The sequence below is a fragment of the Actinopolymorpha pittospori genome (genome assembly GCF_014873875.1).
Lineage (GTDB): Bacteria > Actinomycetota > Actinomycetes > Propionibacteriales > Actinopolymorphaceae > Actinopolymorpha > Actinopolymorpha pittospori.
Genome location: NZ_JADBEM010000001.1, coordinates 2,060,842 through 2,115,853 on the forward strand (window position 1 = coordinate 2,060,842; position 55,012 = coordinate 2,115,853).

The 55,012-nt window shown below is 70.0% G+C and carries 60 protein-coding genes (1 of these 60 cut by a window edge); 36 read left to right on the forward strand and 24 right to left on the reverse strand.

Annotated elements, in window-relative coordinates; translation table 11 throughout:
• Positions 1–143 precede the first annotated feature (143 nt).
• Together paaN and HEB94_RS09690 are read left to right on the forward strand one after the other, a co-directional pair.
• On the forward strand, positions 144–1,814 hold the full coding sequence (paaN, locus tag HEB94_RS09685; protein WP_192749582.1) for a phenylacetic acid degradation protein PaaN: 1,671 nt from the start codon (positions 144–146) through the stop codon (positions 1,812–1,814).
• 163 nt (positions 1,815–1,977) lie between these two features.
• On the forward strand, positions 1,978–2,847 hold the full coding sequence (locus tag HEB94_RS09690; protein ID WP_192749583.1) for an aldo/keto reductase: 870 nt from the start codon (positions 1,978–1,980) through the stop codon (positions 2,845–2,847).
• Positions 2,848–2,973: 126 nt separating this feature from the next.
• Here the strand turns inward: HEB94_RS09690 and HEB94_RS09695 are convergent, their stop codons facing one another.
• The 6 genes from HEB94_RS09695 to HEB94_RS09720 form a co-directional block, all read right to left on the reverse strand.
• On the reverse strand, positions 2,974–3,609 hold the full coding sequence (locus HEB94_RS09695; RefSeq protein ID WP_192749584.1) for an ABC transporter permease subunit: 636 nt from the start codon (positions 3,607–3,609) through the stop codon (positions 2,974–2,976).
• Entirely contained in the window at positions 3,606–4,508 is a 903-nt protein-coding gene (locus HEB94_RS09700; protein WP_192749585.1) for an ATP-binding cassette domain-containing protein, read from the reverse strand. The genes HEB94_RS09695 and HEB94_RS09700 overlap by 4 nt, the downstream gene beginning before the upstream one ends.
• Positions 4,505–4,918, reverse strand: a complete 414-nt coding sequence (locus HEB94_RS09705; RefSeq protein WP_192749586.1) for a GntR family transcriptional regulator — start codon at positions 4,916–4,918, stop codon at positions 4,505–4,507. The genes HEB94_RS09700 and HEB94_RS09705 overlap by 4 nt, the downstream gene beginning before the upstream one ends.
• 175 nt (positions 4,919–5,093) lie before the next feature.
• A complete protein-coding gene (locus tag HEB94_RS09710) occupies positions 5,094–5,798 on the reverse strand; it encodes a hypothetical protein (RefSeq protein WP_192749587.1) in 705 nt (234 codons plus the stop codon).
• Between the two features lie 171 nt (positions 5,799–5,969).
• Positions 5,970–7,139 (reverse strand): RtcB family protein, encoded by a 1,170-nt coding sequence (locus HEB94_RS09715; protein WP_192749588.1) that lies wholly within the window; start codon positions 7,137–7,139, stop codon positions 5,970–5,972.
• 177 nt (positions 7,140–7,316) lie between these two features.
• Positions 7,317–8,462, reverse strand: coding sequence for a low temperature requirement protein A (locus HEB94_RS09720; RefSeq protein ID WP_192749589.1), 1,146 nt, complete (start codon positions 8,460–8,462; stop codon positions 7,317–7,319).
• Between the two features lie 160 nt (positions 8,463–8,622).
• On the opposite strand from HEB94_RS09720, the gene HEB94_RS09725 reads away from it, so the two are divergent.
• The 4 genes from HEB94_RS09725 to HEB94_RS09740 all read left to right on the forward strand — a co-directional run bounded on the left by HEB94_RS09725 (position 8,623) and on the right by HEB94_RS09740 (position 13,489).
• Positions 8,623–10,419, forward strand: coding sequence for an NHL domain-containing thioredoxin family protein (locus HEB94_RS09725; RefSeq protein ID WP_192749590.1), 1,797 nt, complete (start codon positions 8,623–8,625; stop codon positions 10,417–10,419).
• 66 nt (positions 10,420–10,485) lie between these two features.
• A complete protein-coding gene (locus HEB94_RS09730) occupies positions 10,486–11,169 on the forward strand; it encodes a TetR/AcrR family transcriptional regulator (RefSeq protein WP_192749591.1) in 684 nt (227 codons plus the stop codon).
• Between the two features lie 170 nt (positions 11,170–11,339).
• Complete coding sequence (gene ccmA / locus HEB94_RS09735) at positions 11,340–11,978, forward strand: heme ABC exporter ATP-binding protein CcmA (RefSeq protein WP_192749592.1); 639 nt, start codon at positions 11,340–11,342, stop codon at positions 11,976–11,978.
• Positions 11,975–13,489: a DUF6297 family protein gene (locus tag HEB94_RS09740; RefSeq protein WP_192749593.1), complete on the forward strand. Its 1,515-nt coding sequence runs from the start codon at positions 11,975–11,977 to the stop codon at positions 13,487–13,489. The genes ccmA and HEB94_RS09740 overlap by 4 nt, the downstream gene beginning before the upstream one ends.
• A gap of 106 nt (positions 13,490–13,595) precedes the next feature.
• Here HEB94_RS09740 and HEB94_RS09745 read toward each other — a convergent pair whose 3' ends face one another.
• Positions 13,596–14,972: an NADP-dependent succinic semialdehyde dehydrogenase gene (locus tag HEB94_RS09745; RefSeq protein WP_192749594.1), complete on the reverse strand. Its 1,377-nt coding sequence runs from the start codon at positions 14,970–14,972 to the stop codon at positions 13,596–13,598.
• Positions 14,973–15,424: 452 nt separating this feature from the next.
• Here HEB94_RS09745 and HEB94_RS09750 point away from each other — a divergent pair, with 452 nt between their 5' ends.
• Complete coding sequence (locus HEB94_RS09750) at positions 15,425–17,788, forward strand: glycoside hydrolase family 43 protein (protein ID WP_192749595.1); 2,364 nt, start codon at positions 15,425–15,427, stop codon at positions 17,786–17,788.
• A 155-nt stretch (positions 17,789–17,943) separates the two neighbouring features.
• A complete protein-coding gene (locus tag HEB94_RS09755; RefSeq protein WP_192749596.1) occupies positions 17,944–18,900 on the forward strand; it encodes a TIGR03560 family F420-dependent LLM class oxidoreductase in 957 nt (318 codons plus the stop codon).
• A 94-nt stretch (positions 18,901–18,994) separates the two neighbouring features.
• Here the strand turns inward: HEB94_RS09755 and HEB94_RS09760 are convergent, their stop codons facing one another.
• Positions 18,995–20,398 (reverse strand): acyl-CoA dehydrogenase family protein, encoded by a 1,404-nt coding sequence (locus HEB94_RS09760; RefSeq protein WP_425550410.1) that lies wholly within the window; start codon positions 20,396–20,398, stop codon positions 18,995–18,997.
• A 92-nt stretch (positions 20,399–20,490) separates the two neighbouring features.
• On the opposite strand from HEB94_RS09760, the gene HEB94_RS55085 reads away from it, so the two are divergent.
• Complete coding sequence (locus tag HEB94_RS55085; RefSeq protein WP_475554209.1) at positions 20,491–20,934, forward strand: hypothetical protein; 444 nt, start codon at positions 20,491–20,493, stop codon at positions 20,932–20,934.
• A gap of 81 nt (positions 20,935–21,015) precedes the next feature.
• On the opposite strand, the gene HEB94_RS09765 is transcribed toward HEB94_RS55085, so the two are convergent.
• Positions 21,016–21,630, reverse strand: a complete 615-nt coding sequence (locus tag HEB94_RS09765) for a TetR family transcriptional regulator (protein WP_192749597.1) — start codon at positions 21,628–21,630, stop codon at positions 21,016–21,018.
• Between the two features lie 105 nt (positions 21,631–21,735).
• Here HEB94_RS09765 and HEB94_RS09770 point away from each other — a divergent pair, with 105 nt between their 5' ends.
• The gene (locus HEB94_RS09770) at positions 21,736–22,749 is read left to right on the forward strand and encodes an ABC transporter permease (protein WP_192749598.1); all 1,014 of its coding nucleotides are present in this window, start codon (positions 21,736–21,738) and stop codon (positions 22,747–22,749) included.
• Positions 22,750–22,767: 18 nt separating this feature from the next.
• Here HEB94_RS09770 and HEB94_RS09775 read toward each other — a convergent pair whose 3' ends face one another.
• Complete coding sequence (locus HEB94_RS09775; protein WP_192749599.1) at positions 22,768–23,178, reverse strand: RidA family protein; 411 nt, start codon at positions 23,176–23,178, stop codon at positions 22,768–22,770.
• Positions 23,179–23,300: 122 nt separating this feature from the next.
• Between HEB94_RS09775 and HEB94_RS09780 the strand changes: the two genes are divergently transcribed.
• The 3 genes from HEB94_RS09780 to HEB94_RS09790 are packed head-to-tail and all read left to right on the forward strand — an operon-like array spanning position 23,301 to position 25,490.
• Complete coding sequence (locus HEB94_RS09780) at positions 23,301–23,813, forward strand: pyridoxamine 5'-phosphate oxidase family protein (protein ID WP_192749600.1); 513 nt, start codon at positions 23,301–23,303, stop codon at positions 23,811–23,813.
• A 45-nt stretch (positions 23,814–23,858) separates the two neighbouring features.
• Positions 23,859–24,815: a ribose-phosphate diphosphokinase gene (locus tag HEB94_RS09785; RefSeq protein ID WP_192749601.1), complete on the forward strand. Its 957-nt coding sequence runs from the start codon at positions 23,859–23,861 to the stop codon at positions 24,813–24,815.
• The gene (locus HEB94_RS09790) at positions 24,816–25,490 is read left to right on the forward strand and encodes a Type 1 glutamine amidotransferase-like domain-containing protein (protein ID WP_192749602.1); all 675 of its coding nucleotides are present in this window, start codon (positions 24,816–24,818) and stop codon (positions 25,488–25,490) included. It begins immediately after the preceding gene.
• 37 nt (positions 25,491–25,527) lie between these two features.
• Here the strand turns inward: HEB94_RS09790 and HEB94_RS09795 are convergent, their stop codons facing one another.
• The 3 genes from HEB94_RS09795 to HEB94_RS09805 all read right to left on the reverse strand — a co-directional run bounded on the left by HEB94_RS09795 (position 25,528) and on the right by HEB94_RS09805 (position 28,137).
• The gene (locus tag HEB94_RS09795; protein WP_192749603.1) at positions 25,528–26,469 is read right to left on the reverse strand and encodes a methyltransferase domain-containing protein; all 942 of its coding nucleotides are present in this window, start codon (positions 26,467–26,469) and stop codon (positions 25,528–25,530) included.
• A 108-nt stretch (positions 26,470–26,577) separates the two neighbouring features.
• Positions 26,578–27,381, reverse strand: coding sequence for an aminoglycoside phosphotransferase family protein (locus HEB94_RS09800; protein WP_337917567.1), 804 nt, complete (start codon positions 27,379–27,381; stop codon positions 26,578–26,580).
• Between the two features lie 30 nt (positions 27,382–27,411).
• The gene (locus HEB94_RS09805) at positions 27,412–28,137 is read right to left on the reverse strand and encodes a phytanoyl-CoA dioxygenase family protein (RefSeq protein WP_192749604.1); all 726 of its coding nucleotides are present in this window, start codon (positions 28,135–28,137) and stop codon (positions 27,412–27,414) included.
• A 113-nt stretch (positions 28,138–28,250) separates the two neighbouring features.
• Here HEB94_RS09805 and HEB94_RS09810 point away from each other — a divergent pair, with 113 nt between their 5' ends.
• From HEB94_RS09810 to HEB94_RS09835, 6 genes are all read left to right on the forward strand, one after another.
• The gene (locus HEB94_RS09810) at positions 28,251–28,952 is read left to right on the forward strand and encodes an MBL fold metallo-hydrolase (RefSeq protein ID WP_192749605.1); all 702 of its coding nucleotides are present in this window, start codon (positions 28,251–28,253) and stop codon (positions 28,950–28,952) included.
• 288 nt (positions 28,953–29,240) lie between these two features.
• On the forward strand, positions 29,241–30,131 hold the full coding sequence (locus HEB94_RS09815) for a UTP--glucose-1-phosphate uridylyltransferase (protein ID WP_238361479.1): 891 nt from the start codon (positions 29,241–29,243) through the stop codon (positions 30,129–30,131).
• A 111-nt stretch (positions 30,132–30,242) separates the two neighbouring features.
• Positions 30,243–31,211 (forward strand): glycosyltransferase family 2 protein, encoded by a 969-nt coding sequence (locus tag HEB94_RS09820; RefSeq protein WP_337917568.1) that lies wholly within the window; start codon positions 30,243–30,245, stop codon positions 31,209–31,211.
• 102 nt (positions 31,212–31,313) lie between these two features.
• Positions 31,314–31,814 (forward strand): SigE family RNA polymerase sigma factor, encoded by a 501-nt coding sequence (locus tag HEB94_RS09825; RefSeq protein WP_192749606.1) that lies wholly within the window; start codon positions 31,314–31,316, stop codon positions 31,812–31,814.
• Positions 31,815–31,844: 30 nt separating this feature from the next.
• Entirely contained in the window at positions 31,845–32,990 is a 1,146-nt protein-coding gene (locus HEB94_RS09830; RefSeq protein ID WP_192749607.1) for a hypothetical protein, read from the forward strand.
• Positions 32,991–33,272: 282 nt separating this feature from the next.
• A complete protein-coding gene (locus tag HEB94_RS09835; RefSeq protein ID WP_192749608.1) occupies positions 33,273–34,079 on the forward strand; it encodes a class I SAM-dependent methyltransferase in 807 nt (268 codons plus the stop codon).
• Positions 34,080–34,299: 220 nt separating this feature from the next.
• Here the strand turns inward: HEB94_RS09835 and HEB94_RS09840 are convergent, their stop codons facing one another.
• A complete protein-coding gene (locus HEB94_RS09840; RefSeq protein WP_192749609.1) occupies positions 34,300–34,455 on the reverse strand; it encodes a DUF6131 family protein in 156 nt (51 codons plus the stop codon).
• A gap of 286 nt (positions 34,456–34,741) precedes the next feature.
• On the opposite strand from HEB94_RS09840, the gene HEB94_RS09845 reads away from it, so the two are divergent.
• Both HEB94_RS09845 and HEB94_RS09850 read left to right on the forward strand, forming a co-directional pair.
• Positions 34,742–35,911 (forward strand): Gfo/Idh/MocA family protein, encoded by a 1,170-nt coding sequence (locus HEB94_RS09845; RefSeq protein WP_192749610.1) that lies wholly within the window; start codon positions 34,742–34,744, stop codon positions 35,909–35,911.
• Between the two features lie 59 nt (positions 35,912–35,970).
• Positions 35,971–36,648 (forward strand): class I SAM-dependent methyltransferase, encoded by a 678-nt coding sequence (locus HEB94_RS09850; RefSeq protein ID WP_192749611.1) that lies wholly within the window; start codon positions 35,971–35,973, stop codon positions 36,646–36,648.
• 41 nt (positions 36,649–36,689) lie between these two features.
• Here the strand turns inward: HEB94_RS09850 and HEB94_RS09855 are convergent, their stop codons facing one another.
• Positions 36,690–37,166, reverse strand: a complete 477-nt coding sequence (locus HEB94_RS09855; RefSeq protein ID WP_192749612.1) for a P-loop nucleotide/nucleoside kinase family protein — start codon at positions 37,164–37,166, stop codon at positions 36,690–36,692.
• 226 nt (positions 37,167–37,392) lie between these two features.
• On the opposite strand from HEB94_RS09855, the gene HEB94_RS50430 reads away from it, so the two are divergent.
• The 10 genes from HEB94_RS50430 to fmdA all read left to right on the forward strand — a co-directional run bounded on the left by HEB94_RS50430 (position 37,393) and on the right by fmdA (position 45,090).
• Positions 37,393–37,875 carry a DUF5994 family protein gene (locus HEB94_RS50430; protein ID WP_238362100.1) on the forward strand — a complete coding sequence of 161 codons (483 nt, stop codon included), beginning with the start codon at positions 37,393–37,395 and terminating at the stop codon, positions 37,873–37,875.
• Between the two features lie 265 nt (positions 37,876–38,140).
• Positions 38,141–38,797, forward strand: a complete 657-nt coding sequence (locus tag HEB94_RS09865) for a TetR/AcrR family transcriptional regulator (RefSeq protein WP_192749614.1) — start codon at positions 38,141–38,143, stop codon at positions 38,795–38,797.
• A 117-nt stretch (positions 38,798–38,914) separates the two neighbouring features.
• Positions 38,915–39,199, forward strand: coding sequence for a DUF3159 domain-containing protein (locus HEB94_RS09870; RefSeq protein WP_192749615.1), 285 nt, complete (start codon positions 38,915–38,917; stop codon positions 39,197–39,199).
• On the forward strand, positions 39,166–39,501 hold the full coding sequence (locus HEB94_RS09875) for a VC0807 family protein (RefSeq protein ID WP_192749616.1): 336 nt from the start codon (positions 39,166–39,168) through the stop codon (positions 39,499–39,501). The genes HEB94_RS09870 and HEB94_RS09875 overlap by 34 nt, the downstream gene beginning before the upstream one ends.
• Before the next feature lie 2 nt (positions 39,502–39,503).
• Entirely contained in the window at positions 39,504–40,787 is a 1,284-nt protein-coding gene (locus HEB94_RS09880; protein ID WP_192749617.1) for a macrolide family glycosyltransferase, read from the forward strand.
• 150 nt (positions 40,788–40,937) lie between these two features.
• Positions 40,938–41,297 carry an MmcQ/YjbR family DNA-binding protein gene (locus HEB94_RS09885; RefSeq protein WP_192749618.1) on the forward strand — a complete coding sequence of 120 codons (360 nt, stop codon included), beginning with the start codon at positions 40,938–40,940 and terminating at the stop codon, positions 41,295–41,297.
• A 127-nt stretch (positions 41,298–41,424) separates the two neighbouring features.
• Entirely contained in the window at positions 41,425–42,237 is an 813-nt protein-coding gene (locus HEB94_RS09890; RefSeq protein WP_192749619.1) for an ArsR/SmtB family transcription factor, read from the forward strand.
• 93 nt (positions 42,238–42,330) lie between these two features.
• Complete coding sequence (locus tag HEB94_RS09895) at positions 42,331–43,251, forward strand: LLM class flavin-dependent oxidoreductase (RefSeq protein ID WP_192749620.1); 921 nt, start codon at positions 42,331–42,333, stop codon at positions 43,249–43,251.
• Between the two features lie 264 nt (positions 43,252–43,515).
• Positions 43,516–43,794 (forward strand): zinc ribbon domain-containing protein, encoded by a 279-nt coding sequence (locus tag HEB94_RS09900; RefSeq protein WP_192749621.1) that lies wholly within the window; start codon positions 43,516–43,518, stop codon positions 43,792–43,794.
• 48 nt (positions 43,795–43,842) lie between these two features.
• Positions 43,843–45,090 carry a formamidase gene (gene fmdA / locus HEB94_RS09905; protein WP_192749622.1) on the forward strand — a complete coding sequence of 416 codons (1,248 nt, stop codon included), beginning with the start codon at positions 43,843–43,845 and terminating at the stop codon, positions 45,088–45,090.
• Positions 45,091–45,093: 3 nt separating this feature from the next.
• Here fmdA and HEB94_RS09910 read toward each other — a convergent pair whose 3' ends face one another.
• A complete protein-coding gene (locus HEB94_RS09910) occupies positions 45,094–45,489 on the reverse strand; it encodes a hypothetical protein (RefSeq protein ID WP_192749623.1) in 396 nt (131 codons plus the stop codon).
• Positions 45,490–45,533: 44 nt separating this feature from the next.
• Here HEB94_RS09910 and HEB94_RS09915 point away from each other — a divergent pair, with 44 nt between their 5' ends.
• Positions 45,534–46,136 carry a nucleotidyltransferase domain-containing protein gene (locus HEB94_RS09915; RefSeq protein ID WP_192749624.1) on the forward strand — a complete coding sequence of 201 codons (603 nt, stop codon included), beginning with the start codon at positions 45,534–45,536 and terminating at the stop codon, positions 46,134–46,136.
• 14 nt (positions 46,137–46,150) lie between these two features.
• Here HEB94_RS09915 and HEB94_RS09920 read toward each other — a convergent pair whose 3' ends face one another.
• The 5 genes from HEB94_RS09920 to cseB form a co-directional block, all read right to left on the reverse strand.
• Positions 46,151–47,065 (reverse strand): endonuclease/exonuclease/phosphatase family protein, encoded by a 915-nt coding sequence (locus HEB94_RS09920; protein WP_192756357.1) that lies wholly within the window; start codon positions 47,063–47,065, stop codon positions 46,151–46,153.
• A gap of 89 nt (positions 47,066–47,154) precedes the next feature.
• Positions 47,155–47,898 carry a D-alanyl-D-alanine carboxypeptidase family protein gene (locus tag HEB94_RS09925; RefSeq protein WP_192749625.1) on the reverse strand — a complete coding sequence of 248 codons (744 nt, stop codon included), beginning with the start codon at positions 47,896–47,898 and terminating at the stop codon, positions 47,155–47,157.
• Between the two features lie 14 nt (positions 47,899–47,912).
• Positions 47,913–48,260, reverse strand: a complete 348-nt coding sequence (locus HEB94_RS09930; RefSeq protein WP_192749626.1) for a hypothetical protein — start codon at positions 48,258–48,260, stop codon at positions 47,913–47,915.
• Entirely contained in the window at positions 48,208–49,791 is a 1,584-nt protein-coding gene (locus tag HEB94_RS09935; protein WP_192749627.1) for a sensor histidine kinase, read from the reverse strand. Before HEB94_RS09935 ends, HEB94_RS09930 begins: the two co-directional genes overlap by 53 nt.
• On the reverse strand, positions 49,707–50,543 hold the full coding sequence (gene cseB, locus HEB94_RS09940; RefSeq protein ID WP_337917569.1) for a two-component system response regulator CseB: 837 nt from the start codon (positions 50,541–50,543) through the stop codon (positions 49,707–49,709). The genes HEB94_RS09935 and cseB overlap by 85 nt, the downstream gene beginning before the upstream one ends.
• Before the next feature lie 269 nt (positions 50,544–50,812).
• On the opposite strand from cseB, the gene HEB94_RS09945 reads away from it, so the two are divergent.
• On the forward strand, positions 50,813–51,259 hold the full coding sequence (locus tag HEB94_RS09945) for a YkvA family protein (RefSeq protein ID WP_192749628.1): 447 nt from the start codon (positions 50,813–50,815) through the stop codon (positions 51,257–51,259).
• Between the two features lie 19 nt (positions 51,260–51,278).
• Here the strand turns inward: HEB94_RS09945 and HEB94_RS09950 are convergent, their stop codons facing one another.
• Together HEB94_RS09950 and HEB94_RS52375 are read right to left on the reverse strand one after the other, a co-directional pair.
• Positions 51,279–52,193, reverse strand: a complete 915-nt coding sequence (locus HEB94_RS09950) for an alpha/beta fold hydrolase (protein WP_192749629.1) — start codon at positions 52,191–52,193, stop codon at positions 51,279–51,281.
• Between the two features lie 49 nt (positions 52,194–52,242).
• Complete coding sequence (locus HEB94_RS52375) at positions 52,243–52,749, reverse strand: HIT domain-containing protein (RefSeq protein WP_337917571.1); 507 nt, start codon at positions 52,747–52,749, stop codon at positions 52,243–52,245.
• A 3-nt stretch (positions 52,750–52,752) separates the two neighbouring features.
• On the opposite strand from HEB94_RS52375, the gene HEB94_RS09960 reads away from it, so the two are divergent.
• Complete coding sequence (locus tag HEB94_RS09960; RefSeq protein ID WP_192749630.1) at positions 52,753–53,280, forward strand: hypothetical protein; 528 nt, start codon at positions 52,753–52,755, stop codon at positions 53,278–53,280.
• Between the two features lie 19 nt (positions 53,281–53,299).
• Here the strand turns inward: HEB94_RS09960 and HEB94_RS09965 are convergent, their stop codons facing one another.
• The gene (locus HEB94_RS09965) at positions 53,300–53,818 is read right to left on the reverse strand and encodes a DinB family protein (RefSeq protein ID WP_192749631.1); all 519 of its coding nucleotides are present in this window, start codon (positions 53,816–53,818) and stop codon (positions 53,300–53,302) included.
• A gap of 97 nt (positions 53,819–53,915) precedes the next feature.
• Between HEB94_RS09965 and HEB94_RS09970 the strand changes: the two genes are divergently transcribed.
• Together HEB94_RS09970 and HEB94_RS09975 are read left to right on the forward strand one after the other, a co-directional pair.
• Positions 53,916–54,716 (forward strand): methyltransferase domain-containing protein, encoded by an 801-nt coding sequence (locus HEB94_RS09970; protein WP_202896253.1) that lies wholly within the window; start codon positions 53,916–53,918, stop codon positions 54,714–54,716.
• Between the two features lie 124 nt (positions 54,717–54,840).
• Positions 54,841–55,012: the start of a DUF222 domain-containing protein gene (locus HEB94_RS09975; RefSeq protein ID WP_192749632.1), read on the forward strand. The gene runs 356 nt beyond the window's last position; only the first 172 of its 528 coding nucleotides appear in the window; its start codon is at positions 54,841–54,843; its stop codon lies beyond the right edge, outside the window.

Below are 55,012 nucleotides of genomic sequence, written 5' to 3' on the forward strand. Positions count from 1 at the left end.
GTTGGCACCGCTGCCCCGAAGACCGATCCGGCCGTGTCGGCACCGGCCAGAGCCTGCCTCGACTCTCGTCCCGGCCGACTCTCCGGGCGACCGACCTGGCCTTTCGCCGTCGACAAGGGCGTTTTCCGGCCTACGCTGACCGCGTGGACGCTGCGACTCTCGAGCAGGCACTCGACGCCATCCGGACCCGCGCGTACTTCTCGGCGTTCCCGGAGTCGCCGAGTCCTCGGGTCTACGGCCAGGACGCCGCGCCGGTCGGACAGGCGGCCTTCGAGGCCTGGCAGGGCGCCGAGTTCCCGGTGCGTACGCCCGGATCACGCGGGACCGTCGCCACCGAGTCCTCGCCGTTCGGCATCACCCTCGGCGTGCGTTACCCCCACGTCACCGGTGACGGCCTGGACGAGCTGATCCGGGCGGCGCGGGCCGGCATGGTCCGATGGCGCGACGCCGGGCCCGACACCAGGGCCGAGATCGCGCTGGAGATCCTCGACCGACTCCACCAGCGTGTCTTCGAGCTGGCCAACGCCGTGATGGCGACCACCGGGCAGGCGTTCGTGATGGCGTTCCAGGCCGGCGGGACGCACGCCCTGGACCGCGCGCTGGAGGCGGTGGCGTTCGCGCACGCGGAGATGACCCGCCACCCCGCGACCATGGTCTGGGAGCGTCCGGCCAAGGGCGAGCCGCTGCGGATGGAGAAGACGTTCACGGTCGTGCCGCGCGGGGTCGCCGTGGTGATCGGGTGTACGACGTTCCCCACCTGGAACTCCTGGCCCGGCCTCTTCGCGTCCCTCGTCACCGGCAACCCGGTCGTCGTGAAGCCGCACCCCCGCGCGGTGCTCCCCCTCGCGATCACCGTGCAGGTCTGCCAGGAGGTCCTCGCCGACCGCGGCTTCGACCCCCATCTGGTCACGTTGGCCGCCGAAGCCGAGGGGGAGGGCATGGCCAAGGACCTCGCCACTCGCTCGGAGGTGCGGATCGTCGACTTCACCGGGTCGGCGGCGTTCGGTGAGTGGCTGGAGAAGCACGCGACGCAGGCGCAGGTCTACACCGAGAAGTCCGGTGTGAACCCGATCGTCGTGGACTCGACCGACTCCTTCCGCGGCCTCACCACCAACCTCGCCTTCACCCTCGCGCTCTACTCCGGCCAGATGTGTACGACGACGCAGAACGTCTTCGTCCCCGCCGGCGGCATCGAGACCGACGAGGGGCACAAGAGTTTCGAGGACGTCGGAGCCGGCCTCGCCGCCGCGATCGACAAGCTGCTCGCCGACGACGCGCGGGCGGTCGAGATCCTTGGGGCGATCGTCAACGACGACGTCCGCGGCCGGGTGGAGCGTTCTGGCGAGCTCGGCGAGATGGTCCTGGAGTCGCGCGCGGTGCTCCATCCGATGCATCCCGACGCGGTCGTGCGAACCCCCGCGATCGTGGCGGTCGACGCGAGCACCGTGGGCTACGCCGAGGACGCCGTCTACGCCCGGGAGTGCTTCGGCCCGGTCACCTTCCTCGTCCGCACGGCCGACACCAGGCAGTCCCTGGACCTGATGCGGCGGCTCGGGCACGCGCGCGGAGCGATGACGGCGGGCGTCTACGCGACCTCCGAAGGTGTCCTCGACGCGACCCGCGAGGTGGCGCTGGACATCGGGGTGGCGCTCTCGGAGAACCTCACCGGGGGCGTTTATGTCAACCAGTCGGCGGCGTTCAGCGACTTCCACGGCACCGGCGCCAATCCGGCGGCGAACGCCGCCTATGTCGACGCGGCCTACGTCGCGGGGAGGTTCCGAGTCGTCCAGAGCCGGAGACACTCCCCGGCGTGACCGGCCCGTGGCGGCCGGTACACGGGTTGTGTACGACCGGTGGTCCGGCCGATACGCTCGCGGATTGGCCTGGCATGGGTCCTCCATCGCGGGGCGTCCGACCGTAGAGTGAGCGCCGTGCCCTGTGCACATAAGTGGCCCGACTCGTGAAGCGGAGCTCAACATGGAAAAGCGGCGGCTCGGACGGCTCGAACACCAGAGCAGCGTCCTGATCTACGGCGCGGCGTCGCTGGCCGAAGTCTCCCAGGACGTCGCTGACCAGTCGATCCAGGAGGCACTGGACGCCGGCATCAACCACTTCGACACCGCCGCCAGCTACGGCGACGCCGAGCTGCGGCTCGGTCCGTGGATGCCGCGCATCCGCGACCAGATCTTCCTCGCCACCAAGACCGGTGAGCGGGAGCGTGAGGCCGCGTGGACGCAGATCAACGCCTCGCTGGAGCGGCTGCAGACGGACCGGCTCGACCTGATCCAGCTGCACGCGGTCGGTGACCGGGAGGAGCTCGACAAGGCCACCGGCAACGGCGGTGCGCTGGAGGCGGCGATCCGGGCCCGCGACGAGGGTATGGTCTCCCACATCGGCATCACCGGGCACGGGCACGAGGCGCCGGCGACGCACCGGGAGGCGCTGCGCCGGTTCCCCTTCGACACCGTTCTCACCCCGCTCAACTACGCGCTCGGCCAGGACGCGACCTACCTCGCCGCGTGGGAGGACCTCGCCGCGGAGACCCAGCGGGTCGACGCCGGCCTGATGATCATCAAGACCATCGCCCGGCGCACCTGGACCGAGGACGACCACCGCTACACGACGTGGTACGAGCCGCTGGACGAGCAGACGCAGATCACCGCGGCGCTGTCGTGGGTGCTCAGCCACCCGCAGGTGACCGGGATCGCCACGGCCGGCGAGGTGCGCCTGCTGAACATGCTCATCAAGGCCGAGCAGGACCGCGCCGCCTGGACCGAGAGCCAGGTCAGCGAGGTGCTCGAGAAGGTCGACGCCTACACCTCGCCGTTCGTGGCGATGCCGATCTAGGCAGTTGGGTTCCGACCGGTCCACGGGCCGGTCATCTGGCGGTCGCGGCCGCCGGGTCGACAACGACCCGGCGGCCGCGTTCTTTTCAGGCCCACCATGGGGCTCAGTCCGGCGAGGCGTCCACGCTCACGCGCGGCGTCGAACGGCGGCGTAGGTGACCGCGGTGAGGACGACGGCGGCGCCGAGGTAGACGCCGGCCTCGGACCACTGCAGCGGCCAGTAGGCCAGGTCGACGGATTCGCGGATGTGGCGGGCCCCGCCGAGTTGGACGAGTCCCGTCAACGGCACGGAGATCGCCATGGCGATGTGGGTGTGCCTGCTGATCGCGCCGAGCGCGGCGCCGAGGGTCAGCGCGAACAGGACCCGCGCGAACGGTACGACGCCGTGGGACTCGTAGTGGTACCAGGTCAACGGATCGGTGCCGCCATGGCTCGGCAGAACCCAGGTGATCAGGGCCGTGAGCAGGGCGGTTGCGACCAGGACGCCGGCCGCGGCGACGCCGAGTTTGGTCGCCAGCCAGCGCCCGCGAGGGATGCTCTGGGTCCAGCCGAGGCGGTGGGTGCCCTGCTCGATGTCGCGGGCGATCAGGGGCGCGCCCCAGAACATGCAGACCGCCACCGTGAGGTAGCCGGCGAACAGTTGGGTGACCGTGGCGAACTCCGGATCGAACCGGGCGCCGACGGCGAGGAAGGCGTAGATGGCGAGCAGGCCGGCCACCGCGATGAACTGGAAGCGCTGCTGCCGCCAGGCGACCCAGATCATGCGGCGGACCCCCTGTCCGTCTCGACCAGGCTGGGCCGCGGCAGCACCGTGGCCTCCTGGTTGTGCATGTACGCGAGGACGAGTTCTTCCAACGAGGCCGCCCGGGAGCTCACGCCAGGCGCGCCGTCATGGTGCGCGCCGCGGACGAGCGCGGTCGTTTGTCGGGTGGTCCGGGTCAACTGCACGACCGTGCCGTGGGCCAGCCGGTCGGCGAGGTCGGCGGGGCCGGTCAGGACACAATGGCTGTCGGTGAGTTCGTCGAAGTCGCCGCTCATCTGGACCCGTCCACGTCCGAGCAGGACGAGGTAGTCGCAGGTGTCGGCCAGGTCCGCCACCACGTGGGAGGACAACACGACGGTGGCGCCGCTCTCCGCGACCGCCGACATCAGCGCACCCATCACCTCGCGACGTGCGAGGGGGTCCAGGTCGGCAAGCGGCTCGTCGAGGAGCAGCAGGTCGGCACGTTTCCCCAGCGCGAGGGCCAGCGCGAGCAGCGTGCGTTGCCCACCGGAGAGGCGCCGAACCTTCCGATCGAGCGGGATGTCGTAGGTGCGCACCCGCGTCCGTGCCAGCGCGGTGTCGAAGCGCGGGTTGGCCGCCCGTCCGAAGCGCAGCATCTCCTCCACGGTGAAGGAGGCGAACAACGGCTTGTCCTGCGCGACGAAAGCCACCCTCGCCAGATCCTCGCCGCGCCGACCGAACACGGCACCGTTGACCCGTACCTGGCCGTGCGTGGGTTTCAGAAGTCCGACCGCGAGGTGGAGGAGCGTGGTCTTGCCCGCGCCGTTGGAGCCGACCAGCGCGGCGACCCGGCCGGCCGGGACGGCAAGCGTGCAGTCGCGAAGCGCCCAGGTCCGGCCGAACCGCCGGCCCAGCCCGGTGGTCTCCAGTGCGTTCACGCCACACCTGGCCGGTGTCGTCGGGGTGTCTTTTCGAACGCGTCCCGCACGACGGCGTCGAACACGGCTCGTACGTCGTCCTCGTCCAGGCCGGACTGGACGGCGGCGGCGACCCAGTCGGCCAGCCGGGAGCGGAGGGCGGGATCCTGCGCCGGCTGGCGTGCGGAGAGGGAGGAGAGGACGAACGTCCCCACCCCTGGGCGTGCCTCGACCAGCCCGTCGCGCTCCAACTCCCGGTACGCCTTGTGCACGGTGTTCGGGTTGATCATCACCTGTTCGACCACCTCTCTCGCGGTAGGGAGCTGGTCGCCCGGGAGTAGGTGCCCCAACCGGATCGCCTGGCGTACCTGGTGCACCAGTTGCAGATAGGGGCTGACCCCTGACCGGCGGTCCAAACGGAACTCGATCATGGTTCCTCATTCCACTAAGGAGCTAGTAGAAGTCTGGCGTGCGGGCACCAGAGCGTCAACCCGAATGAAGGCAGCGGTGACAGAACTCGTGGCAGGCCGATGTGAGTCGGCCGGTTGATCGAAGACCGAAGGGCCTCCCGAATGTGCGGCCCCGCGGCGCCGCGCTAGGGGCGGCTCAGCGCTCGCACCCGCCGGGGTCGAGGACCCGCGCCTTGTCGACGGCCTCCTGAAGCAGCGAGCTGCTGGTGGCGACCGCCTTGTCGCTCGCGCTACCGGCCGGCGCGTAGGCGATCTTGACCAGCTCACTCTGCTGCTGGTCGGGGAATGCCTGGGCGAGGCGCCACTCGCCGCCCCGCTTGGCGGCCAGGTAACCGATCACCTTCTCCGCGCCGCTCTGCTGGATCGTGACGGCGTCGCCGTCGTCACCGCGGACCGCGGACCGCAGGGTCGCCTGGGTCTGTTGGGCCCGTTCGCCGGAGAAGTAGAAGCCGATGACGTTGACCAGTCCTCCGCCCGCGTCGGCGGGCAGCTTGTAGGCCGCGCCGTTGTCGGAGGGCGTGACCTTCCAGTCGCCGGGGAGCGCCAGGTCGAGCGTCGCGCACCTGACCCGCAGCCCCTCCGGTGACGTGGAGCTGTCGGTCGAACCGGGCGCGACGCCCGCCGGGTCCGCGGGCAGCGCCGTGCGGGCCGGTGGATCCTTGGGCGGGAGCTTCTGCAGGCTGACGGGTTGCACCCCGGTGGTGGTGGCGCATCCCCCGACAAGCAGTGCCCCGGCGGCGAGCAACCCGAACCAGGCGGGACGCGTACGGCGGAAGGCACCCGGCCCGCGCACCGCCACCTGCCTGTGGGATGCCAGCGACCTGCGAGCACCGAACGACATCGGCACGCACCTCTCAACGGATCGAATCGCCGCGGGGACGAGAAACCACGCCCCTTGATCACCGGCACTGTAGCCTTCCGGACCCTCGCGTCGAGCCGGTCCGAACCGCGACTGTGGACAGTGCCCCGCTCCCCACTGTCCGCGCCGGTGGCGACAGGCTCAGGCCAGGAGCTAGTCGCCCTTCACGTTGACGATCTGCCGCAGCGTGTGGCGCACCTCGACCAGGTCCGCGGCGTCGGCCATCACCACGTCGATCGACTTGTAGGCGTCCGGGTGCTCGTCGAGGAAGGCCTCCGTACGCCGCCACTCGATCCCGTCCATCCGGGCCGTGAGGTCGGCCAGGTCGAAGCGCCGCCGAGCCGCCGAGCGCGAGTAGTTCCGGCCGGCACCGTGTGGTGAGGAGTGCAGCGAGACGGGGTTTCCCTTGCCCTGGACGACGTACGACGCCGCGCCCATGCTGCCCGGGATCAGGCCCCACGTGCCCAGGGACGCGTCGATCGCCCCCTTCCGGGAGAGCCAGACCTCACGCCCGAAGTGCCGCTCGCGGGTCGTGTAGTTGTGGTGGCAGTTGACCCGGAGGGACTCCTCGACAGGCTCGCCCGCGGCCTTCTCGACGGCGGCGACGAGGCGGTCCATCATCTCCTCTCGGTTGAGGAGGGCGAAGTGCTGCGCCCACCGGAGTTCGGTGATGTAGCGGTCGAAGTCGGGCGTCCCTTCGACGAGGTAGGCGAGGTCTGGATCCGGGAGCGCGATCCAGTACCGCTCGGCCGTCGCCCGGGCCTTCGCGATGTGCGCCTGGGCGATCTTGTTCCCCACGCCACGCGAACCCGAGTGCAGGAACAGCCACACCCGGTCGGCCTCGTCGACGCACACCTCGATGAAGTGGTTGCCGGAGCCCAGCGAGCCAAGCTGCAGGGTCCAGTTGCCGGCGTACCGGGCCGCGTCGAAGCCGGCCTCCTCGGCGAGCGCGCCCAACTCCTGGACACGCTTGTCCGCGGTTTCGGACAGCGTCCGGTTGTACTTCCCGGCCGACAGCGGGATCGATCCCTCGATGTCCTCCCGGAGCGCGCGGAGGTCGAGCCCACGGAACTCCGCACCCACGAACTGCGTACGGGTCGCGATCATGCCGCAGCCGATGTCGACGCCGACGGCCGCGGGGATGATGGCCCGGTCGGTCGGGATCACGCTGCCGACGGTCGCGCCCTTGCCGAGGTGGGCGTCCGGCATCAGGGCGAGATGCGGGAAGACGAACGGCATGCTCGCGGTCTGCTCGGCCTGGAGGCGGGTCTTCTCCTCGAGGATGCTCGCCCAGTTGACGAGCCGGTCGTTCAGCCGCTCCACAGGAGGCTCCTCACGTAAAAACCGGGACGTCTCTCACCGCGCGAGACGCGCCGGAGACGCCCCGGACGGGCGGTCGCTGGTCCGTACGAATCGTCGCCGAACCGGTGGCCGGCCGTCACCGCATTTACCGGGGTCCGGCGGATCGCGAACCGCTGACCGAGCGGCGCTCGGCGCTGTTCACGCCTCCTGCTGGGCGGACGGGGTACGCCACCGCGCGGAGATCGGCTCGATCGCGATGCTGAGCGCGATGAGCGCCAGAGCCGCGGCCGGAACGAGGTGGCCGGAGAAGACAGCCGCGACGGTCAGAACCGCCAGGTTGGGCAGCAGCCAGCCGAGGATCCGGGTGGGGCGGTAGCCGATCGTGCGGGTGCCCAGGAGCGCGTTGTTGAGGAAGAAGACGGCGAGGGCAAGGCAACACAGCCGCAGGGCGTCGCCGGACGGCTGGCCCTCGGCCGCGGCGGTGACCAGCGAGCCCAGGCCCGCGGCCAACGCCATCAGGGCGGCCACCGGCAGGAAGTGGCCGACGACGAAGAGGTAGATCGTGAGGCGGAACGCCGCGTCCCGGCGAGCTGACACGGCCGCCTCGGCCACCGCGGAACCGAAGTCGAAGTAGAGCCACCAGAGCGCGGCGAGGACCAGGAATCCGGCCAGGCCGGTCACGACCGCGATGGTCGAAGCGTCGGCGGAGGAGATCGCGACCACGATCTGGGCGATTCCCTCGCCCAACACGATGATGATGAAGAGCCCGAACCGTTCGACCAGATGACCGACCGCGAGCTGGCCCTCCAGCAGCCCCTGCCGCTCCAGGCGGGCACCGGACCGCGCCCGGAACCACGGGACGATCTCCACCACCAGTCCGGCGAGCCACAGGACGTAGGTCAGTGGCGGCGGCACCGGGATCGACACGATCCACAGCACCGCCGAGGCGGCCCGGGGCCACATCGCCGCTCCGGCCCGCGGGCCCGGCCGCTTCAACGCCCCGACGACGAGCAACATGATCCGTCCGGCGGCATACCCCGCCGCGTACAGAGCCGGGTCCCCGTGCGCCGCCTTCGTCGCGGCCCCCGCCATGACCAGGAGCGCCGCCATCTGGGTCAGCACCGAGAGCCGCCTGCCGGCGCCGCCCTCACCCGCGACGTTCAGGTACAGCGTCGAACCAGTCCACACCCACCAGGCGGGCAGGAACAGCAGCAGCATCGCCAGCCCCGCCGTCCACGAGGGATGCTCGGCCAGCGGATGCGCCAGCTGTGCCACCAGGGCTACGAAGAGTAGGTCGTAGAACAGTTCCAGCCAGCCGGCGTGTCGGTCGTCCTCCCTCGGCACCCGACGAGCATGGCACCCGTGGCCGAAGGCCCGTACGGGTCGGGCCGGGTGGGAGCGGGCGGTCGACCGTGAGTAACCGTGCGACGTCCGGACGAGCGCCTCGCTCGCCCCTGGCGCTGGGTCCGAGCGGGCATTTCGGCGGTGGGTTACCTTTTCCGGCATGCGGATAAGAGCCCCCGAACTGGTCGGGCGTGGTGGATGGCTGAACACCGGCGGCCGGGAGTTCGAGTTGTCGGACTTTCGGGGTCGCTTCCTGCTGATCGACTTCTGGACCTTCTGCTGTATCAACTGCCTCCACGTCCTGGAGGAGCTCCGTCCCCTCGAGGAGAAGTACTCCGACGTCCTGGTCGTGGTGGGCGTGCACTCCCCGAAGTTCGCCCACGAGGCGGAGGAGGCCGCGGTGCACTCGGCGATCGAACGGTACGCCGTACGCCACCCGGTCCTCGACGACCCCGACTTCACGACCTGGCAGGCCTACACCGCCCGCGCCTGGCCGACCCTGACGCTGGTCGACCCGGAGGGCTACATCGTCGCGCAGTACTCCGGTGAGGGGCACGCGCACGCGCTGGACGCCCTGCTGACCGAACTCGTCCCGGCCTACGACGCCCGGGCGACGCTCCGCCGGGCGTCCTCGCCGTACGTCCCACCGCCGCCGCCGGACACGGTCCTGCGCTTCCCTGCCAAGGCCATCCCGCTGCCGAGTGGTGAGTTCCTCGTCGCCAACGCCGGTGGCCACGACCTGGTCGACCTCGCCGACGACCTGGAGACCGTCGTACGCCGGATCGGCACCGGGGAGCGCGGCTTCCTCGACGGCGGACCGCGCGAGGCGGCGTTCCGGGAGCCCAACGGCGTGTGCGCGCTACCCGCCGAGGAGGCCGCGGAGGTCGGCTACGACCTGGTGGTCGCCGACACGGCCAACCACGCGCTGCGCGGCGTCCGCCTCGCGACCGGCCAGGTCCACACCCTCGCCGGCAACGGCACGCAGTGGATGCAGGGCGACGGAGACGGCGCGCTGTCCAGCCCCTGGGACGTGACGTGGTACGCCGGCCAGGTGTGGGTGGCGATGGCCGGGATCCACCAGCTGTGGACGTTCGACCCGCGCTCCCGCGAGGTGCGCCCGGCAGCCGGAACGACCAACGAGGGGCTCGTGGACGGGCCACTGGACCAGGCGTGGTTCGCGCAGACGTCCGGGCTCGCGGTCTCCAACGACGGGAGCCGGCTGTGGCTGGTCGACTCCGAGACCTCCTCCTTGCGCTACGTCGAGGATGGCGAGGTCCACACCGCCGTCGGCACCGGCCTGTTCGACTTCGGGCTGCTCGACGGTTCGAGCACCGAGGCGTTGTTCCAGCACCCGCTCGGCGTGACCGTCCTGCCGGACGACTCGGTGGCGGTGCTCGACACCTACAACGGCGCCGTACGCCGCTTCGACCCCGCGGCCCGGAGCGTGACGACGTTGCTCACCGGGCTGGCCGAGCCGAGTGGGGCGGTGGTCGACGGGGAGACGCTGGTCGTCGCCGAGTCCGCCGCCCACCAACTGGTGCGCTATCCGCTGAGTGTCACGGCGCGGGAGGTCCGCGAGTTCGCCCACGAGACCCAGCGGCCCGTGACGCAGGTCGCCCCGGGCGAGGTCGACCTCATTGTCGAGTTCGTGCCACCTCCCGGGCAGAAGCTCGACGACAGCGAGGGCCCCCCGACCCGGTTGTTCGTGTCCGCGACCCCGCCGGCGCTGCTGCGCGAGGGCGAGGGACGCGGCACCGAGCTGACCCGCCGGCTCGTCCTCGACCCCGCGGTCGGAGACGGCGTCCTGCACGTCGCCGCGACCGCCGCGAGCTGTGATGTGGGCGTCGACCATCCGGTCTGCCACATCCACCAACAGGACTGGGGTGTGCCGATCCGGTTGGCCGAGGGCGCGCAGGCCCGGCTCACGCTCATGCTCGGCGGTGCCGTCGAGGTGTAGGGCGCCCCGCGTGTCCCACATCGAGCGATAGATTCGGGCTGATCAGCAGGGCGGATGAGGGCGGCGATGGATCGGACCGAGCGCATCTTGGCCGCCGCGGCCGAACTCTTCGTTCGGTTCGGGGTGAGCAAGACGACCGTCGACGAGATCGCCCGGGCCGCCGGCATCTCCAAGGGCGCCATCTACCTCGAGTTCCGGGGCAAGGACGCGCTGGTCGACGCGCTCATCCAGCACGAGCTCCGCGCCTACCTCCTCGCCTCGAGTAACCGCATCGAAGCCGACGAGGAGGGCGGCCGGCTCTCCCGGATCTACCGTCACTGCACCGCCGAACTCCTTCGGCGTCCGTTCCTCCGGGCCCTCTACACCCGCGACTTCGACGTCCTGGGCGGACAACTGCGACGTTACGGCCCACAGCGGGCGACGCCCCGGCTCGCCCTGAGCGAGTCCTTCGTCGAACGGCTGCGAGCCGCCGGACTCATCCGTCCCGACGTCGACGTCCAGACGGTGAGCCACCTGATGGCGGTCATTTCCGCCGGCATGGTCACGATCGGGTCGCTGGCGGGGGAGACGAGTCCGGTGCTGCTCGGCCAGACGCTCGACCTGGTGGGCGACATGATGGCCGCGACGGTGGAGACACCGCCGGGGCAGGGCGATGTCGACGCGGGCAAGCGGGCCTTCGCCGACCTGGCCGACCAGCTCGTGGCCGGAATCACGGGCGGCACGGGCGGGCACTCCGACCAGGGCCAGTGAGTCGATCTCAGGTGCTGCCGGTGCACGCCGCCCGAGCCAGCTGGTCGGGCACCTCACCGCGATCCGGACCGTTGCGGATCATGGACGTACGAAACGGGCAGCAGCGGGCAGCTCGGACCCACACCGGGCCGGCCGTCCGCTTGTTCGAGATCGATGGGTAGCGTGCCGCCATGACTTCAAAGCCGTTACTGCGCGTCAACCGGCTCACGCACGCCTACGGCCCCCATGTCGTCCTGGACGAGGTCTCGTTCGAGGTGAAGGCGGGCGCGGCGGTGGCGGTCATCGGACGCAACGGAACCGGCAAGAGCACCCTGCTCCGCTGTATCACCGGCGCGGAGAAGCCCAGCGGCGGCACGATCACCTTCAACGGCAAGCCGTACGACGAGACCTCGGAGCAGCTGCGCCGGGACGTGGCGACGGTCTTCGACGACATCGATTTCTTCCCCGATCTGACGGTGGCCGAGCACCTCGATCTGCTGGCCCGGGCGCACGGCGTTCCCAACGTCGAGGACGCGGTCGACGAGACGCTGCGCCAACTCGGCATCGACAACGCGAGCCGGCAGTTCCCGAGCACGCTCTCCTCCGGTCAGAGACACCGGCTCGCCCTGGCCACGGCGTTCGTACGACCACGCCGCCTGCTGGTGCTCGACGAACCCGAGCAGCGACTCGACGTCGAGGGTCGGCAGTGGCTGGCCGAGAAGCTGCGCGCCGACCTCCAGGACGGGGTGTCCGTGGTGTTCGCCAGCCACTCGCCCGACCTGATCGACGCCGTGGCGACCAAGACGGTCCGGATCGGCGAGAAGGCATGACGGCCGAGGTCGACACCTCGCAGCCGTTGGCCGTTCCGAGCCCGCGAGCGCTGCGCAAGGAACTCCGCGACCGCCGCCGCGAACACTCCGACCGCACGATCTGGCAGGCGCTGGACAGCCTCTACCTCTGGCTGGTCTCCTTCCTGATCCTCGGCTCGATGAGCGGGGCCATCGTCGCCCGGGCGTGGTCGCAGATCGGCGAGTGCGCCGACGCCACCAGCTGTGTCGACGCCCGCGACGTCATCCCGCTGCCGTTGGCGGTGGCGGTCTTCGCGCTGGCGCTGCGCATGCTGGTGGCGCTCGGTCCGGTGGTGTCGAGCCGGGCCGGAGCCAGCTTCATGCTGAGCGCGCCGGTGGATCGCCGCGGTCTGCTCCTGCGTCCCGCGTTCGGCCTGCTGGCCGGCGGTCTCGTACTCGGCGCCGGCGTGGTGACCGGACTGGTCCTGCTCACCTCGCCCCACCCCAGCGCCGTCGGCGCGGGTGCCGTTGCCGGTGCGGCGCTCGGTGTTCTGACGGTCGCGGGAGCCATCCTCGCGCAGCGGACCTCGACGGCCCGCAAGGTGATGGGCATCTGTTGTGACGTCCTGATCGTCGCCGCGCTCGCCGTCGTCCCGCTGTTCCTGTTCGGTGTGGCGGTCCCCACCACGGCCTGGGCGGAGCCCCTCCACCTCCTCGTCGCCGCCGTCGTGGTCGCGGTCGGCGCGGTCGCGGCGACCAGCACCGCCGTGGCGAAGCTCGGCCGGATGCCACGCCGGGAGGTCGTGGCCGGCGGGGACCTGCTGTCCGGGCTGTCCGGAGCGGCGGCCTCCATGGACACCTCGATGGTCTCCGACATGCTGGTGGCGCGGAGGTTCCGGCTCAAGGGCGCCGCGCACACCCGGCGGGGGCACGGCAGCGGACTGGTCGGGGTGGCCTGGCGGGAGGCGCAGCGCGCGCTCCGGTCGCCGCAGCGGCTGGCGCTCGCCGTCGTGCTGCTGGTGGTGCCCTACGCCGTCGACCGGGTTGGCGTGTCCGCCGCGGCCCCACTGATCGCCGCCATCGTCGGTTATCTCGCCGTGCGGCCCCTGTCGGGCGGGCTGCACGCGGTGTCCCGTTCGGCGGGACTGCGCCGTATGTTCCCCGACGACGACCTGCCGCTGCGAACGGCGTTCAGCGCCCCGCTGCTGGTGGGGGCCGCGGTGTGGAGTCTCGCCGTCGTACCCGCCATCGAGGGAACGGCCGGGCTGATCGGGCCGGCCACGGGTGTCCCGCCGTTCGCCGCCTGGGTGGCGTTGGCGGGGACGATCGCCGCCGGGGTGATCCGCTCGGCGCGGCGGAGGCCGGTGAGCTACGAGGGCCAGCTCGTCTCGACGCCGGCGGGTGCGCTGCCGGCCGGGTTCGTCGCACAGATCTTCCGTGGCCCGGACTTCGTGCTCGTCGGCATCCTGCCGCTGGCGTTCGGCCTGCCGTGGATCGTCGTGCTCCTGCTGCCGGTGCTGTTGTTCACCTTCGCGCTCATGTCACGCAAGTGACGCGCACGATGTGCACCTGAGAGGCGCCGACAGGCCCTGACTTCGTAAGCGGGCCGGGGCATGCCCCACGAAGGGACCTGCCCCGGACCTGCGCGCCGCGGCGACCTCAGCCGATCCAGACCGTCTTGGTGTTGCAGAACTCCCGCGGCCCGGGCGCGCCGAGCTCGCGGCCGTAACCCGAGTGCTTCACGCCGCCGAAGGGCAGGGCGGGGTACGACGCGACCATGCCGTTGACGAACACCAGGCCGGCCTCGAGGTCGCGGACGAACGCCGCCTGCTCCGCGGAGTCCTGGGTCCAGGCGTTCGCGCCGAGCCCGAACGGCGTGATGTTCGCGATCTCGACAGCCTCCTCGAGCGAGCCGACGCGGTAGAGGTGGGCGACCGGACCGAACACCTCGTCGGCGTACATCTGCATCGACGGGGTGACGTCGGCGATGACCGTCGGCGGGTACCACCAGCCGGCGCGGTCAGGGGTGTCACCACCGCAGAGCACCTTCGCGCCCTTGCCGACGGCGTCGGCGACGAGCTGCTCGACGGAGTCGCGTCCGGACTCGGTGGCCAGCGGCCCCATGTCGGTGTCGTCGGCCATCGGGTCGCCGACCCGCAGCGCGGACATCGACGCGACGAACCGCTCGGCGAACTCGTCGTAGACGTCCTCGTGGATGATGAAGCGCTTCGCGGCGATGCAGCTCTGGCCGTTGTTCTGACAGCGGGCGACGGTGGCGACCTTCACCGACTCCTCGAGGTCGGCCGAGGGCATCACGACGAAGGGGTCCGAGCCGCCCAGCTCCAGCACCGTCTTCTTGATCGCCTTCCCGGCGATCGCGGCGACGGCGGCTCCGGCGGGTTCGCTGCCGGTGAGGGTCGCGGCGCGGACGCGGGGGTCGGTGAGGACGCGTTCGACGTCCCTCGAGCCGATCAGCAGGGTGGCGAACGCGCCCTCGGGGAAGCCGGCGCGGGTGAAGAGCTGGTCGAGGTACAACGCGGTCCGCGGGACGTTGGACGCGTGCTTGAGCAGGCCGGTGTTGCCTGCCATCAGGGCCGGCGCGGCGAACCGGACGACCTGCCAGAGCGGGAAGTTCCACGGCATCACGGCGAGCACGGGGCCGATCGGCTGGTAGCTGACGTACGCGCGTGACGCACCGACCTGGGACGGGTCGGCGAGGGGCTCGTCGGCCAGCAGGCCGGCGGCGTTGTCGGCGTAGTAGCGCATGCCGGCCACGCACTTGGCGGCCTCGCCGCGGGCCGAGGTGAGCGTCTTGCCCATCTCGGTCGTCACGGTCTTCGCCACCTCGTCGCTCTCGGCTTCGAGGAGGTCGGCGGCGGCGCGCAGCCACTCCGCGCGGGTGTCGAAGGTCGTACGCCGCAACGTCCGAAACGCCTCCTCCGCTCCCGCGAGTCGCCGGTCCACCTCTTCGGCCGGGTGGGGGTCGAACTCCTCGAGGGTCTCGCCGGTGGCGGGATTGACGGTGGCGATCGGCATAGGAAACTCCTTCCGGAACGCTTCGGGCTGGGCTTCGAGCCCATCCTCCACGTTCATCCTCCCGCGCCGCTCCGCTGATCACGATCGCGATCATGAAGTCGGTCAGTCACAGACGCGCCGGCAGGCCTGGTGATCCCGATCGTGGGCACGGCGCGGAGGTGGGTGCGCAGGGCGGCCGGACACGGCCAGCTCAGCGGTCTTTACAACGTTGTTCGTCCCGAATAGACACGTCGGACAAGTCCAGCAGTTCGGACACCCCGAAGCGACAGCCCCGCGTGCGGGACCAGCCCTCGTGCGGGGCGGCACCGAGCGCGACAACACCGAGCGCGACAACACCCGAGCGAGAACGCCACACCGAACGAGACGTCCCCCACCCCGCGCCCCACCCCCGCCTCCACCGCAGGGGCGCCACACGCGCATGCCTGGCGTACGGACCTCGAAGGAGCTCGCACATGCAGATACGCCGGCGGATTCGGTCCGCGAGAGTCGTCGCTCTCGCCGCCTGCGCCACCCTCGGCGCGACCGCCCTGTCCTCCCTCTCCCTCGCGACACCGCGGACCGCGGCCGCGAGCGACCCTCCGACCTACACCAACGAGGTCACCCGGGGCTACTCCATCGACTTTCCCGACCCGGCGGTGATGCGCGGCAAGGACGGCCAGTGGTACGCGTACTCGACCGGCGGACCGTTCGAGGAGTCGGGACAGACGAGTTCCGCGTACAAGATCGCGACCTCACCCGACCTGGTGCACTGGCGAAGCGCGGGTGACGTCTTCCCCGACGGGCACCGGCCGACCTGGGCGACCGCGACGACCGGCTTCTGGGCGCCGGACATCCGCTACCTCAACGGGAAGTACCTGCTCTACTTCACCGTCCCCGACACCACGACGAGCATGCAGGGCTTCGACCCGGCGATCGGCGTGGCCACCGCGCCCACCCCGGCCGGGCCCTGGGCTCCGTCGGAGGAGCCGGTGATCCCGGCCAAGCCGGTCGGCACGGGCTACGACACGGTGATCGACCCCGCGCTGTTCACCGACGCCACAGGTACGCACTACCTGTACTACGGCGGCTTCGGCACCGGGATCTGGGTGGTGAAGCTCTCCGACGACGGCCTGCGCGCGGTCACCGAGCCGACGCACATCGCGGCGTCGCGGTACGAGGGTCCCAACGTGTTGGAGCGGGACGGCTGGTACTACCTGTTCGGGTCCTCGGCCAACTGTTGCGCCGGTCCGACGACCGGGTACAGCGTCTTCGTCGGGCGCTCACGCAGCCCACTCGGGCCCTTCGTCGACCGGCTGGGCGTACCCATGCTGGCCAGTCGCGCCGGCGGCACGCCGGTCCTCGCCCCCAACGGCAACACCTGGATCGGCACCGGTCACCACTCGGCCGCGCTCGACGCGAGCGGGCAGACCTACATGGCCTACCACGCGATCGACCGGAACGACCCCTGGCTCGACGTCTCGCCCGGCTTCACCATGCGGCCGATGAACCTGGACCGGATGGACTGGATCGAGGGCTGGCCGATCGTCCGGGCCGGACTCGGCGCCTCCGACGACCCGCAGCCCGCGCCGGTCGTACGGGGCCAGGTGGACGACCGGTTCGAGGACCCCGCCGCGACCACCGACCGCTTCCGCACCTCGGGCGGCGGCCTCACGGTCGCGGGCCCCGACCCGGCGTCGGACTCCGGCCGGTTCGCCCGGCTGGCCGGCACGCCGACCGTGCTCTCGGCGCGGGTCCTGTCCCAGGCCGACGTCCGGGTGGAGGCCGACGTCCGGGTACCGGCCGGCGATGGGGGCGGTGCCGGCAGCGTCGGCGTCCTCGCCCGGGCGCGGGACGCGAAGTCCGGCGTACGGGCCATCCTGGACGCCGACCAGCACGAACTCCGGCTCGAGGCGCCCGTGGGATCCACGGTCCGGCGTGCGTCGGTCCCGCTCCCGTCGGGCTACGACACCTCCGCCTGGCACGTCCTCGCCCTGGAGGTGCGGGGCAGGCAGGTGAGCGCGAACCTCACCGACGCGCGGCTCGGCGACCCGTGGGCGAGTGTCAACCTGGACTTGCCGCGGTCCCTGGACCGGCCCGGCCGGCCCGGCCGGGCCGGCCTCGTCGCCGACGGTACGGCCGAGGCGGACAATTTCTCCGCCGCGCCGCTGTACGTGCCGGTGACCAAGCGCGTCGCGGACCCGAAGCCCGGCCACGTCGATCCCGCCTCCTCCGACGAGTTCGACGCTGGACTCGGCTCCGGCTGGACCTGGCTGCGACCCGACGCCGCGGCCGAGGTACGCGACGGCGCGCTGGTGTGGCCGACGCAGACCGGCGACCTCGTGGGCGACGGCAGGCCCGGACTGCTGCTGCGCTCGGCGATGCCCGACGGTGACTACATGGTCGAGACGAAGCTCGGCATCGATCTCGGCGAGGACGTCGAACGCAACTACCAGCAGGGCGGGTTGATCGTCTACGTGGGCGACGACGAGTTCCTGCGACTCGACGTGGTGGCGGTCGGTCCGACCCGGATCACGGAGTTCGGCAAGGAGACGGTCTTCCAGGGCATCCGCTCCTGGGGCGGTGGTCTGATCGGGGCGCCGGCCACGACCACCTGGCTTCGCCTCCAGCACACCCGCGACCCGAAGACCCAGGAGCACAGGTTCCGTGCCGGTTCGAGCACCGACGGCAAGCACTGGACCTGGGGACTCACCTGGACGCTGCCCGCCGACAGCGAACCGCGGGTGGGGCTGGTCTCCCAGGGCTCCACGCCGGAGACGACGCAGGAGTTCGGCCCTGCCACCTCGGTGTTCGACTACTTCCGGGTCTCGCGCCCGTAGTGACGTTCGCCACCACGAGGCGAGGCGGAGTGTGGGGGTTCGCCCGGTGACCACCGCTGGGCGGACCCCTCCGCGGCACGCGCCGGATCGGTGCCGGAGCGTTAGCCGGCACGTAAGGTTGCGAGGGTTGTTGTCTGAAAGGAGACAAGCCCCCCGTGTCTGTCACCCGATTTGGTCTCCAGATACCGAATTTTACCTATCCCGACGTTCCTGACGCCCAACTCTTCGAGCGTGTCGCGGCGATCGCCGGGACGGCCGAGCAGGCCGGTTTCGACTCGATCTGGGTCATGGATCACTTCTACCAACTGCCCGGAATCGGCCCGGAGGACGCGCCGATGTTCGAGGCGTACAGCCTGCTGTCCGCGCTGGCCGCCCGCACCTCCAAAGCCAAGCTGGGCACGATGGTCACCGGTGTGACCTACCGCAACCCCGCCTTGCTCGCCAAGACCGTCACGGTGCTCGACGTGATCTCCTCCGGTCGCGGAATTCTCGGTATCGGTGCCGCATGGAACGAGAGCGAGCACCGTGGATACGGATTCGAGTTCCCGCCGACCCGCGAACGGATGGACCGGCTGGAGGAAGCTCTCCAGATCTGTCGGGCGATGTTCACCGAACATTCGCCGAGCTTCAGCGGGAAGTACTACCAGATCAACAATGCCTACAACGTCCCGCGGCCGGTCACCCCGGGCGGCCCGCCGATCATGATCGGCGGCGGTGGCGAGAAGCGCACGCTGCGCATGGTCGCGAAGTACGGCGACGCCTCCAACATCTTCGGTGACATCGCCACGATCCAGCACAAGCTCGCGGTGCTGGGCCAGCACTGTGCCGACGTCGGTCGCGACCCGGCCGAGATCACCAAGACGAAGCTGGCCACCCTGCTGATCGGCCCGGACGAGAAGGCGGCGCAGGCCAAGATCGACCACATGCGTTCGCTCGGTGTCGACGATGCGTGGCTGCGTCAGACCGCGATCGTCGGATCGCCGGAGCAGGTGCTCGAACAGGTGAAGGAACACTTCGACGCCGGCCTGGACGGTCTGCTCTTCAACATGCCTGACGGGCACGACCTGGAGACGGTCGCCCTGGCGGGCGAGACCCTCGCGAAGTACGTCTGAGGGCGGAGAACGTGCGACGCCCGGGTCGACGGTGGGGGGAGTCCGTCGGCCCGGGCGCCAGTTCGTGGGACCTGAGGTCGTGGAGTCCAGCGTCTCAGAACGCGGACTCGGCCAGTGTCATCAGGTCGTTGTCGGTCGCTTCGGCGATCCTACGTTCGGACCGCAGCCGGGGCAGCACCTGCGCGCAGAACCAGCGGGCGGCGGCGACCTTTCCCTCGTAGAAGGCGCGGTCGTCGTCGTTGAGGTCGCCCTCCAGCCGGGTGAGCGCCACCTCCGCCTTTCGGAGCAGGAGCCACGCGCTCACCACGTCGCCGAGGGCGAGCAGGAGACGGGTGGTGTTCTGGCCGACCTTGTAGAGGTTGGCCGGGTCGGCGTCGGGTGCCTGCGGCTGCGAGCTGAGCAGGAAGTCGACCATCGCGGTCACGATGGCCTGGGTGTCCTCGAGCGCCTTGCCCAGCAGGCCGCGTTCGACCTCGAGTTTCCCGTTGCCGGCGTCGGACTTCACGAACGCCTGGATCTCACCGGCCAGCCTGCCGAGGGCCTGACCCTGGTCGCGGACGATCTTGCGGAAGAACAGGTCCTGGCCCTGGATCGCGGTGGTGCCTTCGTACAACGTGTCGATCTTGGCGTCGCGCACGTACTGCTCGATCGGATAGTCCTGCAGGAACCCCGATCCGCCGTAGGTCTGCAGGGACTCCGAGCCGAGCAGCGTCCACGCGCGTTCGGAGCCGTAGCCCTTGACGATCGGGAGCAGCAAATCGTTGAGTCCGGCCGCGTCGCGGTCCTTGCTGCCCGCCTGGACGCTGACCTCGACGGCGTCCTGCACCGAGGCGGTGTAGAGCACGAGCGCCCGCATCCCTTCGGCGTAGGCCTTCTGGGTCAGCAGCGAACGGCGTACGTCGGGATGGTGCGTGATCGTCACCCGCGGCGCGGTCTTGTCGGCCATCTGGGTCAGGTCGGCGCCCTGGACGCGTTGCTTCGCGTAGTCGAGCGCGTTGAGGTAGCCGGTCGACAGCGTCGCGATCGCCTTGGTGCCGACCAGCATCCGCGCGTACTCGATGATCTGGAACATCTGCCGGATGCCGTCGTGGACGTCGCCGAGCAGGAGGCCCACCGCGGGTTCGCCGTCGCCGAAGGTGAGCTCGCAGGTCGTGGAGACCTTCAGGCCCATCTTGTGTTCGAGGTTCGTGGCGTGGACGCCGTTGCGCTCGCCCATGGCACCGGTCGTCGGGTCGACGTGGAACTTCGGCACGATGAAGAGCGACAGCCCCTTCGTGCCCGGACCGCCCGCGCCCTCGACGCCGACGGGTCGGGCCAGGACGAAGTGGATGATGTTGTCGGTGAGGTCGTGCTCGCCGTTGCTGATGAAGCGCTTGACGCCCTCGAGGTGCCAGGTGCCGTCGGGCTGCGGATAGGCCCTGGTCCGCCCGGCGCCGACGTCGGAACCCGCGTCGGGTTCGGTGAGCGCCATCGTCGCGGACCAGCGGTTCTCGACCATGAACCTGGCGAGCCGCTTCTGCGTCTCGTTGCCGTTGAGCCACAGCGCGTGGGCGAAGCGCGCGGCCCGCTGGCGTACATGAAGACCGCGGGATGCGCGCCGAGGATGAGTTCGGAGACGGCCCAGCGCAGCGAGGGTGGGCAGGGCTGGCCGCCGAGCTCCGGTGGGATCTCCAGCCGCCACCACTCCGCGTCCATCCAGGTGTCATAGCTCTTCTTCAACGCGTCACCGACGCGAACGGTGCGGGTCTGCCGGTCGAAGACGGGAGGGGCGAGGTCGGTCTCGGCGAAGGAGGCGGCGACGTCCTCGCGGGTGAGGCGCTCGACCTCGCCCAGGATGCTGCGCGCGGTGTCGAGGTCGATGTCGGCATAGCGACCGGTGCCGAGCAGGTCGGCACGCCCGAGCACGTCGAAGAGCGTGAACTCGATGTCACGGAGATTGCTCTTGTAGTGGCTCATCGTCCTCCTCAGGACGCGTTCCGGCGGGGTGGCGGTGTCGCCGCCGCGAAAGGCTACCTGCGGGTAACTTCCGCGTGACCATGGTGCGCTCGATCACCGGACTCGCACAAGTCGGGCATCGGTGTGACCCCTGTCACCCGGCGGCGTCACCCGGCGGCGTCACCCGGCGGTGTCGTCCGGGGTGTGTCCGGCCACGAGCGCCCGAATCGCCTCGCCGGCCATCGCCGGGTCGACGTCGCCGAACAGGGCCTGCTGCAACATGAAGCCGGGGAGTACGCCGAGCAGGATCGGGGCGACCCGCTCCGCCGGAACGCGGGGGCTGATCTCGCCGCGTCGCTGGTAGTTGCGGACCAGTTGGGTGGCGAGCTCGCGCATCGTCCGGACGAGCTCGCGCAGCCGTTCGGCCAGCTCCGGTGAGCGGACGGCCTCGCCCCAGATCTGGATGGCCATGCGGGCCAGGCCGTCGGAGCGGTCGCGCTCCTGGATGGCCGTACACATCACGACGAACGCCTCGTCGATGGGCGGTGGCGGATCGGCCTCCACCAGCGGCTGGAACGCCGCGCGGATGTCGGTGAGTGCCTCGGCCGCGATGGCGACCACGATCTCGTCCTTGCTCGCGAAGTAGCGGTAGACCGCGCCGGCCGACAGTTCCGCCTCGCGCAGGATGTCCTGCATCGAGGTGGCGTGGAAGCCGTTGTGGACGAAGCAGCGCCGGGCCGCGGCGAGGATCTGCTGGCGGCGGGCGTCGAGGTGTTCCTGGGAGACACGGGGCACGACCACGAACATAAAACGAACGTTCCCTCTTGACAACGCGTGATCATCCGCCGATGCTGCGAGCACGGTTAAAAGAACAATCGTTCGTTTTATGGGAGGTGCGTCATGCCGACCGTCAGCTCCGGCCACGATGGCCGCCGACTGTGGGCCGCGACCCTGTTCGCACCCGCGCTCGTGGCCGTGGTGCTCACGATGTTCGCCTGGCCGGCCTCCCGGCTCGCCCCGCACGACCTGCCGATCGGTGTGGCCGGCCCTGCGGCGGTCGCCACCGGCGTCGCGCAGAGCCTCACCGAAGCGGCGGGACCGGACGCGTTCGACGTCCACCGCTACGCCGACGAGGCCGCGGCACGGGAGGCGATCCGGGACCGGGAGGTCTACGGCGCGGTCGTCGCCGGCCCGGGCGGCGTCACGCTGTTGACCGCCTCCGCGGCGAGCCCCCTCGTGTCGGGGCTGATGACCCAGGCGCTGACGGAGCAGGCCGCCGGCGCGGACCCCGCGATGCGTCCGCGCGTGGTGGACGTCGTACCGACCACCGCCGACGACCCGCGCGGCGTGGTGTTCGGCAGCGCCCTGCTGCCGCTGGTGATGGCCGGTCTGGTCACCGGCGCGTTGTTCGGGCTTCGCACCCGGCCGGGAGTGAAGCAGGCCGTGGCGATCCTCGTGTCGTCCGCACTGGCGGGACTGGTCGTGGCCGGCATCGCCCAGGGCTGGTTGGGGGCCCTGGGCGGCGACTGGTGGGTCAACGCCACGGCGGCGGGGCTGACGGTGCTCGCGATCGCGGCCGCAGTCGCCGGTGCGGTAGCGGTCGTCGGCGTCGCCGGCGCGGGCCTCGTCGCGGTTCTCCTCATGGTGGTCGGCAACCCGCTGTCCGGGGTCACCTCGGCGCCGGAACTGCTGCCCCGCTGGGCCGGCGTCACCGGTCAGCTGCTGCCACCGGGCGCGGGCGGGACGCTGCTTCGCGGTACGTCGTTCTTCGACGGGGCGGGCGGCGGACGTCCGCTGGTCGTCCTCGGGGTGTGGGCGGTCGTCGGGCTCACCTGCGTCCTGCTCGGCGCACTGCGCCGGCACGGCGACCCCGTCGAACCCGCCCGGCACACCGCCACCGCCGCAGCGGCTTGAGTCCCGGTCGAGGTGGGGCTAGTCCGGTACGACGGCGACGGCCTCCACCTCGACCAGGAACTCCGGCCGCACCAGTGCCGCCACCTGGACCAGGCTGCTCGCGGGGTTGGGCTGGTCGCCCGGCGCCGGTCGCACGAAGTCGTCGCGTACGTCGCGGATCACCTGCACCTGGCTGACGTCCACGAGGTACCACGTGAGGCGTACGACGTCGCTCCAGCCCGAGCCGAGGGCCGTCAGGATCTGCTCGAGGTTCCGCATCGCCTGCCGGGTCTGCGCCTCGAGGTCGCCGGGCCCGACGACCGCGCCGTCCGCTCCGGTGGCCACCTGGCCGGAGACGAAGGCGAGCTTCCCGGTGGTCGTGACGGCGTGGGCGTAGCCGGGCCCGGGCGGCAGGCCGGGTGCGGTGTTCAGGCGGTCGAGGATGGGCATGGCCGTCAGGCTACGGGCTATGCCACCGGCCGGCACCGCTGTCCGGATCCAGCCTCACGCTCTGCCGTGCCGGTGCTGCCCTGGGCTACCGGCGCTTGGGTGGACCCGGAATACTCGGAGGCGTGACCATCCCCGTGGCCGCTCCGCCCGAGATGTTCGGTTCCGTCGTTCCCTCTGATCTGTTGCCGTGGGGGTGGGCGGAGGAGCGACTGGTCGCCGCGCAGACCTACTGGGTCGCCACCTCCCGCCCGTCCGGCCGTGCGCACGTCAGACCCGTTCGTGGAGTCTGGTCCGAGGACGGGTTCGTGTTCTCGACCGGATCGCCGGTGGTGGCTGGCATCCTCACGGTCAACCCCGAGATCGCCGTCCATCTGGAAAGCGGGCAGGACGCCGTCATCGTGGAGGGCACCGCCGAACGCCTCACCGAACCCGACGCGCTGGAGGACTACGTCCAGGCGACCAACCACAAGTACGCCCGACGCGCCTTCGTGGCCGGGGAAGCCGTCGCGGGAGCGGGGATACCGCCGGGCCCGGCGTTCCGGGTGAGCCCGTCCGTCGTCTTCGGGTGGGACGTGGGCCTGCACAACCCGACCCGGTGGAGCTGGTCGGCCTCTTCCAGGGCCCGGCTACGCTGAGGGCGGTCGTAACCGCCTCACCGGTCAGGATGGGCAATTAACACGATGCGTCAGATCGGCGTCTTCAGCGGAAGTGCACACCCCGAACTTGCTGAGGAGATCTGCGCCGACCTCGGCGTCGAGCTCGCGCCGTCGCACATTCAGCGGTTCAGCAACGACTGTCTGCAGGTTCAGCTCCAGGCCAACTGTCGGCAGCGCGACATCTACGTCGTGCAACCGCTGGTGCCTCCGGTCCAGGAGAACCTCATGGAGCTGCTCCTCATGCTCGACGCGGCGCGAGGCGCGTCCGCGGCCCAGATCACCGCGGTGATCCCGCACTACGCCTACGCGAGGTCGGACAAGAAGGACCAGCCACGCATCTCCATCGGTGGCCGGCTGGTCGCCGACCTGCTCGCCACCGCCGGCGCGAGCCGGGTACTCACGATGGCGCTGCACGCACCACAGGTGCACGGTTTCTTCAGCATCCCGGTCGATCACCTCAACGCCATCGCCGAACTCGCGAGGCACTTCGCCGGCCGTGACCTCAGCAACACGGTCGTGGTCTCACCGGATCTTGGTAACGCGAAGCCGGCCACGCAGTTCGCCCGGATCCTGAACGTCCCGGTCGCGGCGGGGAGCAAGCGCCGGTTGGCAGACGACCGGGTGGTCGTCGACGCGATCGTCGGAGACGTCCACGACAAGGACGTCATCGTGCTCGACGACGAGATCGCCACCGCCGGTTCGATCATCGAGCTGCTCGCCCGGCTGCGGGAGCACCACGTACGCCGGATCGCGCTCGCGTGCACCCACGGACTCTTCACCGGCAAGGCGATCCAGCGGCTCGCGGCGCAGAACGACATCGCCGAGATCGTGACGACCAACACCGTGCCGCTCGCGCCGGAGAAGGCGCTGCCCCACATCCAGGTGCGCTCCATCGCGCCGCTGTTCGCCGAAGCCATCCGGCGCATCCACCTGGGCGAATCAGTCAGCAGTCTCTTCGAGAGTTCCGGTCTGGAGGCGTAGGTGAACGGGCGAGTGTTCCTCGCCGGGGGTGGGGGCCCGGAAGACTCACAACCGCTCGACGTGGAGTTCGCACGCGCGGTGGGGGGCGGGCCGCTGTCGTACTGGCCGGTGGCGATGGAGCCTGATCGTCACGCCGAGTGTCAGGCGTGGATCCATCAGGTCTTCGATCCGCTCGGTGTGCGTGACATCCGGATGTGGACCGGCGAGGAGGAGCTGTCGCTCCCCGACTACCGCGGCATCTACATCGGCGGCGGCAACACCTACCGCCTGCTGTCGCTGGTCCGGCGCTGGGGCCTGCTCGAACCCCTGCGGGCCTACGTCGCGGCCGGCGGTGTCGTCCTCGGCGGAAGCGCGGGCGCCGCGCTGCTGGGCGCCGACATCAACACCGTCGCCCACCTGGACCGCAACGACGTCAAGCTCACCGAGACCGGCGGCGCCGACCTCGCGGCGGGCCACGGCATCTTCGTCCACCACCGCGACAGCGACCTTCCGCGCGAGATGGTCTGGGCGGCCACCTACCACCGGCCGGTGCTGGCTCTGACCGAACGCGCCAACGTCATCGTCAGCGGTAACGCCGTCACCGCGGTGGGCCCCGAGCCCGCGCTGGTGGTGACGCCGGGCGGCCGGCGCAAGCTCGCACCCGGCACGACGTCGTACGCCGGAAGCCCGGCCTGACCGCACCGCCCGTACGCGAGCCGGCGGCGCCCGGGGTTCAGGCCGACGGCTCGGGCGGGGCGTCTGCCGGGTCCTCGGACGGTGAGTCGGCCGTTGGCTCAGGAGACGATTCGGGGGACGGCTGGGGGGACGGCTCGGGGGGCGCGGCCTTCCGGGTCATCACGACCTGGAGATAGTCGACGGGTACGACGACGGCGTCGGGCTCGCCCCGGTTGTGACGATGCCAGAGGTCGGTGAAGTCGGCCTCGAAGGAGTTCGCCGCGTCGGGGCTCATCCGGGCCAGCGCCGTGCGGACGGGGCCGACCCACTCGCGGAAGCGGCGGAACTGCTCGGCGTAGGACGGGGCGGTCAGCTCGATGCACAGAAGCTCGACGCGCTGGTCGGTCACCGCGTCACCCAGGAGCTCGGTCAGGCCCTGGCGGGTGCCCCACCGCATCGGTGACGGCGTGGGCTGGGGCGGTGGGGCGTACTTCCCCGCCAGCGCCAACAGCCCGCTGAGCGCGCTGTTCGGCGTCCAGGTGGCCAGCCCGAGGCGACCTCCGGGGCGCAGCACCCGGAGCATCTCGCCGGCCGCCTTCTCCTGGTCGGTCGCGAACTGGATCCCGAACGTCGAGGTCACCACGTCGAAGGTGTCGTCGGCGTAGGGCAGGGACTCGGCGTCGGCGACCTCGGTCTCGATGGCGAGGAACTCCACACCCGCTCGTCGGCGGGCATGGTCGAGCGCCGGCGGGACGATGTCGGTGCAGGTCACCCGCGCGTCTCGGCGAGCGGCGGCGAGGGCGGTGTTGCCGCTCCCACCGGCGATGTCGAGCAGGCGCTCCCCCGGACGGATGTCGAGGGCGAGGGCGAGTTCCTCACTCACCGGCATGATGCGGGTACCGAGGCGGTGATAGTCGCCCGCGGCCCACATCGCCCGTGCTGCCTCGGTGGGCGTGGCCGGGGCGCCTGCCTGGCCCTTGGCCTGGTCGGTCTTGCTCACGCGGTTCAGGGTCGCAGAAACTCCCCACCCGGACGTGGGAATCCGATCGTGCGGGACTCGCCCCGGACCACGCCAGGGTCGGGCGCAGGGCAGGACGTAGGTCGTGTCCTAGTCGAAGAGGTGGCGGTGTTCCTCACTCCACCGGATCCGCTCGGCGAGCTCGTCGAGGTGGCCCTCCGCGACCATCGTGACCTGGCGTTCGTGACCCTCGGCCGCCAGCTGACGGACGAAGTCCAGCCCGATCCGCTGGATCTCGATCACGCTGTCGGCCAGGCCCGCGGTGTCGGGCAGGCCGTAGGCCTCGGCGAAGATCGCGACCCGGCGGCGCCGGTCGGGAGGTACGGGATAGCGGAGCCAGCGCACGCACACCTCGTCGTCGCGGAACGGCGCGAGGTACTCCAGAGCGTAGGCGACGTCGTACCAGGGCGGGTGTGGTGCGGCGTACTCCCAGTCGAGCAGGCCCACCGGCCGGACACCGTCCCACACGATGTTCCACGGGCCGAAGTCGCCGTGGCAGACGACCTCCCCGGGCCCGCCGGCGCCGGTCGCGCCGCCGGCCCACACCGGCGGTCGTTCCGGTGCCCACGACGCGACGGTGTCGTGGTACTCACGAAGCAGCCGGGCCGCCGCCCGCAGGCCGTCCTCGTCGACCACCTTCGCCCAGCCGTCGGGGCCGGACTCGCCCTCGATGTAGGTGAGGATCTCGGTGTCCGGCGCGCCGCCGGTGCCGGGTTCGACGCCCAGGACCCGCGGTGAGTACGCGAACCCGGCGTCCGCGAGGTACTCCAACAGGGCATGGACGGCGGGCGTCCACGGCTGCACGGCGTGGCGTACGGTCGCGCCCGCCCGGACCACGTGCCGGTCGGCACGGTCCTGCAGAACCTCTTCCTCGGCTTCCTCGGCCACGCTCACCTCACTCCTCTCAGCACGCCTCAGGCCGCCTCAGGCCGCCGGGAACTCGGCCAGGGCGTCCTGTAGGACATCGCGCCAGCGGGCCCGGTGACCCTCGGTCTGCAGCCGGAAATACACTGTCTCCCGCACGTGGGGTGCCAGGTTGCCCCCGGTGTTGTGCGCGAGCAGGTAGTGGGCGAGCAGCAGGTCGCCCGCCTGCCCGTGCACCTGCCGCGGCTCCGGCAGGTCGACCGGGAAGTACGGCGCCGACTCGACGAGGGCGTCCGGGCCGTGCGCGCGAAGGTGGCCGGCCGCGGCCAGATGCGTTCCCGGCCAGACCCACAGGTTGCCCATGTCGTCGTGCGACTGGTCGGTGAGCAGGAACCCGGCGAGGAACGTGAACGTGCCCGGTCGGCCGTCGTCCTCGGTCGGCGTGATCCCGTCGACGTGCGGCCCGCCGGGCTTGTGGAGGTGCGGCGGGAACGTCAGCGCGACCTGCGCGTGCGAGGGCCATTCGATCCGCCGGGGCGCGGTGAGGGAGGAGGCCACCTCGAACGCCGGGCTCTTCTCCAGGAGGTCGCCCAGCGCGCCGGGCAGCGGATCCTCCAGCCAGTGGCTGTAGTGGCCGCGGTGACCCTCCGGTGGCGGATTGCGCTCCGTGAGCTCCGCGATCTGTTCCCGCGCGGCGTCAAGGAGATCTTGCGCGACCACGCCGGGGATGACGACATAGCCGTCCTCGCGGAAGCGCCGCCGTTGTTCCTGGGTCAGCATGCCCATCAGTTCACTGAACGCCGTACGCCGGTGCAACCGGATTTCGTCGTACTCGGGAACGGTTCTGCCCGCAGCGAACCCGGCTGCCGACCTCGCCCGGACGACCTAGGGTCCCTGACATGAGGAACGTCGCGCTGTCACCCCAGCTCCACATGTTCGTCTTCGACGTCGGCCAGGCCTACCTGTGGGCCGACGACGACGGGTTGACCCTGATCGACACCGGGATGGCCGGCTCGGCGAAGGTGATCGAGGCCGCCGTGCACGGCCTCGGCTACGACCGGCGGGACATCCGGCGGATCATCGTCACCCACGCCCACGACGACCACATCGGTTCGGTCGCCGACGTCGCGGCGTGGAACTCCGCCACGGTCGTCGCGCACCGCCTCGAGGCAGCCGTGATCCGGGGCGAGCAACGGTCCCCTGCACCGGTGATCACCGAGGAGGAGCGGCCGTTCTACGAACGCATCGTCCCGGGCGTCCCGGCGGCACCGGTCCCGCAGAACGTCGACCAGGAGGTGACCGACGGCGACGTCCTCGACTTCGGCGGCGGCGCCGAGGTGGTCGGGATGCCCGGCCACACGCCCGGCAGCATCGCGATCTACCTCCCGGGGCCGCGGGTCCTCTTCACCGGCGACAGCGTGGCGAGCGTCAACGGCCGGGCGATGCTCGGCGTCTTCAACGTCGACCGGGCCGCCGCGATCGCGTCGTTCCGCGACGTCGTTCGCCGGGATGTGGACGTCGCCTGTTTCGGCCACGGCGACCCCCTGCTCGGCGACGCGGGGACGACGCTGCGTGACGTCGCGGACGGGCCACTCGAATGAGGGCTGGTGGGCGGAGCTGGGCCATTCGCCCCTGATCCGCGCTCGGAGTCCATGACGCGCCCGCCCCGGCAGGTTTCCGCCCCTCCGCACGATCGATGTCCGCCGCTTCCGTGGCCGACCGTGATCTCCGGTGGGTCCGCTTCTGGCCCGGCGGCCCAGCGGGGCCCACGGTGCTCGCCACATGCTCGCCACGGCGTGGATCCGGCCGCCGCCAGCGGTTGCGCCAGACACTGGGTAGCGTTTCGAGCAGTGTGAGTCTCACGGGCTTTCCGAGGAAGGACGCTACCCATGCGGATGGTGCGCAAGGCAGTAATTCCGGTTGCGGGATTGGGTACCCGGCTGCTGCCTTTGACGAAGGCACTGCCGAAGGAGATGCTGCCGATCCTCGACAAACCGGTCCTGCAGCACACCATCGAGGAACTGGTCGCCTCCGGCATCGACGACATCACGATCGTCACCTCCGTGCGCAAGGCACTGGTCCAGCAACACTTCGCCCCCGACGAGGACCTCGACATGCGTCTGCGCGCCGACGGCAAGGGCGAGGTGGCCGACGTCCTCGGCGAACTCTCCTCGATGGCGCGGATCACCTACCTCTACCAGCACGGCCCCTACGGCAACGGCACACCGGTGCTGAACGCCGCCCGCATCGTCGGTGACGAACCCTTCATGGTCTTGTGGGCCGACGACGTGTTCACCTCCGCCGTCCCGCGGGCGCAGCAGCTGGTCTCGGCCTACGAACGCACCCGGGCACCCGTCCTCGGACTCATGCCGATGGAGCCGCACGAGTCCCAGCGCTACGGCGTACCCATCGTCGAGGACGAGCTGGGAGCCGGCCTGCTGCGCATCTCCGGGATCATCGAGAAGCCCGCGCCGCAGGACGCGCCGTCCGCCTACGCCTCCATCGGTGGCTACGTCGTCACGCCCGGCATCGTCGAGGAGCTCGAACGCCAGACCCAGCGGCACCGGGACAACCCCGAAGGGGAGGTCTACCTCTCCGGCGCCATCCACGAGCACGCGCGCACCAACCCGGTCTTCGGCCAGGTCATCGACGGCACCTGGTGGGACACCGGCAACCCGCTCGGCTACCTGCGGGCGCAGTTCGCCGCCGCGCTCGCGCACCCCGAGTACGGCCCCGAGTTGCGCAAGCTGGCAGCGCGCGGAGACCAGAACGGCCTGTAGCTCACAGCTCACGAAGCGCCTCCCTATACCACGTCAGAGCGAATTTCCGGCGCGGCGCGCGCGGGTAGATCACCCGTGTTGCTGGTCTGTTCGTTACGCTTTGGTGTGGCGGTGTTCACCACCGCTTTGCAGTGGTCGAGCACCAGCGAGGAGGTCGCGCGCGTGGCGTACGCCGGAAGCCAGTTGGCGCAGGCGCCGATCACAGCGCGCAATTTCAAGCTCGGGGCTGTCATCGTCACGATGGGCAACCGGCCGGTGCAGTTCAAGGCGCTGTTGGACTCCGTCCGCGCGCAGGTCGGCCCACCACTGGAAGTCGTGGTGGTGGGCAACGGCACCGCGCTGCCCGGCCTCCCCGAAGACGTCCAGGGCATCGAGCTCCCCGAAAACCTCGGCCTGCTGGCCGGGCGCAACGTCGGACTCGCCGTGCTCCGCGGGCGGCGTGACATCGACGCGGTGCTCCACCTCGACGACGACGGACTGTTGCCCGACCCGCACAGCGCGGAGAAGCTGCGTGCGGCGTTCATGGCCGATCCGTCGCTCGGGATCATCGGCTTCCGGATCGCCGACGAGACCGGGGTGAGCCAACGCCGCCACGTCCCCCGGCTGCGCGCCGGCGACCCGATGCGCGCGTCGGAGGTCACGACCTTCCTGGGCGGCGGCAACGCCATCCGGATGGACGTCGTCGAGGAGACGGGCGACTGGCCGGCGGAGTTCTACTGGGCGCACGAGGAGACCGACGTCGCCTGGCGGGCACTCGACCGTGGCTGGCGCATCGCCTACCGGCCCGACATCCTGCTCCAGCACCCGCGGACCTCCCCGTCCCGGCACCCCGTCTACTACCGCATGACGGCCCGCAACCGGGTCTGGCTCGCGCGTCGGCACCTGCCGATCCCGCTCGTGCCGCTCTATCTCGGCGCCTGGGCACTGATCACCATCCTGCGCCGCCCACCGCTGGCCGGGCTGCGCGACTGGATGGCGGGCTTCCTCGAGGGCTGGCGCTCACCCTGTGGACTGCGCCGCCCGATGCGCTGGCGCACGGTGTGGCGGATGACCCGGCTCGGCCGCCCGCCGATCGTCTGACCCTCCCTGCGGCCGCTCGCGAATCTTCGGCCACACTTGTGTGACGCGCGGGCGGGGTCGCGGCGTCGTACGTGGTGAGAAGGACGTACGGAGAGGCGGCCCATGACATCGGTACCGGATGACTTCGAAGAGTTCGCATCCGCGCGTGCGACCCACCTCTTCCGTACCGCGTACCTCCTGGCCGGTGACTGGCACCTCGCCGAGGATCTCGTGCAGACGGCGCTGGGGAACATCTACGTGGCGTGGGGACGGGTCCGCAAGGCGGAGAACCCCGTCGCCTACGCGCAGACGGTCCTCCTGCGGACGTTCCTGTCGCACCGGCGCCGGCGCAGCAGTTGGGAGGCGCCGAGCGACACCCTGCCGGAGCGGGCCGCGGGGGAGCCCGACCCGATCCTGCGACTGACCCTGCTGGATGCGCTGGCCCAGCTGTCCCCCAGGGACCGGGCGATCGTGGTGCTGCGGTACTGGGAGGACCGCAGTGTGCAGGAGACCGCGACCGTCCTCGGCCTGCGCGAGGGGGTCGTCCGGACGCAGAGCAGTCGCGCCCTGGCGCGACTGCGGGTCCTTCTCGGTAGTGACGTCCTCGAACTCGCGGGCCGCTGACCGGCCCGCGCAACATAAGGAGCCACACCGATGGCGAGTGGGTTCGTCGAAGGCGACAAGAAAGACGAGGAGTTCAGCGAGGCCCTGAGGTTCGAGATGGCCTCCGTCCGGCCGAACGTGGAAGAGTTGGTCGGCGGTGGGGTCGCTCGTGGGCGCCGGGGGGTACGTCGGCGGCGGATGGCGCAGTTCGCGGCCGCGGGCGCGACGTTCGCGGTTCTCGGTGGCGTGGCCTACGCCGCCCCCTGGAACGCCCTGCCTCCGGCCACGGAGCTCGGGGTTGCGTCGGGCGCGACGGGTTCAGGGGTGCCCGCGGCGGCGAAGACGGTTCCGACCACCCCGCAGGCGACGGTCCGGCTGTTGATCGACCAGCTCCCGGCCGACGCCAGGACCGGGAAGTACTTCGGCGGCTGGAACGGGCAGTTCACGTCGTCCGGTGGCGATGCGAAGTCGTCGGGTGGCGATGCGAAGTCGTCGGGTGGCGATGGCAGGTCCTCCGTCCGTGGGTTCGAGCGGACCGGCACCTACGCGCAGTTCGTCTACTTCGACCAGCACGGTGCGTCCCTGATGGGCGTGGAGGTGCAGTGGAAGTACGCCGACGCGTCCTACCTCGACTGCCCGGCCCCGGCCAAGGGCGCGACCTGCGACCGGCGCACGCTGTCCGACGGCTCGACCCTCATGGTCGACCAGGACCGCGAGTACCCCGCCGGAGCGCGCTACGGCGAGGGTAAGGGTCCGAAGGTGTGGTCGGCTGCGCTGCTGCGCAAGGACGGCCTGATGGTCCGTCTCTGGGAGAACAACGGGCCAGAGGAGAAGGGGTCCGAGACCCGTGCCAACCCGCCGTTGACGAAGGCACAGCTCGAGGCGATCGTGACCAGCCCGGTCTGGCAAGCCAAGGTTGACGCCGAGACCGTACACCGGGCCGCGCCTCTCTTCACCCCCACGGTGGCCAAGGAAGAGGTCGCCGAGGTCCAGGTGGGGGCCGGGGACCGGACCGACGCTGGGGCGGTCAAGGGACTCGACGACAAGGCGACGACCGAGGACAAGCTGCGGGTCGAGAACAAGCTGCGGGTCGAGAACAAGAGCGACTCCGCTGGTTCGAAGGCCGAGCGGGAGAAGGCGACGATCCTGAAGCAAGGCCTGTCCGAGGGCTTCCCCTCCTCCGGTGGAGGCAGGTAGCCATGCTCCCCACCACACTCCGGCGGCGGGCGCGGCTGCGGCGTGCCGCGGCCCTCACGGCCGCGCGCCGGGCCTCGACCCCAGGCGCCGCTGGCACCGACGTGCTCGTACCCGCGAGCACTGGCTCGACGGTCCGGCCGCGGACGCACGGGGTGCCCGCCGCCGGCGGGCGGGGCCGAACGCCGCGCTGAGCGCGGACCCGCCCCCGTCGGCGACGGAGCGACGTGTCCAGCGAGGTTAAGCCGTTGCGGAAGATCCACAATCCTCGATTGGATGCGGACCATGGACGCCACGGAACCCGGACTCGGCGACACCGGCCGAGACGGCGCGCACCTACCAGAGCACGTACGCCGCAACCGTCAGTTGTGGGACAGCCGACAGGGGGCGTGGTTCGGTAAGCGGGCACGCGCCCAGTGGGCTGCCGAGCCGCACTGGGGAGTCTGGCGGATCCCGCAGGCGGAGTTGCCGGTGTTCCCCGACGACCTGGCCGGCAGGGACCTGATCGACCTGGGCTGTGGCACCGGCTACGTGTGCGCCTGGGCGGCCCGGGCGGGCGCACGACCGGTGGGGATCGACAACTCCGAGCGCCAGTTGGCAACGGCGCGGGCGATGCAGCACGACTTCGGCCTGGAGTTTCCGCTGCTGCACGGGAACGCCGAACGGGTTCCCTACCCGGACGCGAGCTTCGACATCGCGATCAGCGAGCACGGCGCCATCGGTTGGTGTGACCCGTACCGCTGGATCCCGGAGGCGGCCCGCCTGCTGCGGCCCGGAGGCGAACTCGTCTTCGTCCGCAACTCCACGTTGCTCACGTTGTGCGTTCCCGAGTCTGGAGCCGCGGCGGCACGGCTGAGGCGCCCACAGTTCGGGCTGTATCGGGTGGAGAGTGAGGACGGGACGGCTGTCAACTTCCAGTTGCCGCATGGTCCGATGGTGCGACTGTTACGGGACTCGGGTTTCGTGCTGGAGGATCTGCTGGAAGTTCAGGCGCCGGAGAATGCCAGCACGGAGTACGACTACGTCGACCTTGAATGGGCGCGACAATGGCCCAGTGCGGAGGTTTGGAAAGCCCGCCGATCTCCGCGGTAAAAGGCTCGCAAAGAATTCCTCGCGCCCGACTTTGCCCGGCGATCCGCGGCGTCCCCCACTCGCGTTTCGCGGGTGAGGACCGCCGCGGAGGGCACAGGTGACACAGCTTCGTGCTGCATGAGACGGGCGGATGTCACCGCTTGCCGGAGTAACCGAAGCGCGACTTCTCCGAGCGCGCGCTGCAGGTCAGGCCGACACCGGTTGGCCTACGCCGCCGATGTCACCACCAGACTCTTCTGCCGCCGACCGGGCGGCCGACGCGACCGAGAATCAGGAAGACGACGCCGACGACCAGCAGAATCACGCCGATGGTCGTCAAGATGGAGATGCTGAGAGCGATACCAAGGATCAACAGGATGACGCCGAGAACGATCATGGCATCCCCCTTTCCGACTAGGGACCGGCGACCCGTCGCCCTCGACTGGTGCCGGGATCAGGTAAGACCATTCTCCTCACTTCGGGCGTTTGACGCGAGTAGCCCGACCCCATCAGTGTGGTAACGGTCAGCCGAAATCGGACGCTCGGGAACCAACGAGAGTCCCGGATCCGAAGGTCGACTGCCGGGTCTGACGGTGCCGATCCCGACCAGGTTCCATCCGGCGGCCGACGCCGGCCAGGAGGGCAGCGATGCGAGGCGGCCGGGTGGCCGTCATCATTGCGCGATGGACGCGATTCGCCTTGGCATCGTCGGTGTGGGCACGGTCTCACTCCGCGGCATCCTTCCCCACCTCTCCCAGTCCGACGTGCGTGACCGGGTGCGGGTACAGGCCCTGGTCGACCCGGTCGGCGAGCGAGCCGAGGCGGCCGCCGCGCAGTTCGGCGTACCGACGTACTTCACCGACCTCGACGACATGCTCGACCACGGCGAGGTCGACGCCGTCTCCATCGCGTCACCGATCGGTCTGCACTTCGAGCAGGGACTCCGGGCCCTCGAGGCCGGCAAGCACGTCCACTTCAACAAGACCATGTGTACGACGGTCGAGGAGGCAGACGCGCTGATCGAGGCCGCGCGGCGCAACGGTGTCCACATCGTCGCCTCTCCCGGCGAGGTGCTGCTTCCGCAGGTGACCCGGGTTCGGGAGCTCATCGCCGAGGGTGCCATCGGCCGGCTCGCCTGGGCACTGTGCGGTTGCGCGTTCGGCCAGTACCACGAGCGCGAGGAGGAGCGGCTCTCCCCGCCGGGTGGCCGCCCCATCGATCCCGCGTGGTACTTCCGCAACCCCGGCGGCGGACCGATGTACGACATGACGGTGTACGCGCTGCACCGCCTCACCAGCGTGCTCGGCCCGGCGCGTCGGGTCACGGCGTTCTCCGGTCAGGCGGTGGCGCGGCGGGAGTTCATGGGGCTCGGCGTCGACGCGGAGGCCGACGACAACACCATCGGCATCGTCGACTTCGGTGACAGCACCTACGCCGTCGTCTACGGCGCGCCGGCCGGTATGCGCGCGCAGGAGGTCGGCGGCGTGCGGTACTTCGGTACCGGTGGCACGATCGAGGACACGCTGCTCAACGGCGAACCCTTCGACTTCCCGGGTCGGGAGTTCCTCGACAACGCGTCGGCCGGCGACTACGCCGCCCCGAAACGCCTGCTCCCGCACGTGGTCGGGCCGCACCTGTCGCTTCCGGAGCCACACGTGTACGAGGACGTCATGCAGCTCGTCGACTGGGCACGCGACGGCAAGGCGTCGCCGGTGACCGCCGAGCACGCCCGTCACGTCGTGGACATCATCGAGAGCGCGTTCCGTTCCGCGCGTACGGGCGAGGCGCAGGAGTTGCGCACGACGTTCGACCATCCCAGCAGCCAGGCACGCCGGGAGGCTGTCGGCACCTGACCGCACGCGTCGCCGCGACCGGCCCCTGGACACCCTGACACCCAGTACGGTCACTTCTCATGGCGTCCGATGCCCGACGAGCACGCTACGACGGCCTCGCCGACTGGTTCGACCCGACCGACCAGCCGCCGCGAAGCATCTCCGCCGCGCAGGAGGAACTGCTGTCCCTGTTGGGGCCGGGCCCTGGCCCCTGCCTGGACCTCGCCTGCGGCACGGGCGGATTCTTCGACGCGATCCGGGCGAGCGGCCGGTCCGTCGTCGGGCTCGACGTGTCGGCCGACCAGCTACGCCGAGCCCGGGAACGCGAGCCGAAACTCGTACGCGCCGACGCGGCGGCGCTGCCGTTCTCCGACGGCTCGTTCTCGGCCGTCGTGGCCGCGTGGATGTCGACGGACGTCGACGACCTGGGCAGGGTGCTGGCCGAGGTGGCGCGCGTCCTGTGCACCGGTGGGGTCCTCGCCCTCTACGGAGCGCATCCCTGCTTCAACGGTCCGGCGGTACGAACACGCGAGGACGGGACGCGAGTCGTCCATCCCGGCTACCGCGAAGGGCGCTGGTTCGAGAGTTCGCCCTGGTGGGGTGACGGGATCCGGCGCAGGGTCGGGATGCGGCACGTCCCCCTCGCGGACCTGATGAACGCGCTGATCGGGGCGGGGCTGAGTGTCACGCGAGTGCTCGAACCAGGGAGCGAACCCGTACCGGCCGCGCTGGCCGTGCGCGCGGTTCGCTCTCCTTGACCGAGGGCGGCGCGACGAGCCGGCTGTCAGTGCGGTGCCGCTCAGGTCTCGACGAGGATGTGGTTCTCGTCCGACTCGAGGGGTTCGAACCTCGCCCGTAGGACGTCGAAGGTGTCGCGCGTCATCCTGAGGGTGGGTCCGTGTTCGTGGTTACGCCGCTCGACGCGTCGCCACGCGATCTCGACGTCGCACCGGACGTCGTAGAGGCGGCTGGTCGCGCCGCATCGGGCCACCGTGGCTCGCGCCGCGTCACGGCTGGCTCGGCTCCAGAAGCCCAGATCGAGTACGACGTCGACACCGAGGGTCAGGCAGCGGGTCCACACCGGCAGCATCACGGCTTCCACCCGGGCATGCACGGTCGGTACGTCGGGCTGGGCGGCAGCCTCGGTGCCGTACCACACCATCGCCAGCCAGTCGTCGGAGGTGAAGCGAACGGCGAACTCGCTGAGTTCGAGTCGACTGGCGAACGTGGTTTTTCCGGCACCGATGTAACCGTGGATCAGGTGCGCCGTTGCCATCCCGAGGAGCATATCGGGACGCAGCCCGCAGACAATAGGTATCGCACACCCGAATTCCTCGCCCTGCTTTGTGCCGCTTTTCTTCACCGCAGACACGGGCATGTGCAAGTTTTCCTTGCGGGTGGGACAGTGGAATCACCGAGACGATGGCCGCGGCGCGTGAGACCGTGGCATTCAGGTTCTCGAACACCTTCTGGTGCTTATGCGCGGAGATGGGCCCATGGACATGGTTCATTCCCCTGGTGCGGAGGGGGATTCAGCCGATATCGAGCCCGCCGTGGCTGTTGCGGCAAGTGGCTTGCCACCGGCTGAGCCACTTCGGTTGCGTGTCCATGCCGTCCCGGATCGGAACGGCGCAATCGTAGGCGCCTGGTGGCCGCACACGCGTCACCCTTCGACCGAACTCTCCGCGCTCGTCGCCGGCCTCGAACCACTCCTCGGCATCGTCAACCACATCGCCATGAACGTCACCCAGTGGGGCTGCGCGCCGGCGCGGATCCGGGTCGGCGAGCGGGACGTGCGAGTGAGCTGGTTCGCCTACACCGATCCGCATGCCGTGACGGTCTGGCACGACGACAAGGCGACCACGCTACGGGTGATCCCGCCGGAGACCGACGAGAGAGAAGCGGAGCTCGCGATGGAGGCGGCGGTGCGGTCGCCCGGCCCCAGCGAGTCCGCGGACCAGGCCGGCGAACCCGAGCTGACCTAGGGTGCGTCTCCCACATCCCGCCTGACTCGCGATACCCCGCATCCACGCTGGCCACGTTGTCGCTCGTCTCGAACAGGACGACTCGATCCGGGAACATCCGACTCGGGGACCGATGGCAGAGCGTGCTGGCCGGACCACTTTCGGTAAAGCGTGTGGCGCGACCGCACCGGCGCGGTCCCCTGGCGGAGCGCGCCACCTGCCGCCGTTACCCGAGCAGATAATTTCGATCTTGACAGGCGTTATCTGACTGGATAACTTCTTACCCATGCAGATAACAGATGCGGCCGCGTCGCCGGTCGACAACCGCGCGGAGGCACGCCGGGCGCAGATCATCGCCGCGACGATCGACCTGCTCGCGACGGAAGGCGTCTCGGGTGCGTCGTTCGGCCGCATCGTGAAAGCCGCCGGCCTCAGCAGCACCCGCCTGATCAGCTACCACTTCACCTCGAAGGAGGCGCTGCTGCAGGCGGTCACCGGCAGCATCGTCAGCCAGGCCGCCGCGGTGATGCGGCCCGCCCTCGACGCGCAGCCGACCGCCGTCGGCAAGCTCGAGGCCTACATCCGGTCCAATCTGGACTTCCTCGCGGCGTACCCGAAGCACGCGAAAGCGGTCGTCGAGATCGCCCGAGCCGGGTCCGCACCGCGGGGCGGGGGGCCGCCGTCAGACAAGGACGCCGCCGACGACAAGCCGGGGTACGGCGACGACGTCGCAGTGCTGCTGCTCGCGCAACTGTTCGACATGGGGCAGGCCGCGGGTGAGATGCGAGCCTTCGACTCCGTGATCATGGCACGCGCGCTGCGGGCCTCCATCGACACCGTCGCCGTCATCGTCGCGACGACGCCGACCATCGACATCGACCACTACACCGACGAGCTCATCGCGCTCTTCGTGCACGCGAGCGCACCGGAGGGAACCCGATGACAAACGTGTCCGATCCCCAGCCCGCAACCCCCACCGGCCCGCAGGCGGGCGTCACCGGATCGCAGCCGCGGCGCGACCCAGCCCAGCGCGAACCTCCGGCGCTACATCGCGGTCCAGTTGCTCGTCGATGTAGTCATTCCCGTCGCCGTGTTCTACGTCCTGTCGAACGCCTTCCATATGTCGGCCATCGCGGCCGGCCTGATCAGCGGCGTGGTCCCGGCGATCCGCACCATCGTCACCATCGTCACCAAGCGCACGGTCGATGTGCTCGGCCTGGTGATGTTGACGCTCTTCGTCGTCGGCGGTGTGGTCTCGGTGTCGAAGGCAACCCGCGGATCATCTACGCGAAGGACGGCTGGCTCACCGGCTTGTTCGGCCTGTGGGTCCTGGCGTCCCTGCTGATGCGCCGGCCGTTCATGCTCGCCGCCGGGCGGACGATCGCGACCGCGAAGATCGGCGACGAGGGCGCTGCCCAGTGGGAAGCTCGATGGAATCAGGAGCCTCGGTTCCGCCACGACCTCCGGTTCGTCAGCCTCGTCGTCGGCATCGTGCTCCTCGCCGACGCGGTGGTGCGCGTCATCATCGCCTACGCACTGCCGATCAGCGCCGTCCCGTTGGCCACCACCGTTCAGTACGTCGTGATGCTCGCCTGCCTGCTGAGCTGGTTCTTCTGGTACACCAACGCGCACGGTCTGCGAGCCTGACCATGGCGCACATCGCGATCCTGACCATCGGAGCCCACGGACACATCAACCCCACCATCGACCTCGTGGCCGAGGCCGTGGCCCGGGGACACCGGGTGACCTACTGCGTACCCGGCGGTTTCGGCTCGGCCGCCGAAACCGCCGGTGCCCAACTGCTCAGCTACGACTCCCTCCTCGTGTCGCGACCGGCCGGACCGCCCACCCGGCCGGGCACCAAGCCGATCGACACCCCGACGCCGACACCGACCGCAGCCGAGTTCGCGGCCTACCTGCCGTTCATCCTGCTGGCAGAGACGAAGCAGGTGCTGCCTCAACTCCTGCACGCCTTCGCCGACGACATCCCCGATGTCCTGCTCTACGACCGCACGGCCTACGCAACCGGCCGCGTGCTTGGCGAGATGTGGGGCCGATCCAGCATCGAGGCCTTCGCGTCCTTCGCGTACAACGAACACTTCTCACTCGCCGCCGTCACCCGCCAGCAGTCCGTGCTCGACCCCGACCATCACGGCTACCGGGCACTGGCGGACCAGCTCGCGGAGCTTGCCACGGACACCCGCACCACGCCGCTGACCGTCGACGACTTCGTACTCGGCCGCACCGGCACGGCCATCGCGTTCCTACCGAGGGGATTTCAGTACGCCGGAGACACCTTCGGCCCCGGGTACAACTTCGTCGGACCATGCCTGCGCACGCGCCTGGCGGCGTCAACCCGAACCTGCGCCCCGGTCGAGGTTTACGCCTCGCTGGGCACCGCGTTCACCGATCGCCCCGAGGTGTACGCCGCGATCACCGCGGCGCTCGGCCAGATTGACGGGCGAAGCCTGCTGTCGATGGGCTCGACCGAGCACGACCAGATCGTGGCGAACACCGGCGACGATCGCATCGAGATCCGACCGTTCGTCGATCAACTGGCCGCGCTCGCGGCAGCCCGGGTGTTCGTGACCCATGCCGGTATGGGCGGGGTGATGGAGGCGCTGTACTTCGGCGTACCCCTGGTGTGCCTGCCGCAGACGACCGAACAGCAGACCGTCGCCCGGCGAGTCGCCGAGCTCGGCCTCGGCATCGAGCTCGGTGCGGACGCCCCCACACCCTCCGACCTCCACGCGGCGATCGAGTCGGCCCGGACCGACCCGCGGATCCGCTCGAATGTCCGGGCCATGCGCGACATCGTCCGCGCGACCGGCGGGGCGACCGCAGCTATCGACCACATCCAACGAGTCCTCGAGACGACGCCGAGGTCAGCCGGTGACCCATTCCAGGCGACCACCTCCGTGGCAGTCCACTGACCTCCAACCGCGAGCGAACGATCGTCCCGCAGCCCGTGATCCGGCCGAACCGACCTGCCGGATCACGGGCTGCGTTCACTCCGAGCGCCCGTCGCCCGGCTGCTCGCGAAACGACGGCGCCCCGTCGGCAGGTCCGTCTATCGTCCTGCCATGGCCACCGAGGACGACGTACGCCGAATCGCGCTCTCGCTCCCGGAGACGGCGGAGGGCACCAGCTACGGCACGCCGGGATTCAAGGTGAAGGGGAAGGGGTTCCTCCGGATCCGAACCGAGGCCGAAGGGGCCCTGGTCGTGTGGGTCGCGGACGTCGGCGAGAAGGACGGGTTGATCCAGTCCGATCCGCGGAAGTTCTTCACGACGCCGCACTACGACGGCTACGCCGTGGTCCTGGTCAACCTCCCGGCTGTCGACGTCGACGAACTCCGCGAGCTGATCGTCGAGTCCTGGTTGATCCGCGGGCCCAAACGGGTGGCGAAGGCCTACACGGACCAGCTCCAGCAAGACGCCTGACGCCCTTCGAGCCGCTGGAACACCGCGTCGCATCCGCTGGCTCCGGTTCGATCCTCGGTTGACATGCAGCCAGACGGCTGCATATGGTCGTCATGCAGCCGATGGGCTGCATGACGAGGATGGCGACATGGACGAGGTGTTCAAGGCGCTGGCCGACCCCAGCCGCCGCCTGCTGCTGGACAGCCTGAACGCGCGCAACGGACAGAGCCTGCGCGAGTTGTGCGCCGGCCTGGACATGGCGCGGCAGTCGGTCAGCAAGCATCTGGCGGTCCTGGAGGCGGCCAACGTCGTGACCACGGTGTGGCGTGGCCGGGAGAAGCTGCACTACCTCAACGCCGAGCCGATCAACGCCATCGCCGAGCGCTGGATCAACCAGTACGACCGCGGGCGCGTGAACGCGCTCGCCGACCTGAAGAAAGCATTGGAGCAGCAGCCGATGGGCAACCCCGAGTTCGTCTACACGAGCATCATCAAGACCACGCCGGAACAGCTCTGGCAGGCACTGACCGAACCCGCGTTCCTCAAGCGTTACTGGGGGGTGACCCTCGACTCGGACTGGAAGGTGGGTTCGACGATGACCTGGGGGTGGGCGGGCGTGACGATGGCCGATCCCGAGCAGGTGGTCCTCGAGGCCGATCCCTACCGCCTGTTGTCCTACACCTGGCACACGATCACTCCGGAGTTCGCGAAGGCCGTCGGGGTGCCGGACGAGGAGTTCGCCCGACTGGCCGCTGAGCGGCGTTCCAAGGTGACCTTCACCATCGAACCGCTGGGGGCGAAGGTCAAGCTGACCGTCGTCCACGACGGATTCGAGCCGGACAGCACCCTGCTGGAAGGCGTGAGTGGCGGCTGGGTCGACATCGTCTCGAACCTCAAGACGCTGCTGGAGACCGGTGACACGCTGCCCGAGACGCCCGAGCTCGCGGAGCAGGAGCGCTGACCCATTGCGCCGGCCTGCCCGGTGGGGCGCCGAGGTGCGTGCGTGTCGTGCGACGCGTACGTGAGGGTCCAGCCCGATGGATAGCCTCGGCGCATGCGCTTCGCGATCGCGATTCCCCAGCTGGTCGGCGACGGTGAGTTCGATCCGCCCGCCTTCCGCGCCCACCTGGCCCGTGCCGAGGCGCTCGGATTCGACAGCGCCTGGACGCAGGAAGGGGTGCTGGGATCGGCGCCCGTCCTCGATCCGCTCGCGACCATGACGTACGCCGCCGCCTGCACGGAGCGGATGCGGATCGGCTGCGTGGTGTTCGTCAGTCCGTTGCACAGTCCGGTCCACCTGGCCAAGAGCATCGCCACGCTGGACCAGCTCAGTCGCGGGCGGGTCGAGGTGGGTATCGGCACCGGAGGCCGGTCTTCGATGTTCTCCGCGTTCGGTGTCGATCCGAACGTCCTGGTCGGGCGGTTCAACGAGGGGCTGCGGCTCATGAAGGCCTGCTGGACCGAGCCGCGGATCACCTTCGACGGACGGTTCTGGCAGTTGGACGGTGCGGCCATGGAGCCCAAGCCGTTCCAGAAGCCGCACCCGCCGATCTGGTTCGGCGGCAACCATCCCAACGCGCTGCGCCGGGCGGTCCGTCACGGTGACGGTTTCTTCGGCGCCGGCGCGACGACGACCGAACGCTTCGCCGGGCAGGTGCGGATCGTTCGGGAGGCCCTCGCCGAGCAGCGACGGGACCCGGGCTCCTTCCGGGTCGCGAAGCGGGTCTACATCTGCGTGGACGACGACGCGGCCCGTGGGCGCGCACGCATGGCCGCCGCCCTGAACCGGCTCTACGGCGGGCGGGACCTGCCGGACATCCTCTCCGTCGCCGTCTACGGTCCACCGGACGCGTGCGTGGCCGGCCTTCGAGACGTCGCGGAGGCGGGTGCCGAGTTGGTGCTGCTCAATCCGCTCTTCGACGACGCCGAGCAGCTGGAACGCCTGGCCACCGAGGTGGTCCCCCAGCTGTCCTGACGAGGCACGCCTGCCTGGTAGCGCCTCGGCGGCCCCGTCCCGTCACGGGACAAGCCGGGCATCGGGTGCGCCGCCTCCCCAGAGGGGCTCCGGATCCGCGGACGTACGACCCTGACGAACCCGCACGGAGGTGGCGTTGCCTCGAAACAGGGGGACCGCCGTGGGCCATCGGCGATCCCCTCACCTAGACAACGGGACGCCGTAGCTGGGCGGGACGCCGCAACTGGACGGGACGCCGCAGCGGGCAGGGGTGGGGGAGCCGGAATGGCACAGTACGAGTTCTCCTGCCCGCGCTGTGGCCGTTTCGAGGTTCGGATGCCGATGGGAAGTGCGCCGGACATCCGCGTCTGCCCCGGGTGCGCGGGGACCGCGAGCCGCGTCTACTCCACGCTCGGCCTGAACCGATCGCCCGGCGTCGTCGGCGCGTTCCGGGAGCGGGAGGACCGCAGCGGGGACTCCCCACCGGTGGTCTCGCGGCTGCCGGCCGGTCGTCGTCGGCGTTCCCCGTCCCATCCAGCTCTCGGGCGGCGGCCGCGCCCCTGAGAGGTGACCTGAGACGGGCGTCGGGTCCAGGAGAACAGGGAGCCTGTCATGCCTGAAGTGGTGTTCAGCATCGACCAGACGAGGTCCATGCGAGACCAGCGTGTTCGTGGACACAACCGGTGGCACCCCGACATTCCGGTCGCCGCCATGGTCAGGTCCGGTCAGGAGTTCCGGGTCGAATGCCGGGACTGGACCGACGCGCAGATCGGCAACAACGACTCCGCGAACGACGTACGCGACATCGATCTCAGCCTGCCCCACATGCTCAGCGGGCCGATCGGCGTCGAGGGCGCGGAGCCCGGCGACCTGCTCGTGGTCGACATCCTCGACATCGGTCCCGTCCCGCAGCAGACCGGCGACTTCCCGGGACAGGGCTGGGGGTACACGGGAATCTTCGCCAAGGCCAACGGTGGCGGCTTTCTCACCGACTACTTTCCCGATGCCTACAAGGCGGTCTGGGACTTCCACGGGCAGTCGGCGACGTCCCGGCACCTTCCTGGTGTCCGCTACACCGGCATCACCCACCCGGGACTGTTCGGCACCGCGCCCTCGCAGGCTCTGTTGGACAGCTGGAACCGGCGTGAGCAAGCGCTCATTGACACCGACCGCGACCGGGTGCCGCCGCTCGCCCTGCCCCCGTTGGCGGAGAACGCGGTGGTGGGCCAGGCCAGTGGGAAGGACGCGGAGCGCATCGCCCGGGAGGGTGCCCGGACGGTCCCGCCCCGCGAGCATGGCGGCAACCAGGACATCAAGAACTTCTCCCGCGGCTCCCGGGTCTTCTATCCGGTGTACGTGAAGGACGCCAAGCTCTCCGGCGGCGACCTCCACTTCAGCCAGGGCGACGGGGAGATCACGTTCTGTGGAGCTATCGAGATGGGCGGCTTCATCGACCTGCGGGTGGAGCTCATCAAGGGCGGCATGGAGAAGTACGGCGTCACGACCAACCCCATCTTCATGCCGGGGAACGTCGAACCGAGGTACTCGGAGTTCCTCAGTTTCACCGGCATCTCGGTCGACCACGACACCGACACGAACTACTACATGGACGCCACGATCGCCTACCGCCGCGCCTGCCTCAACGCGATCGAGTACCTGAAGAAGTTCGGGTACTCGGGTGAGCAGGCATATCTGCTGCTCGGCTCCGCACCGATCGAGGGCCGGATCAGCGGCATCGTGGACATCCCCAACGCGTGCTGCACGCTCTACCTGCCGACCGCGATCTTCGACTTCGACGTCCGCCCGAACGCCGGCGGGCCGAAGTCGACCGATCGCGGACGCGCCGCGCTGACCTCCTAGGCCTCACTCCGGCGCGGCGGATCCGAACTCGCCGATCGGCGCGACCGTCGTCCCGGTGGTCGGACAGGTCCATGACGGCGGCTCCGACGCGGTGGGCGCGAGCGGATGCCGGTCGGGATGCACCGGGCACGGCGGCCAGTTGCTGGGCAGCCCGGCGGCCGAACGCGCCTCGATGACGAACTCCTGCACCTGGTCGGCGACCTGGGCGATGCGTTCCCGCGGTGACGCCTCCAGGTCCGTGTGGAAGCCGGCGCCCGTACCGTCGGTGTCCCACACCATGGCGCTCGGGTGCCTTGGATAGTCCTGGTACGGCTCGTCGGCGATCCTCAGGTCGACGCCGGCGGTCCGTCGGATGTCTCGCCAGACCGGTTCCACCGCGTCGATGAGCGCCTTGTCCATGACCGCCAGTATCGCCCGCCCCTGGCCCTGGCATGCTGCTCGCCATGGGCGAGGATCTGGGCACCTGGGAACCGATGTCCGTCGCTGAGGCCACGGCACTGTTCGGTCGGTTGACGACGCCATGGTGGATCGCCGGCGGGTACGCGATCGAGCTGTTCGTGGGCTCCCCGTTTCGGCCGCACGACGACATCGACGTTCTCCTCCTGCGGCGGGACCAGCAGAAGGTGCACGAGGTGCTGGCCGGCTGGGACATCCAGGCGGCGGATCCGCCGGGCACCCTGCGGCCGTGGCCGGCGGATGAGTGGCTGCCGGCGGAGGCGCACGACATCTGGTGCCGCGAACATCCGGACGGTCCGTGGCGGATCCAGGTGATGCTGGACGAGGCCGACGGCGACGAGTGGACCTCCCGCCGAGACGCTCGCATCCGTCGACCGATCCGCTCGCTGGGGCTTCACGCCGCCGACGGGACGCCGTACCTCACACCCGAGGTGCAGTTGTTCTACAAGGCGAAGGGACTGCGACCGAAGGACGAGGTTGACTTCGCCACCGCCGTTTCGCTGCTCGACCCGAAGGCACTGCGGTGGCTCGACGAGACGCTCGCGCTCACGAGTCCGGACCATCCCTGGCGCGCTCGCCTGTCGGACTAGGACGGCGCCGGCAGTCAGAGCTTGAGGGAGGCGGCCACCGGCAGGTGGTCGCTCGCCGTCGCGGGCAGCGTCCAGGACGAGACGGGCTGGACGCCCCGGACGAGGATGTGGTCGATGCGGGCCATGGGGAACGACGCGGGCCAGGTGAAGCCGAAACCGTTACCCGCCACGTCCTGCGCCGAGCGCAGCTGGGAGGTGACGGGCGAGAGCGCGCTGTCGTTCGTGGTGCCGTTCAGGTCTCCGACGAGGATCGTCCGACGCGACGGGTCGGCACGAACGGCGTCCGCGAGCAGCCGTGCGGAGGCGTCGCGGTTGTCGGCGGTGAAGCCGCCGCGGGGGTTGATCCGGACGGAGGGCAGGTGGGCGACGAAGACGGTGACCGGACCCTTCGGAGTCGCGATGGTGCTCCGCATGGCACGAGTCCACGCCATGATGCCCACCGGCTCGGTGTCGCTCATGCGGTACTTGCTCCACAGACCCACCGTGCCCTGCACCGAGTGATACCGGTACGTCCCGGACAGCGCGTTCACGTAGGCGTCCGCGGCGGAGGGACTCAACTCCTCCAGCGCCACCACTTCGGCACCTGACGCGGCGAGGGCCCGGGCGGTGCTCGCCGGGTCGGGGTTCGCGTCGTTTACGTTGTGGGTGACAACGGTCAGGTCGCCGCCGTCGGACTGCTTGTCCGTGAGCGTCCCGCCGAAGAGTGAGAACCACACGATGGCGGGCAGCGCGACCGCGACGACCGCGGTCGCCGAACGACGGGCGACGGCGAGGGCCAGCAGGACGAGCACCACCACACCGATCCAGGGCAGGAACGTCTCGGTGAGGCTGCGGAGGTTGCCGACCTGGTTGGGGATGGAGGCGTGCATCAGCATCACCGCGGCGGTCAGGACCGCGAGTACCGCGATGATCAGTCCACGTCGCCACATGCCGCTGCCTCCCTTCTCACCCTGCTGCGCGGTTTCCGTCTCGCCGTCCTCGTCGTCGGGTGGGTCGCCGGTCGTTGCCAAGGTGGCTCTCACCTTCCCTGCTTCGTCGCGAGGGCCGAGGCCAGCGACTTCTGTGCCCCGATGATCAACGTCCGGCTGTTGTCGAGGACCGCGTCCAACCCTTCACGAGGGTTCGTACCCGCATGCTGGTGGAGGACGACACCGAGGATGAGCCAGGTCTTTCCGCCGGCGTCCGCGTTCGCCGCCCACATCAGGGCGCCACCGGCCGGAGTGCTGGAGCCGGTCTTGAGGCCGATCACGCCGTCCCGCCCGACCAGGGTGTTGGTGTTACGGATCGTTCCCGCGACTCCGGGAACCGTCGTGGACGGCTTGGCGACGATCGAACGGATCGCGTCGTTGTGCATGACCCGCTGCGCGAGTTTCAACTGGTCGACCGCCGTACTCGTCGTCGTCGGCTCCAGGCCGCTGGCTCCGGTGTAGGTGGTGTGGGTCATACCCAGTTCGGCGGCGGCGGCGTTCATCTTCGCCACGAAGGCGTGCTCGCTGCCGGCGTCCCAGCGGGCGAGCAGGCGGGCGATGTTGTTGCCGGAGGGGATCAACATCAGTTCGAGCAACTGTCGTTCGCTGAACCGCTGTCCCTCCCGAACCGGTGCGGTCGACTCGTCCGGGGAGCTCGACTCCTCCGCCGCAGCCCGGTCAACCGTGATGAGCGGCCCGGACTCCCCGCCGTCGAGTGGATGGTCGGCGAGGATCACGTACGCCGTCATGACCTTGGTGACGCTGGCGATCGGGACCGGAGTCTGCTCGCCCATGGTGCCGAGGCTACCTAACCCTCCACCGTGACGGCCGACTGACCGTCCTTGGGCCAGGGCAGGGCGGAGGCCGGCAGGACCGAGGTGCTCGTGGTCGCCGGCGCGCTGTCTGCTGAGGAGGAGGCCCAGCCAGAGGTGAGGACGATGGTCACGGCGACGAGATCGATGGCGATGAGGACCGCGGCGACCGCCGTGACCCAGAGCGGCAGGGCAAGTTTGCGGACGGTGGACGTCGGAACGGCGATCGTCGGACCGAGTGGGTCCGTGCCGGGATATCGCTGGGTCGGACGGTAGGCCGGGACCGCGTGGTCATGGTGTGCGCGTTCCTGCTCGAGAACACCGCCGCCTCGGGTGTAGGACACGGGACAGACACCTCCAGGAAGTTGGGTGCGCGGCTCTCGCGCACGTCAACAACCCTGCGTGGCGTGGGTTTCGGTGCTGTCCAGGTCGCTTGTCGGTGCACGCTCGGCTTTCCATCCATCGTGTATCAGCCCCGGGTCCATTCACCGACGGAAGCCGGAGGGTCGCGACCGCCCCACCGTCCACGGCGTTGGCGAAGGCGAGGACGGCCCCGATGACGCGGGCCTGACCCAGCGCGATGGTGAGGCCCAGTCCGTGGCCTCGGCCTCGTTCGGCCGCGCCGGTACGGAACCGCTGCGGTCCGTCCATGAGCAGAGCGTCGGGAAAACCGGGACCATGGTCGCGGACGACGATCGTCGTTCCGTCCACCGCGACCTCCACCGGCGCTCCACCGTGCCGGTGGGCGTTGCCGACCAGGTTGACGAGGATCCGGTCCAGGCGCCGCGGATCGGTCTCGGCCACCGCGCCTCCTGCCGCCATGCCTCCTGGCGCCGCGCCTCCTGCGACGGTGAGCCGTGCCGGCAGTCCGGCCCGCGCCAAGGACTCCTTGACGAACTCGCCGAGGTCGACCGGACGCAGGTCGGCGTGTTCGGCGCCGGCATCGAGGCGGGAGATCTCCAGCAGGTCCTCGACCAGCCTGCGGAGTACGAGGACCCGGTCCCGCACCAGGTCGGTGGCCTCACTCTCCGGCAGCAGTTCGGCGGAGGTGACCAGGCCCATCAGCGGAGTACGCAGTTCGTGGGCGACGTCCGCGGTGAAGCGCTGCTCGGCTCGGAGCCGGTCCCGCAGACTGTCGGCCATCGAGTCGACCGTCGCCGAGATCTCGGTGATCTCGTCGCCTGCCCTACCGTGCACCTGCGTTCGGGCGTCCAGGTCGCCGTCCGCGATGCGCCGTGCGGTCCTGGCCACCCGGCGTAGCCGCCGGTTGGGCAGCTCGGCGGCGAGGGCGGCCAGCGGTACGACGGCGAGGAGCGTGGCCAGCGACGCGTACCAGATGTGCCGGTCCAGGGCCCGCCGACTGAGCAGGTCGGCATGCGCGTCGACCCGGGTGACGATCACGGTTTGTCGCCGGGCCGGGACCGCGGCCTTCGGATCCTCCACGGGCTGCCCGTCGAGGACCGTCGCCGCCCACATCCACGTGATCCCCGGCTTGCGGTCGTCGTACCACGTGGTGGCTCCGCCGCGGTAGTACGTGCCGTCAGCGCCTCGCAGCTTTTCGAGCAACGCGGGCGGAGCTTTGTCGACGAGCTCCGCGGACATGTTGTCGACGCGGCCAGACTGTTCGTAGTGGTCCAGGACCAACTTCAGGGCCTCCAGGGCGTTGTTCCTGTTCTGGGTCATGGAACGGTCGAGGGTGCTCTGGTGGACCAGGACGCCGACCGCCAGGGCGACCGCGATGGACGCCACGGCCACCAGCGCGGCGATCTTCCAGCGCAGCGAGCGCCAGTTCAGGAGCCCGCGCGTGAACTCGGTGACGATGGTGTCGATGTTGTCGATGTTGTCGATGTTGTCGATGTTGTCGATGTGCGCCATCTCAGCGCCGCAAACTTGTAGCCGAAGCCGCGGACCGTCTCGATCCGGTCGGGGCCGATCTTCTTACGGAGCCGCTGCACGCACAGGTCGACGACGCGGCTGTCACCGTCCCAGCCGTAGTCCCAGACGTTGCGGAGCAGCGCCTGCCGGTCCAGCACGATCCCCGGATGGGCGGCGAACTCCAGCAGTAACCGCAACTCGGTAGGCGTCAACGCGACCTGGACGCCGTTCCGGAACACCTCGAGCCCGGCGGTGTCGAGGGTCAGATCGCCGAAGCTGAGTCGGCGTCCGCTGTCGTTCGTCGCCTCCGTCGCGGTGTCGGGCTCAGCCGGAGTCGTCGCGGTGAACGTCGCCCGGCGCAGCAGCGAGCGGATCCTCGCCACCAGCACGGAGGTGTCGACCGGCTTGACGACGTAGTCGTCGGCACCCGCCTCCAGCCCGGACACCACGTCGAGTGAGTCCCCGCGTGCGGACATCATCAGGATCGGGGTCAGGCTGGACTCCCTGATCCTGCGGCACAGCCCGATACCGTCCAGGCCGGGCAGCATCACGTCGAGGAGCAGCAGGTCGTGCCGGTCCTCCCGGAACAGCTCCAGCCCGGTCAGGCCGTCACCGGCGGTGTCGACGTGGTAGCCGTAGCGTTCGAGCGCCATCGCGACGGACTTGCGGATCACGTCGTCGTCCTCCACGAGCAGGACGGTGACGGGTGTCGACGCCTCACCGCCGGCGTTCGGAGCCAATCTCTTTCCCACCTGTCGTGACCGTCGGCGCCTCCGGAAGTCGGGAGCGCCGCTGAACCTCTGATGCCTATCGCACCGACCAGCTCCGCGAGAGCTCAGCTGTGTATCGGCCAGGCATCAGTCCATGCTGCCAAGCCGGTGGGTACTGCCGCGCACGCCGTCCGGTCGGTGGGCGGCCGGGGCACCGTTGGTCAGGATTGCCGATGGGTTGGGATACTTTGCTCGTCGTACGCACCGGAGCGCCGACGCAGCCGAGGGTGATCGGAAGCTGAGGGTGATCGATGGACACGGTCTGGAAACCCCTGCTGGGGATCGGCATCGGCCTCCTGGTCGTGTGGCTCGCACTGATCGTCGCGCTCCTGGTCGCCGGCCGGCGATACGAGCGGCCCGGGCTGCGGGAGATGCTGCGGCTGCTGCCCGACCTGCTGCGCCTGCTCAAACGGCTCACCGCCGACTCGACGCTGCCGCGCGGCGTACGCGTCTGGCTGGTGCTGCTGTTCGGCTACCTCGCGATTCCCATCGACCTGATCCCCGACTTCATCCCGGTGATCGGATACGCCGACGACGCGATCATCGTGGCCCTCGCGCTGCGGATGGTCGCACGACGCGCGGGACCCGACGCGCTCCGCCGGCACTGGCCGGGCACCCCGACGGGTCTGGACGCCGTACTCCGGATCGTCGGTGTGAGAGCCCGGACCGACGCGGACTTGCCACCGGAACTGCGCTGAATACGGCGTGCCGCCAAGTTCAGCGGTGCGCCGACACCACGAAGTCAGTCACGACGGCGGCATACTCGTCGGGCTCCTCGATGTAGGCGAAGTGCCCGGAACGTTCGAACGTGTGCACCCGACCGTTCGGGACGCTGTCGCGGAACGCCTGAACATCGTCGGGCGGAACCACCAGGTCGTGGCGCCCGTGGACGAGCAGCGACGGCTGCGAGAGTTCAGGGAGCAGATGCTGCTTCGACTCGTACATCTCGGTCAGCAGGGGCAGGTGCGAGACTCCCCGACGCCACTGGTCCTCGGTCAGTCCGGACTGGCTGCCGATCCGGTCGAGCGCGTCGGTGTTGTCCGGCTGGTGGAAGAACAGCTCGTTGTAACGCTTGCCGAGGGCGCGCATGGCGCCCCACGACTGGTCGTCGGGGTCGAGACGTTCGGGCTTGGCGGCAAGCTCGCGACACCGTCGCGCCGCCTCCAGTTCGCCGTACCGCTCCAGCAGGTCGGCGGCGATCGGCAGCCGGTAACGGTCGGTGCCGTCGCTGTCCCAGCAGGGGCAGTCGTAGATCGCGGCACGCACGCTGGCCGGATGCTGGTGTGCGTAGCGGATCGCGTACCCACCGCCGGCCGAATGCCCGAGGATCGTCCAGGAGTCGACATCAAGTGCCTGTCGCAGGGCCTCGAAGTCCTCGAGGAGCACCTGGACGTTCAGCGGGGCGCCGGACGGCAACGGATCAGAACGCAGGACGCCCCGTTGGTCGACCCCGACGACTCGGAGTCGCTCCGCCAGCCGGTCGCCCTGGGCGTGCATGAAGTCGTACGAACCCTGGCCCGGTCCACCGTGGACGAACAGCAGTGTCGGTGCGTCCTTCGGCCCGCGGTCGTCGACGAACAGTCCGGTCCCGTTGATGGTCAGCACATCGCCGGTGGAGGTCGCTCCGCTCATCCCACACTCCTCTGACACGCCCCGTGAGGTTCACGATCGTGCACCCAGATCATCCCCGACGCAACGCCGCGTGCAGGGCTGCCGCCTGCTCGACGCGGGTCTCGCGAGGAATCTCCAGGCCGGGTGGGCCGGAGGGCGTGAGATAGGCGTCGCCTGGATAGCGCGGTACGACATGGACGTGGACGTGGAACAGGACCTGATCAGGTGAGTCGTTGTTCTGGAGAATGGTCGAGCCATGGGCTCCGAGGTGGGCCGCCATCACCCGCGCGACGCGGGCCACCTCGTCGAAGAGTTCGGCCCGTAGGTCGGAACTCATGTCGTACAGGCTCGTGGCATGGGAGGTTGGCAGCACCAGGGCGTGGCCGAGGTTGTGGCGTCGCTGGCGTAGAGCGGAACCACGAAGGTACGGGGACTTCTCGATGCCACCAGGTCGGCGTCGAGTTCGCCGCGGGCGATGGCGCAGAAGGGACAGTCGGCCATGGTGTCGAGCCTGCCTGGTACGCCGAACCTCCCGCCAACGCTTTTCGGCGCAGGCCCTGCTCGTGTAGTACTTCACGACATGCGAACGAGCGAGATCCAGCGCGCCGGCGGACCCTCGACCAGCCTGCTGCGTCGTACGCGCGTGCTGTCGGTGTGCCTGACGGCGTTGCTGTGCATGTGGTTCTTCGGGAACCTCTACGAGGCGCTGGTCTGGAATCCCCAACTGATCGCCGACCCTCGACCGGGCAGCCTCGTCGGCGAGTTCGCCGTCGGAAGCCCTGTCTACTACTACCTTCCCTGGACTCCGGTGAGCGTCGCGTTGGCGGTCGTGCTGCGAGTGCGGTTCGGCGGGTCCGTGTCGTCGCGGGTCCGCCGGTCCTGGAGCGCTGCCATCGGATGTCTCGTACTCGCGGTGGTCCTGAAGATCGGCCTGATCAGCCAGGTGAACCCGACGTTCCGGGACGCCACGGTCGCCGCGGAGGTCGTTCGGGAGCGGGCTGTGTGGTGGGCGTTCGGAAACGGCCTGGTCGTCGTCGCCGTCGCGGTCGCGATCGTGCTGCTCACCGCGTGGCGGCGTCCCCCGGACGGCCCTTCCCGGTCAGGATGAGGCGCGCCGATGCGGGAGATCACTCGCCGCGAGGCGCCTCGGTCAGGATGAGCCAGGTCGTGCCGTCGATGAGTTCCCGCACGGCGTCCAGGTGGCCGGCGTGGACGGACGTCTCGGTGATGACGTGCAGGATCGTCCTGCGCAGGTCCTGGGCCGGGAAGCCGGGGAAGACCTCCTCCGGCCACCATTCCGCCGCGCTGTCGAGCGGCCTGTCGGCGACGATGGCGTTCGCGCGTTCGATCTCCTGCCGGTAGAGGTCGAAGACCGCCTCGGCCGGCGTGTCCGCCGCGACCTGCCATGCGCCGTCACCGCTTTCCAGGTGGACCTTCTCCCCGGCCACGACCGCGCGGAACCAGAAGCGCTCGACGTCGAGGGCGAGATGCTGGACCAGTCCGAGGCACGTCCAACCCGACGGCAGCACCGGTCGTCGGAGGGCGTCCTCAGGAAGTCCTGCCAGACATCCGAGTACGTGATCGCGCTGGCCGTTGAGGGCGTCGAGCAGCGCCGTGGCCTCCGTGACAGGGACTGGTTGCGACATGGCTCCTCCACGGAAGGTCGGGTGACTGCCTCGACGGCAGCAGATCGTAGCCTGGCGACCTGATCTCGTGCAGCCTGTGCGGGATCTCGTGCAGCCTGTGCAGGATCTCGTGCGGCCCCGTGGAGCACAGGTGGCGGCGTTCGGGTCGGGTGGTGATACTGACGCGGTGTTCTCCGATGCCGACGCGGCCGCGCTGTACGACGTGATGAACCCCTGGAATCCCGCGGGCTGGCCGGCCGACGCCTTCTACGACGACCTGGTCATGGCGGCGGACTCGGTGCTGGACGTGGGGTGCGGTACGGGTTCGATGCTGCGGCACGCACGCGAGCAGGGCCACCGCGGCCGTCTGGTCGGTCTCGACCCGGACCGGGCCGCGCTCGACCGAGCCAGGCGTCGCACCGACATCGAGTGGGTCGAGGCGCTCGCGTCGGACGCTCGGTGGCGCGCGGAGTTCAACCTCGCGACGATGGTCAGCCACGCTTTCCAGTGCCTGGTTACCGACGACGAGCTCCGTACGTCCCTGTCCGCGATCCGTGCCGCGCTGCGCGAGGGTGCCCGGTTCGTCTTCGAGACCCGCCATCCGCAGGCGCGTGCCTGGGAATCCTGGAGTCCGTCGCACACGTCCGACATCGTCGACTCGGCCGGCAGAGCCCTGCGCGTGTGGCACGAGGTCGAGTCCGTCGTGAACGGCGTCGTGACGTTCACCGGGACGACGGCCGGCTCGGACGGCGGCGTGTTGCACGTGAGCCGTAGCCACCTGCGGTTTCTGGACGTCGAGACGCTCGACGCGTTCCTCGCCGAGGCAGGCTTCGAGATCGAGGCGCGCTACGGAGACTGGGACCGTCGCCCCATCGACGAGACGAGCCGGGAGATCATCACTATCGCCCGCCGAACGTGACGTCGCAACCAACGGTTGACAGTGCGGGCCTACCGTCCGGCTCGGTGCCCAGCTTGTTCGCCATGGGCCCAGACTGTCTTGTTTCACAGGGGGTCTTGTCGGTGGTCGGGTCTAGAGTGTGGGCATGGACATCGACACCGACCGCACGGCGACGGGATCCGCACATCCGTTGATGCGGTGGCTTGCCGGTGTCGATGAGCAGGTCGACGGTGCGATCGAGTGCCCCACGTTGTCGCTGCCGCTGGACCAGTACGACGCGGCCTTGCGGCAACTCTCGGAGTGTGAGGCGCGCCTCG

Bases quoted from the DNA above. Each gene is read 5' to 3' on its own strand.
- HEB94_RS09830 (WP_192749607.1), top strand. From the start codon at position 31,845: ATGGCGAGTGGGTTCGTCGAAGGCGACAAGAAAGACGAGGAGTTCAGC.
- HEB94_RS50430 (WP_238362100.1), top strand. From the start codon at position 37,393: ATGGTTCATTCCCCTGGTGCGGAGGGGGATTCAGCCGATATCGAGCCC.
- fmdA (WP_192749622.1), top strand. From the start codon at position 43,843: ATGCCTGAAGTGGTGTTCAGCATCGACCAGACGAGGTCCATGCGAGAC.
- HEB94_RS09815 (WP_238361479.1), top strand. From the start codon at position 29,241: ATGCGGATGGTGCGCAAGGCAGTAATTCCGGTTGCGGGATTGGGTACC.
- HEB94_RS09750 (WP_192749595.1), top strand. From the start codon at position 15,425: ATGCAGATACGCCGGCGGATTCGGTCCGCGAGAGTCGTCGCTCTCGCC.
- HEB94_RS09920 (WP_192756357.1), bottom strand. From the start codon at position 47,065: ATGTGGCGACGTGGACTGATCATCGCGGTACTCGCGGTCCTGACCGCC.
- HEB94_RS09960 (WP_192749630.1), top strand. From the start codon at position 52,753: ATGCGAACGAGCGAGATCCAGCGCGCCGGCGGACCCTCGACCAGCCTG.
- ccmA (WP_192749592.1), top strand. From the start codon at position 11,340: ATGACTTCAAAGCCGTTACTGCGCGTCAACCGGCTCACGCACGCCTAC.
- HEB94_RS09845 (WP_192749610.1), top strand. From the start codon at position 34,742: ATGGACGCGATTCGCCTTGGCATCGTCGGTGTGGGCACGGTCTCACTC.
- HEB94_RS09935 (WP_192749627.1), bottom strand. From the start codon at position 49,791: ATGGCGCACATCGACAACATCGACAACATCGACAACATCGACAACATC.
- HEB94_RS09945 (WP_192749628.1), top strand. From the start codon at position 50,813: ATGGACACGGTCTGGAAACCCCTGCTGGGGATCGGCATCGGCCTCCTG.
- HEB94_RS09915 (WP_192749624.1), top strand. From the start codon at position 45,534: ATGGGCGAGGATCTGGGCACCTGGGAACCGATGTCCGTCGCTGAGGCC.
- HEB94_RS09890 (WP_192749619.1), top strand. From the start codon at position 41,425: ATGGACGAGGTGTTCAAGGCGCTGGCCGACCCCAGCCGCCGCCTGCTG.
- HEB94_RS09880 (WP_192749617.1), top strand. From the start codon at position 39,504: ATGGCGCACATCGCGATCCTGACCATCGGAGCCCACGGACACATCAAC.
- HEB94_RS09725 (WP_192749590.1), top strand. From the start codon at position 8,623: ATGCGGATAAGAGCCCCCGAACTGGTCGGGCGTGGTGGATGGCTGAAC.
- HEB94_RS09865 (WP_192749614.1), top strand. From the start codon at position 38,141: ATGCAGATAACAGATGCGGCCGCGTCGCCGGTCGACAACCGCGCGGAG.
- HEB94_RS09925 (WP_192749625.1), bottom strand. From the start codon at position 47,898: ATGGGCGAGCAGACTCCGGTCCCGATCGCCAGCGTCACCAAGGTCATG.
- HEB94_RS09900 (WP_192749621.1), top strand. From the start codon at position 43,516: ATGGCACAGTACGAGTTCTCCTGCCCGCGCTGTGGCCGTTTCGAGGTT.
- HEB94_RS09910 (WP_192749623.1), bottom strand. From the start codon at position 45,489: ATGGACAAGGCGCTCATCGACGCGGTGGAACCGGTCTGGCGAGACATC.
- HEB94_RS09740 (WP_192749593.1), top strand. From the start codon at position 11,975: ATGACGGCCGAGGTCGACACCTCGCAGCCGTTGGCCGTTCCGAGCCCG.
- HEB94_RS09770 (WP_192749598.1), top strand. From the start codon at position 21,736: ATGCCGACCGTCAGCTCCGGCCACGATGGCCGCCGACTGTGGGCCGCG.
- HEB94_RS09825 (WP_192749606.1), top strand. From the start codon at position 31,314: ATGACATCGGTACCGGATGACTTCGAAGAGTTCGCATCCGCGCGTGCG.
- HEB94_RS09895 (WP_192749620.1), top strand. From the start codon at position 42,331: ATGCGCTTCGCGATCGCGATTCCCCAGCTGGTCGGCGACGGTGAGTTC.
- HEB94_RS09760 (WP_425550410.1), bottom strand. From the start codon at position 20,398: ATGGTCGAGAACCGCTGGTCCGCGACGATGGCGCTCACCGAACCCGAC.
- HEB94_RS09840 (WP_192749609.1), bottom strand. From the start codon at position 34,455: ATGATCGTTCTCGGCGTCATCCTGTTGATCCTTGGTATCGCTCTCAGC.
- HEB94_RS09775 (WP_192749599.1), bottom strand. From the start codon at position 23,178: ATGCCCATCCTCGACCGCCTGAACACCGCACCCGGCCTGCCGCCCGGG.
- HEB94_RS09785 (WP_192749601.1), top strand. From the start codon at position 23,859: ATGCGTCAGATCGGCGTCTTCAGCGGAAGTGCACACCCCGAACTTGCT.
- HEB94_RS09690 (WP_192749583.1), top strand. From the start codon at position 1,978: ATGGAAAAGCGGCGGCTCGGACGGCTCGAACACCAGAGCAGCGTCCTG.
- HEB94_RS09805 (WP_192749604.1), bottom strand. From the start codon at position 28,137: ATGGGCATGCTGACCCAGGAACAACGGCGGCGCTTCCGCGAGGACGGC.
- HEB94_RS09745 (WP_192749594.1), bottom strand. From the start codon at position 14,972: ATGCCGATCGCCACCGTCAATCCCGCCACCGGCGAGACCCTCGAGGAG.
- HEB94_RS09695 (WP_192749584.1), bottom strand. From the start codon at position 3,609: ATGATCTGGGTCGCCTGGCGGCAGCAGCGCTTCCAGTTCATCGCGGTG.
- HEB94_RS09965 (WP_192749631.1), bottom strand. From the start codon at position 53,818: ATGTCGCAACCAGTCCCTGTCACGGAGGCCACGGCGCTGCTCGACGCC.
- HEB94_RS09835 (WP_192749608.1), top strand. From the start codon at position 33,273: ATGGACGCCACGGAACCCGGACTCGGCGACACCGGCCGAGACGGCGCG.
- HEB94_RS09885 (WP_192749618.1), top strand. From the start codon at position 40,938: ATGGCCACCGAGGACGACGTACGCCGAATCGCGCTCTCGCTCCCGGAG.
- HEB94_RS09855 (WP_192749612.1), bottom strand. From the start codon at position 37,166: ATGGCAACGGCGCACCTGATCCACGGTTACATCGGTGCCGGAAAAACC.
- HEB94_RS09710 (WP_192749587.1), bottom strand. From the start codon at position 5,798: ATGTCGTTCGGTGCTCGCAGGTCGCTGGCATCCCACAGGCAGGTGGCG.
- HEB94_RS09705 (WP_192749586.1), bottom strand. From the start codon at position 4,918: ATGATCGAGTTCCGTTTGGACCGCCGGTCAGGGGTCAGCCCCTATCTG.
- HEB94_RS09850 (WP_192749611.1), top strand. From the start codon at position 35,971: ATGGCGTCCGATGCCCGACGAGCACGCTACGACGGCCTCGCCGACTGG.
- HEB94_RS55085 (WP_475554209.1), top strand. From the start codon at position 20,491: ATGCGCGCCGAGGATGAGTTCGGAGACGGCCCAGCGCAGCGAGGGTGG.
- HEB94_RS09730 (WP_192749591.1), top strand. From the start codon at position 10,486: ATGGATCGGACCGAGCGCATCTTGGCCGCCGCGGCCGAACTCTTCGTT.
- HEB94_RS09950 (WP_192749629.1), bottom strand. From the start codon at position 52,193: ATGAGCGGAGCGACCTCCACCGGCGATGTGCTGACCATCAACGGGACC.
- HEB94_RS09810 (WP_192749605.1), top strand. From the start codon at position 28,251: ATGAGGAACGTCGCGCTGTCACCCCAGCTCCACATGTTCGTCTTCGAC.